At 71.8% G+C, this 57671-nt stretch carries 54 protein-coding genes and 3 tRNA genes (1 of these 57 running past the window's edge); 34 read left to right on the top strand and 23 right to left on the bottom strand.

Going from position 1 to position 57671, the window contains the following annotated elements; translation table 11 throughout:
- Positions 1-504: 504 nt before the first annotated feature.
- From leuA to EDF64_RS18245, 6 genes are all read left to right on the top strand, one after another.
- Entirely contained in the window at positions 505-2274 is a 1770-nt protein-coding gene (gene leuA / locus EDF64_RS12655) for a 2-isopropylmalate synthase (protein ID WP_133520353.1), read from the top strand.
- A gap of 493 nt (positions 2275-2767) precedes the next feature.
- Entirely contained in the window at positions 2768-3604 is an 837-nt protein-coding gene (recO, locus tag EDF64_RS12660) for a DNA repair protein RecO (RefSeq protein WP_133520354.1), read from the top strand.
- Positions 3601-4407 (top strand): isoprenyl transferase, encoded by an 807-nt coding sequence (locus EDF64_RS12665; protein WP_071293310.1) that lies wholly within the window; start codon positions 3601-3603, stop codon positions 4405-4407. The genes recO and EDF64_RS12665 overlap by 4 nt, the downstream gene beginning before the upstream one ends.
- A gap of 108 nt (positions 4408-4515) precedes the next feature.
- Complete coding sequence (locus tag EDF64_RS12670; RefSeq protein WP_133520355.1) at positions 4516-5901, top strand: glycine--tRNA ligase; 1386 nt, start codon at positions 4516-4518, stop codon at positions 5899-5901.
- Between the two features lie 214 nt (positions 5902-6115).
- A complete protein-coding gene (locus EDF64_RS12675) occupies positions 6116-6865 on the top strand; it encodes a DsbA family oxidoreductase (RefSeq protein WP_133520356.1) in 750 nt (249 codons plus the stop codon).
- A complete protein-coding gene (locus tag EDF64_RS18245; RefSeq protein ID WP_166645726.1) occupies positions 6862-7035 on the top strand; it encodes a hypothetical protein in 174 nt (57 codons plus the stop codon). The genes EDF64_RS12675 and EDF64_RS18245 overlap by 4 nt, the downstream gene beginning before the upstream one ends.
- A gap of 91 nt (positions 7036-7126) precedes the next feature.
- Here the strand turns inward: EDF64_RS18245 and EDF64_RS12680 are convergent, their stop codons facing one another.
- Complete coding sequence (locus EDF64_RS12680) at positions 7127-7609, bottom strand: aminoacyl-tRNA deacylase (protein ID WP_133520357.1); 483 nt, start codon at positions 7607-7609, stop codon at positions 7127-7129.
- Positions 7610-7656: 47 nt separating this feature from the next.
- Between EDF64_RS12680 and dusB the strand changes: the two genes are divergently transcribed.
- From dusB to dnaG, 3 genes are all read left to right on the top strand, one after another.
- Positions 7657-8829: a tRNA dihydrouridine synthase DusB gene (gene dusB, locus EDF64_RS12685; RefSeq protein WP_133520358.1), complete on the top strand. Its 1173-nt coding sequence runs from the start codon at positions 7657-7659 to the stop codon at positions 8827-8829.
- Entirely contained in the window at positions 8826-10121 is a 1296-nt protein-coding gene (locus EDF64_RS12690) for a deoxyguanosinetriphosphate triphosphohydrolase (RefSeq protein ID WP_133520359.1), read from the top strand. The genes dusB and EDF64_RS12690 overlap by 4 nt, the downstream gene beginning before the upstream one ends.
- An 87-nt stretch (positions 10122-10208) precedes the next feature.
- A complete protein-coding gene (gene dnaG / locus EDF64_RS12695) occupies positions 10209-12137 on the top strand; it encodes a DNA primase (protein ID WP_133520360.1) in 1929 nt (642 codons plus the stop codon).
- On the opposite strand, the gene EDF64_RS18250 is transcribed toward dnaG, so the two are convergent.
- The gene (locus EDF64_RS18250) at positions 12134-12817 is read right to left on the bottom strand and encodes a hypothetical protein (RefSeq protein ID WP_166645727.1); all 684 of its coding nucleotides are present in this window, start codon (positions 12815-12817) and stop codon (positions 12134-12136) included. The genes dnaG and EDF64_RS18250 overlap by 4 nt on opposite strands.
- A 139-nt stretch (positions 12818-12956) precedes the next feature.
- On the opposite strand from EDF64_RS18250, the gene EDF64_RS12700 reads away from it, so the two are divergent.
- The 8 genes from EDF64_RS12700 (at position 12957) to EDF64_RS12735 (ending at position 21523) form a co-directional block, all read left to right on the top strand.
- Complete coding sequence (locus tag EDF64_RS12700; RefSeq protein WP_133520361.1) at positions 12957-14588, top strand: ABC transporter substrate-binding protein; 1632 nt, start codon at positions 12957-12959, stop codon at positions 14586-14588.
- Positions 14589-14691: 103 nt separating this feature from the next.
- Entirely contained in the window at positions 14692-15768 is a 1077-nt protein-coding gene (locus tag EDF64_RS12705; protein WP_133520474.1) for an ABC transporter permease, read from the top strand.
- A 2-nt stretch (positions 15769-15770) separates the two neighbouring features.
- A complete protein-coding gene (locus EDF64_RS12710) occupies positions 15771-16766 on the top strand; it encodes an ABC transporter permease (protein WP_133520362.1) in 996 nt (331 codons plus the stop codon).
- Positions 16763-18481, top strand: coding sequence for an ABC transporter ATP-binding protein (locus tag EDF64_RS12715; protein ID WP_243736381.1), 1719 nt, complete (start codon positions 16763-16765; stop codon positions 18479-18481). Before EDF64_RS12710 ends, EDF64_RS12715 begins: the two co-directional genes overlap by 4 nt.
- 148 nt (positions 18482-18629) lie before the next feature.
- Complete coding sequence (locus EDF64_RS12720; RefSeq protein WP_133520363.1) at positions 18630-19562, top strand: ATP-binding cassette domain-containing protein; 933 nt, start codon at positions 18630-18632, stop codon at positions 19560-19562.
- A 74-nt stretch (positions 19563-19636) separates the two neighbouring features.
- Positions 19637-20605 carry a D-isomer specific 2-hydroxyacid dehydrogenase family protein gene (locus EDF64_RS12725; RefSeq protein WP_133520364.1) on the top strand — a complete coding sequence of 323 codons (969 nt, stop codon included), beginning with the start codon at positions 19637-19639 and terminating at the stop codon, positions 20603-20605.
- 128 nt (positions 20606-20733) lie between these two features.
- A tRNA-Asn gene (locus EDF64_RS12730) sits at positions 20734-20806 on the top strand.
- Positions 20807-21034: 228 nt separating this feature from the next.
- Positions 21035-21523 (top strand): hypothetical protein, encoded by a 489-nt coding sequence (locus EDF64_RS12735; protein ID WP_133520365.1) that lies wholly within the window; start codon positions 21035-21037, stop codon positions 21521-21523.
- A gap of 78 nt (positions 21524-21601) precedes the next feature.
- Here the strand turns inward: EDF64_RS12735 and def are convergent, their stop codons facing one another.
- Positions 21602-22177 (bottom strand): peptide deformylase, encoded by a 576-nt coding sequence (gene def / locus EDF64_RS12740; protein WP_133520366.1) that lies wholly within the window; start codon positions 22175-22177, stop codon positions 21602-21604.
- Positions 22178-22216: 39 nt separating this feature from the next.
- On the opposite strand from def, the gene EDF64_RS12745 reads away from it, so the two are divergent.
- From EDF64_RS12745 to EDF64_RS12770, 6 genes are all read left to right on the top strand, one after another.
- Complete coding sequence (locus tag EDF64_RS12745) at positions 22217-23131, top strand: DMT family transporter (protein WP_208108905.1); 915 nt, start codon at positions 22217-22219, stop codon at positions 23129-23131.
- A 189-nt stretch (positions 23132-23320) separates the two neighbouring features.
- A complete protein-coding gene (locus EDF64_RS12750) occupies positions 23321-24532 on the top strand; it encodes a glycosyltransferase (RefSeq protein WP_133520367.1) in 1212 nt (403 codons plus the stop codon).
- A gap of 13 nt (positions 24533-24545) precedes the next feature.
- Positions 24546-24620, top strand: a tRNA-Ile gene (locus EDF64_RS12755).
- 1 nt (position 24621) lies between these two features.
- Positions 24622-25752 (top strand): AI-2E family transporter, encoded by a 1131-nt coding sequence (locus tag EDF64_RS12760; RefSeq protein WP_347813189.1) that lies wholly within the window; start codon positions 24622-24624, stop codon positions 25750-25752.
- Complete coding sequence (locus EDF64_RS12765) at positions 25749-26564, top strand: DUF1684 domain-containing protein (protein WP_133520368.1); 816 nt, start codon at positions 25749-25751, stop codon at positions 26562-26564. The genes EDF64_RS12760 and EDF64_RS12765 overlap by 4 nt, the downstream gene beginning before the upstream one ends.
- Positions 26565-26789: 225 nt before the next feature.
- The gene (locus tag EDF64_RS12770) at positions 26790-27290 is read left to right on the top strand and encodes a DUF3145 domain-containing protein (protein WP_432207030.1); all 501 of its coding nucleotides are present in this window, start codon (positions 26790-26792) and stop codon (positions 27288-27290) included.
- Positions 27291-27600: 310 nt separating this feature from the next.
- Here the strand turns inward: EDF64_RS12770 and EDF64_RS12775 are convergent, their stop codons facing one another.
- From EDF64_RS12775 to aceE, 6 genes are all read right to left on the bottom strand, one after another.
- Positions 27601-28845 (bottom strand): beta-ketoacyl-[acyl-carrier-protein] synthase family protein, encoded by a 1245-nt coding sequence (locus EDF64_RS12775; RefSeq protein ID WP_133520369.1) that lies wholly within the window; start codon positions 28843-28845, stop codon positions 27601-27603.
- A gap of 131 nt (positions 28846-28976) precedes the next feature.
- Positions 28977-29225, bottom strand: coding sequence for an acyl carrier protein (locus EDF64_RS12780; RefSeq protein ID WP_022903951.1), 249 nt, complete (start codon positions 29223-29225; stop codon positions 28977-28979).
- A 112-nt stretch (positions 29226-29337) separates the two neighbouring features.
- A complete protein-coding gene (locus tag EDF64_RS12785) occupies positions 29338-30342 on the bottom strand; it encodes a beta-ketoacyl-ACP synthase III (RefSeq protein WP_133520370.1) in 1005 nt (334 codons plus the stop codon).
- Complete coding sequence (locus EDF64_RS12790; protein ID WP_133520371.1) at positions 30339-31280, bottom strand: ACP S-malonyltransferase; 942 nt, start codon at positions 31278-31280, stop codon at positions 30339-30341. The genes EDF64_RS12785 and EDF64_RS12790 overlap by 4 nt, the downstream gene beginning before the upstream one ends.
- Before the next feature lie 145 nt (positions 31281-31425).
- The gene (locus EDF64_RS12795) at positions 31426-32655 is read right to left on the bottom strand and encodes a PucR family transcriptional regulator (protein WP_133520372.1); all 1230 of its coding nucleotides are present in this window, start codon (positions 32653-32655) and stop codon (positions 31426-31428) included.
- A gap of 7 nt (positions 32656-32662) precedes the next feature.
- Entirely contained in the window at positions 32663-35407 is a 2745-nt protein-coding gene (gene aceE / locus EDF64_RS12800; RefSeq protein ID WP_133520373.1) for a pyruvate dehydrogenase (acetyl-transferring), homodimeric type, read from the bottom strand.
- A gap of 247 nt (positions 35408-35654) precedes the next feature.
- Here aceE and EDF64_RS18255 point away from each other — a divergent pair, with 247 nt between their 5' ends.
- On the top strand, positions 35655-36143 hold the full coding sequence (locus tag EDF64_RS18255; RefSeq protein WP_166645728.1) for a peroxiredoxin: 489 nt from the start codon (positions 35655-35657) through the stop codon (positions 36141-36143).
- A gap of 52 nt (positions 36144-36195) precedes the next feature.
- Positions 36196-37191, top strand: coding sequence for an alpha/beta fold hydrolase (locus tag EDF64_RS12805; protein ID WP_166645729.1), 996 nt, complete (start codon positions 36196-36198; stop codon positions 37189-37191).
- 3 nt (positions 37192-37194) lie between these two features.
- On the opposite strand, the gene EDF64_RS12810 is transcribed toward EDF64_RS12805, so the two are convergent.
- From EDF64_RS12810 to EDF64_RS12835, 6 genes are all read right to left on the bottom strand, one after another.
- Positions 37195-38781: an alpha/beta fold hydrolase gene (locus EDF64_RS12810; RefSeq protein ID WP_133520375.1), complete on the bottom strand. Its 1587-nt coding sequence runs from the start codon at positions 38779-38781 to the stop codon at positions 37195-37197.
- The gene (locus EDF64_RS12815; RefSeq protein ID WP_208108907.1) at positions 38778-39746 is read right to left on the bottom strand and encodes an amino acid--[acyl-carrier-protein] ligase; all 969 of its coding nucleotides are present in this window, start codon (positions 39744-39746) and stop codon (positions 38778-38780) included. Before EDF64_RS12815 ends, EDF64_RS12810 begins: the two co-directional genes overlap by 4 nt.
- On the bottom strand, positions 39743-41008 hold the full coding sequence (locus tag EDF64_RS12820; protein ID WP_133520376.1) for an acyl-CoA dehydrogenase family protein: 1266 nt from the start codon (positions 41006-41008) through the stop codon (positions 39743-39745). The genes EDF64_RS12815 and EDF64_RS12820 overlap by 4 nt, the downstream gene beginning before the upstream one ends.
- A complete protein-coding gene (locus EDF64_RS12825; RefSeq protein ID WP_133520377.1) occupies positions 41005-41292 on the bottom strand; it encodes an acyl carrier protein in 288 nt (95 codons plus the stop codon). Before EDF64_RS12825 ends, EDF64_RS12820 begins: the two co-directional genes overlap by 4 nt.
- A 100-nt stretch (positions 41293-41392) precedes the next feature.
- A complete protein-coding gene (locus EDF64_RS12830) occupies positions 41393-41770 on the bottom strand; it encodes a holo-ACP synthase (protein WP_133520378.1) in 378 nt (125 codons plus the stop codon).
- A 44-nt stretch (positions 41771-41814) separates the two neighbouring features.
- Complete coding sequence (locus tag EDF64_RS12835) at positions 41815-42477, bottom strand: hypothetical protein (RefSeq protein ID WP_133520379.1); 663 nt, start codon at positions 42475-42477, stop codon at positions 41815-41817.
- A 200-nt stretch (positions 42478-42677) separates the two neighbouring features.
- Between EDF64_RS12835 and EDF64_RS12840 the strand changes: the two genes are divergently transcribed.
- From EDF64_RS12840 to EDF64_RS12850, 3 genes are read left to right on the top strand one after another with little or no spacing between them, the layout of a single operon-like run.
- Positions 42678-43175: a hypothetical protein gene (locus EDF64_RS12840; protein WP_133520380.1), complete on the top strand. Its 498-nt coding sequence runs from the start codon at positions 42678-42680 to the stop codon at positions 43173-43175.
- Positions 43172-43891, top strand: a complete 720-nt coding sequence (locus EDF64_RS12845) for a response regulator transcription factor (protein WP_133520381.1) — start codon at positions 43172-43174, stop codon at positions 43889-43891. The genes EDF64_RS12840 and EDF64_RS12845 overlap by 4 nt, the downstream gene beginning before the upstream one ends.
- Complete coding sequence (locus EDF64_RS12850) at positions 43888-45156, top strand: sensor histidine kinase (protein ID WP_133520382.1); 1269 nt, start codon at positions 43888-43890, stop codon at positions 45154-45156. The genes EDF64_RS12845 and EDF64_RS12850 overlap by 4 nt, the downstream gene beginning before the upstream one ends.
- A 179-nt stretch (positions 45157-45335) precedes the next feature.
- On the opposite strand, the gene EDF64_RS18260 is transcribed toward EDF64_RS12850, so the two are convergent.
- The 4 genes from EDF64_RS18260 to EDF64_RS12865 form a co-directional block, all read right to left on the bottom strand.
- Positions 45336-45476 carry a hypothetical protein gene (locus EDF64_RS18260; RefSeq protein WP_166645730.1) on the bottom strand — a complete coding sequence of 47 codons (141 nt, stop codon included), beginning with the start codon at positions 45474-45476 and terminating at the stop codon, positions 45336-45338.
- Between the two features lie 138 nt (positions 45477-45614).
- Positions 45615-46175 (bottom strand): hypothetical protein, encoded by a 561-nt coding sequence (locus EDF64_RS12855; protein ID WP_133520383.1) that lies wholly within the window; start codon positions 46173-46175, stop codon positions 45615-45617.
- Positions 46172-47152, bottom strand: coding sequence for an aldo/keto reductase (locus EDF64_RS12860; protein WP_133520384.1), 981 nt, complete (start codon positions 47150-47152; stop codon positions 46172-46174). Before EDF64_RS12860 ends, EDF64_RS12855 begins: the two co-directional genes overlap by 4 nt.
- 122 nt (positions 47153-47274) lie before the next feature.
- Positions 47275-47802, bottom strand: a complete 528-nt coding sequence (locus EDF64_RS12865) for a hypothetical protein (RefSeq protein WP_133520385.1) — start codon at positions 47800-47802, stop codon at positions 47275-47277.
- Between the two features lie 135 nt (positions 47803-47937).
- Here EDF64_RS12865 and EDF64_RS12870 point away from each other — a divergent pair.
- Positions 47938-48010: transfer RNA gene (locus EDF64_RS12870), tRNA-Val, on the top strand.
- Here the strand turns inward: EDF64_RS12870 and EDF64_RS18675 are convergent.
- Positions 47970-48533: a GNAT family N-acetyltransferase gene (locus EDF64_RS18675; protein WP_133520480.1), complete on the bottom strand. Its 564-nt coding sequence runs from the start codon at positions 48531-48533 to the stop codon at positions 47970-47972. The two genes, EDF64_RS12870 and EDF64_RS18675, sit on opposite strands and share 41 nt — an antisense overlap.
- Positions 48534-48738: 205 nt before the next feature.
- Here EDF64_RS18675 and EDF64_RS12880 point away from each other — a divergent pair, with 205 nt between their 5' ends.
- From EDF64_RS12880 to EDF64_RS12890, 3 genes are all read left to right on the top strand, one after another.
- Positions 48739-49110, top strand: coding sequence for an ArsR/SmtB family transcription factor (locus tag EDF64_RS12880; RefSeq protein WP_133520386.1), 372 nt, complete (start codon positions 48739-48741; stop codon positions 49108-49110).
- Entirely contained in the window at positions 49091-50134 is a 1044-nt protein-coding gene (locus EDF64_RS12885; protein ID WP_133520387.1) for a DMT family transporter, read from the top strand. The genes EDF64_RS12880 and EDF64_RS12885 overlap by 20 nt, the downstream gene beginning before the upstream one ends.
- 158 nt (positions 50135-50292) lie before the next feature.
- Positions 50293-50580, top strand: coding sequence for a hypothetical protein (locus EDF64_RS12890; protein WP_133520388.1), 288 nt, complete (start codon positions 50293-50295; stop codon positions 50578-50580).
- Between the two features lie 22 nt (positions 50581-50602).
- Here the strand turns inward: EDF64_RS12890 and EDF64_RS18525 are convergent, their stop codons facing one another.
- Together EDF64_RS18525 and EDF64_RS12905 are read right to left on the bottom strand one after the other, a co-directional pair.
- Positions 50603-51298: an HIT domain-containing protein gene (locus tag EDF64_RS18525; RefSeq protein WP_243736382.1), complete on the bottom strand. Its 696-nt coding sequence runs from the start codon at positions 51296-51298 to the stop codon at positions 50603-50605.
- Between the two features lie 42 nt (positions 51299-51340).
- Positions 51341-52060, bottom strand: a complete 720-nt coding sequence (locus tag EDF64_RS12905; RefSeq protein ID WP_133520389.1) for a GntR family transcriptional regulator — start codon at positions 52058-52060, stop codon at positions 51341-51343.
- A 181-nt stretch (positions 52061-52241) separates the two neighbouring features.
- Here EDF64_RS12905 and EDF64_RS12910 point away from each other — a divergent pair, with 181 nt between their 5' ends.
- A complete protein-coding gene (locus tag EDF64_RS12910; RefSeq protein ID WP_133520390.1) occupies positions 52242-54185 on the top strand; it encodes a putative Ig domain-containing protein in 1944 nt (647 codons plus the stop codon).
- A complete protein-coding gene (locus tag EDF64_RS12915; protein WP_133520391.1) occupies positions 54182-56344 on the top strand; it encodes a phosphocholine-specific phospholipase C in 2163 nt (720 codons plus the stop codon). The genes EDF64_RS12910 and EDF64_RS12915 overlap by 4 nt, the downstream gene beginning before the upstream one ends.
- Positions 56345-56433: 89 nt before the next feature.
- Here EDF64_RS12915 and EDF64_RS12920 read toward each other — a convergent pair whose 3' ends face one another.
- On the bottom strand, positions 56434-57671 hold the 3' portion of the coding sequence (locus tag EDF64_RS12920) for an ABC transporter ATP-binding protein (RefSeq protein ID WP_133520392.1). 646 nt of this gene lie beyond the right edge of the window; only the last 1238 of its 1884 coding nucleotides appear in the window; the start codon falls outside the window, past its right edge; its stop codon occupies positions 56434-56436.

A 57671-nucleotide genomic window follows, 5' to 3' on the forward strand; every position in this document is an offset into this window, starting at 1 on the left:
ACGACGCGGTACCACCCACACGAACCATCCCCGGATCTCGAACCGACTAATCAGTCCAAGAACCGGGGACCAGTCCACTGGCACCGCGCCTCCAGGCCGACGCTGCGCGCCGCCCGCGCCGCCCGCGCCGCCCGTCGCGCCCGGCGCCCTCGGCGCCGCCGGCGCCCCGCCGAGATCGCACGACGCGCCGCTCACGTCCGCCGAGATCGCACAAAGGGTCGCTCGGAGCGTTCGAGCGTGACGAAAAGTGCGATCTCGGCGACGGCCCGGCGACGCGCCGGCGGGCGCCCCGGCGCCGCGCCCGCCGCAGGTCGTGCCCGCTCGCGCGCGCGCACGACCGGCGAAACCGACGTCACACGCGACCCGGCCGGTGCTACGGTGGTCGGGATATGTACGCTGCGCTGCTTCTCCTTCGCTGCCGCGACGAGGCCTGACACACCGGCCCACCTCGTCGCGGAGTCCGTCGTGGCCGCACACCCCACCACACGACGAAAGTGCGACACCATGCAGAACACGCAGCGCCCCTCCGGGATGCCGATCCACAAGTACGTCCCCTTCCACGAGCAGATCCGCGTCGAACTCCCGGACCGCACCTGGCCGACGAAGCGCATCGAACGGGCGCCGCGCTGGTGCGCCGTCGACCTGCGTGACGGCAACCAGGCCCTCATCGACCCGATGGACTCCGAGCGCAAGCGCGCCATGTTCGACCTGCTCGTCCGGATGGGCTACAAGGAGATCGAGGTCGGGTTCCCGAGCGCCTCGCAGACCGACTTCGACTTCGTCCGCTCCCTCATCGACGAGGGCGCGATCCCGGACGACGTCACGATCCAGGTCCTGACCCAGGCGCGCGAGCACCTCATCAACCGCACGTACGAGGCGATCGACGGCGCGAAGCAGGCCATCGTCCACCTGTACAACTCGACGTCGATCGTCCAGCGCGAGGTCGTCTTCCGCACCGACGTGCAGGGCGTCGTCGACATCGCGGTGTCCGGCGCGAAGCTCTGCAAGGCGGCCGAGGCAACGCTGCAGCACGACACGAAGGTCTTCTACGAGTACTCGCCGGAGTCCTACACGGGCACCGAGCTCGAGGTCGCGGTCGAGATCTGCAACGCCGTGCTCGAGGTCTTCGAGCCCACCCCGGACCGCAAGGTCATCATCAACCTGCCCGCCACGGTCGAGATGGCGACGCCGAACGTCTACGCCGACTCGATCGAGTGGATGTCCCGGCACCTCGCGCACCGGCAGGACGTCATCCTGTCCCTGCACCCGCACAACGACCGCGGCACCGCGGTGGCCGCAGCGGAGCTCGGCTACATGGCCGGTGCCGACCGCATCGAGGGGTGCCTGTTCGGCAACGGGGAGCGCACCGGCAACGTCGACCTGGTCGCCCTCGGCATGAACCTGTTCACGCAGGGCATCGACCCCGAGATCGACTTCTCGGACATCGACCAGATCAAGCGCACCGTCGAGTACTGCAACCAGCTGCCCGTGCCGGAACGGCAGCCGTGGGCGGGCGACCTCGTCTACACGGCGTTCAGCGGCTCGCACCAGGACGCCATCAACAAGGGCTTCGACGCGATGCAGGCCAAGGCCGACGCGGCGGGCAAGACGATCGACCAGATCGAGTGGGCGGTGCCCTACCTGCCCGTCGACCCGAAGGACATCGGCCGGTCGTACGAGGCCGTCATCCGCGTGAACTCGCAGTCCGGCAAGGGCGGCGTCGCGTACCTGCTCAAGACCGACCACGCCATCGACCTGCCCCGCAAGCTGCAGATCGAGTTCTCCGGGGTCGTGCAGCAGCGCACCGATGCCGAGGGAGGCGAGTTCTCGTCCGAGCGCATCTGGGACCTGTTCCGCGACGAGTACCTCCCGGCGGACGACGCGTCCGACAAGTGGGGCCGGTACGAGATCACGAAGACGGCGACCTCGAGCGACTTCGACGGCACGACCAAGCTGTCGGTCGCGATGCGCGTCGACGAGGGCTCGGTCCAGGCGGACGCCGTCGGCACCGGTCCGATCGACGCGTTCCTGACCGTGATGCGGGAGCAGGGCGTCGACGTCACGCTGTACGACTACACGGAGCACACGATGAGCGCGTCGGGTGACGCCAAGGCCGCCTCGTACGTCGAGTTGGACGTCGACGGCGTGCGCCTGTGGGGCGTCGGGATCGACGCCGACATCGCGACGGCGTCGCTCAAGGCGATCGTCTCGGCCGTCAACCGCGCGGTGCGCGCGGGTGCGGCGTCCGGTGCGCCGGAGCTCGTCTCGGCCTAGGCGCCGCGGCTCCGGTCGCGCCCCGCTGCAGACATCGCGCCCCCTCGCGAGGGGGCGCGATGCGTGTCCGGGGGTGCGATGCGTGTCCGGGGGTGCGATGCGTGTCCGGGGGTGCGATGCGTGTCCGGGGGTGCGATGCGTGTCCGGGGGTGCGATGCGTGTCCGGGGTTGCGATGCGTGTCCGGGGTTGCGATGCGTGTCCGGGGTTGCGATGCGTGTGCGGGGTGCGGCCGCGTGCCCTGGACGCGACCACGGCCTGGAGGCGCGGTGCGGGTCCGACGCGCACCGCGCCTCCCGTGCGTGGTTGCGTGGTGCGTGCGTGCGCGTTCCTTCCCATCGCACGTGCAGTAGGAAGCGGAATCGCGCGTCGGGGGTCAGAACTCGTGACCTCCTATGCGCGATTCCGCTTCTCATGCGCGGGTCGGCCTACTCCGGGCGGGCGGGGCGGGGCGGGGCGGCGCGGGGTGTCGGTGCGGAGGGGGATACTGGGGGGATGCCGCTGTACCGGGACGAGTGCGTCGTGTTGCGCACCCACAAGCTCGGGGAAGCGGACCGCATCGTCACGATGCTCAGCCGGCAGCACGGCAAGATCCGGGCGGTCGCGAAGGGTGTGCGGCGGACGGCGTCGAAGTTCGGCTCCCGGCTGGAGCCCTTCATGGTCGTCGACGCCCAGTTCTACGAGGGTCGCTCGCTCGACATCGTCACGCAGGCGGAGTCGCTCGGCTCCTACGGCGCCCAGATCGTCGCCGACTACGGGGCGTACACCGCCGCGAGCGCGATGGTCGAGACCGCCGACCGCCTGAGCGAAGCGGACGCCGGGCTCCAGCAGTACCTGCTGCTCGTCGGAGCACTCCGGTCGCTGTCCCGCGGTGAGCACGTGTCGAGCGCCACGCTCGACTCGTACCTGCTCCGCGCCATGAGCATCGCCGGCTGGGCGCCCTCCTTCAGCGACTGCGCGGTGACCGGGGACCCAGGGCCGCACTCCGCGTTCGTCGTGCAGCTCGGCGGGGTGGTCGCCGACCGGGCGGCTCCTCCCGGCACGCCGCGCCTCGACCCCGACACGCTGCACCTGCTCGGGTCGCTCCTCGCCGGCGACTGGCGCGTGGTCGACGCCGCCGACGAGCGGACCCGTTCCCGAGCCTCGGGCGTGGTGGCGGCGTACGCCCAGTGGCACCTGGAACGATCACTCCGTTCGTTGCCGCACGTCGACCGCTCCGAGCACCCCGCCACCGTCGCCCCGACGCCCGGCGGTGTCCCGGCCGCGGTCGCCGCGACGCCAGCCCCGGCCGTGCCCGTCGCCGACCCCGAGTCCGAAGGAACCCCTGCATGAGCCCGCGCGCCTCCCGTCGGTACGCCGAGTCCGAGCCCTTGCGGCCCGTCGACTGGACGGGGGAGCAGCCGCCGGCGATCCCGCTGCAGTTCGTGCCCGAGCACGTCGCGATCGTGATGGACGGCAACGGCCGGTGGGCGAACCAGCGCGGGCTCACCCGGGTCGAGGGACACCGCGCGGGCGAGGCCTCGTTGCTCGACGTCGTCGCCGGGGCCGTGCAGATCGGCGTGAAGAACGTGTCGGCGTACGCGTTCTCCACCGAGAACTGGAAGCGCTCGCCCGACGAGGTCCGCTTCCTGATGGGCTTCAACCGCGAGGTCCTGCACCGCCGCCGCGACCAGCTCAACGCCTGGGGCGTGCGGATCCGGTGGGCCGGACGTCGGCCGCGACTCTGGCGGAGCGTCATCGACGAGCTGCAGACCGCGGAGCGGATGACCGCCGACAACGACGTCTGCACGCTGACGATGTGCGTCAACTACGGCGGCCGGAACGAGATCGTCGACGCCGTGCGGGGCATGGCCGAGGACGTCGCAGCCGGGCGCCTGAAGCCGAACCAGGTGACCGAGAAGGCCCTGGCGAAGCGGCTGTACGTGCCGGAGCTGCCCGACGTCGACCTGTTCCTCCGGAGCTCGGGGGAGCAGCGCACGTCGAACTTCATGCTCTGGCAGTCGGCGTACGCCGAGATGGTGTTCCTCGACCGGCTCTGGCCGGACTTCCGTCGCACCGACCTGTGGGGAGCGATCGAGCAGTACGCACGCCGCGACCGACGGTTCGGCGGGGCGGTGGACGCGCCCACCGCCTGAGGCGGGCCGACGGGCGGGAGCGAGCCGCGCCTCCATGCCGATGCCCGCTAGTCTTGCCCGGTACGTTTCCGCACCGAGCACCCAGCTCGGCGATCTCTGGAGCTCCTCTTGGCACAGTCCTCCCGTCTCGACAGCGTCATCGCCCTGGCCAAGGGCCGCGGCTTCGTCTTCCAGTCGGGGGAGATCTACGGCGGATCCCGCTCCGCGTGGGACTACGGGCCCCTCGGTGTCGAGCTCAAGGAGAACATCAAGCGCCAGTGGTGGCAGCGGTTCGTCCGCGGCCGCGGCGACATGGTCGGCCTCGACTCCGCCGTGATCCTGCCCCGTAAGGTGTGGGAAGCCTCCGGGCACGTCGCCACCTTCACCGACCCGCTCGTCGAGTGCCTGCACTGCCACCACCGCTTCCGCGAGGACCACCTCATCGAGGCGTTCGAGGCGAAGAAGAACCGCGCGCCCGAGGGGGGCATGGCCGAGATCGCCTGCCCGAACTGCGGCACCCGTGGGCAGTGGACGGAGCCGCGCGAGTTCTCCGGCATGCTCAAGACCTACCTCGGGCCGGTCGAGTCCGAAGAGGGCCTGAACTTCCTCCGCCCCGAGACCGCGCAGGGCATCTTCGTCGACTTCGCGCAGGTCGTCACGACGAGCCGCATGAAGCCCCCGTTCGGCATCGGCCAGGTCGGCAAGGCGTTCCGCAACGAGATCACGCCCGGCAACTTCATCTTCCGCACGCGCGAGTTCGAGCAGATGGAGATCGAGTACTTCGTCCCGCCGGCCACCGCGCAGGAACACTACGAGCAGTGGATCGCCGACTCGGTGGCGTTCTTCACCGAACTCGGCATCGACCCGGAGAACCTCCGGCGCTTCGACGTTCCGGACGGGGAGCGCGCGCACTACTCCGACGCCACCGCCGACATCGAGTACCGCTTCGGCTTCGCGGGCACCGAGTGGGGCGAGCTCATGGGGGTCGCGAACCGCACCGACTTCGACCTCAACAACCACATCGAGTCGTCCGGCAAGGACCTCCGCTACTTCGACCAGGCCGCCAACGAGAAGTACGTGCCGTACGTCATCGAGCCGTCGTTCGGTCTGACGCGTGCGCTCATGGCGTTCCTGCTCGACGCGTACCACGAGGACGAGGCCCCGAACGCGAAGGGCGGCGTCGACAAGCGCACCGTCCTGCGCCTCGACCCGCGTCTGGCCCCGGTCAAGGCCGCGGTCCTGCCGCTGTCGCGGAACGAGCAGCTCTCGCCGGTCGCCCGCGGCCTCGCCGACGACCTGCGGAAGTACTGGAACGTCGACTTCGACGACGCCGGTGCGATCGGCCGTCGCTACCGTCGCCACGACGAGATCGGCACGCCGTTCTGCATCACGGTCGACTTCGACACGCTCGAGGACAAGGCCGTGACGGTGCGCGAGCGCGACACGATGTCGCAGGAGCGCGTGGCGCTCGACCAGCTGCAGGGGTACCTGGCGGCGCGGTTGCTCGGCGCGTAGGCGCGGCCGCCGGGCGGCGGCGCCCGGCGCGCGCGGCCGCCGGGCGGCCGCGCCCGGCGCGCGCGGTCGCCCGGCGCGGCTTGGAACCACGGAACCGACATCGAACCAGGGCGCGAGCCCGGTTCGATGTCGGTTCGCTGGTTCGACGCTCGGACCTCGGCACCGGACCCTCGGAAACCGGGAATGACACCGCGACCGCCGCGTTGCACCGAGCATGAACGACAGTGCTCTCAACGACACCGTGAAGGTGGATGTCTGGTCGGACATCGCCTGCCCCTGGTGCTACATCGGCAAGCGGAAGTTCGAGGCCGGCGTCGCCGCCTTCGCCGCGACGGACGCCGCCCGCCCCGTCGAGGTCGAGTACCACTCCTTCGAACTCAGCCCGGACACCCCCGTCGACTTCGAGGGCACCGAGGCCGAGTTCCTCTCCGGTCACAAGGGCATGCCGGTCGACCAGGCGCAGCAGATGCTCGACCAGGTCACCGCCATCGCGGCATCCGTCGACCTCGCCTACGACTTCGAGTCGATGCACCACACCAACACGGTGAAGGCGCACCAGGTCATCCACCTCGCCAAGCAGCAGGGCAAGCAGCTCGCGATGGTCGAGCGGCTCTTCGCCGCCTACTTCGAGCGCGGTGAGCACGTCGGCCAGGACGAGTCGCTGGCCGCCCTCGCCGCCGAGGTCGGCCTCGATCGCGACGAGGTCCTCGCGACCCTGCGCGACGACTCGCAGCTCGCGGCGGTCCGCGCCGACCAGGAGCAGGCGCAGGCCTACGGCATCAACGGCGTCCCGTTCTTCGTCATCGACGGCAAGTACGGCGTGTCCGGCGCGCAGGACCCCGCCGCGTTCGAGCAGGTGCTCACGCAGGTGGTCGCGTTGCGCGAGACGACCCCGTCGGACCTCGCGGACGCCGAGCAGCGTGCCGCGGAGGACGCGGCAGCCGACGCGGAGGCGACCCGATGACGGACGTCCGACAGGTCGGCCAGGCCGAGCCGCGCCTCCAGTCCGGCAGCAGCCTGGAGGCGCGCCCCGCCCTGCTCACGCTCGTCACGCCCGGCGGTGCGCCGGTCTGCGAAGGCGACTCGTGTTTCGTGCCCGGCGCTGAGGGGGACTGGAGCGAGGTCCCCGACTGAGTGGCTTCGTCCCGACGAGGCGCGTGCTGCCGCGGCCCGTGTCGACGCCTTCAGTGTCGACGTGGGCCGTGGCGTCGGGGCGCGGTCCGTGCTAGCGGACCGGTTCCTCGTCGGTGATGTCGGCGACCGTCGCGCCGAACGCGGCGACGAGGTCGTCGGCGTCGACGAAGGCGCTCGCACCGTGCCGGCCGGCGCCGAGGGCGATGCGGCGGCCGGCGATGCGCTCGTCGGCGTAGACCGGCAGGTCGCCCGTCGCGCCGATCGGGGTGATGGTGCCGCGTTCGTAGCCGGAGGCCTCGAGCGCGGTGGCCGCGTCGGGCATCGAGAGCTTGTTCACGCCGACGACCGTGCGGAGCTTCTTCCACGCGATGCTGCGGCCGCCGGGCACCAGGGCGAGCAGGAAGCCGCCGTCGTGGCGCTTCACCACCAGGGTCTTGACGATGTCGCCGGGGTCGATGCCGAGCAGGGCTGCAGCCTCGTGCAGGGAGTTCGCGGCCGGGCGTTCGACGACCTCGACCCGGAGGCCGCGAGCGGTCGCGTCGGCGTCGAACCTGGTGCTGGCGTCGATGGTCATGGGGAGAACGCTACCGGCGGGCACCGACGTGGGAGAATGGGAGACGTATGACGATCACTGACGCACCCAGGACGGCGACCCGTCCGGCGAAGCCCCTGCGCATCGGCCCCATCGAGGTCGACGTGCCGGTCGTGCTCGCGCCGATGGCGGGCATCACGAACATGGCCTACCGCCGGCTCTGCCGCGAGTACGGCGCCGGCCTGTACGTCTGCGAGATGATCACCTCGCGCGCGCTCGTCGAACGGACGCCCGTGTCGATGCAGCTCATCCAGCACCACGAGTCCGAGACCCCGCGGTCGATCCAGCTGTACGGCGTCGAGCCGAACACGGTGGCCGAGGCAGCGACGATCCTCGTCGGTGAGGACCGTGCCGACCACATCGACCTCAACTTCGGCTGCCCCGTTCCCAAGGTGACGCGGAAGGGCGGCGGAGCGGCGCTGCCCTGGAAGCTCGACCTCTTCCAGGAGCTCGTCACGAAGACCGTGCGCGCCGCCGGTGACGTCCCGGTGACGGTGAAGATGCGCAAGGGCATCGACAGCGACCACCTCACCTACCTCGACGCCGCCCGCATCGCGCGCGACGCCGGGGTCGCGGCCGTGTCCCTGCACGCCCGCACCGCGAACGAGCACTACTCCGGGCAGGCCGACTGGTCGGCGATCGCCACCCTGAAGGAGACCGTCACCGACATCCCGATCCTCGGCAACGGCGACATCTGGTCCGCCGCCGACGCCCTGCGCATGGTCGACGAGACCGGCGCGGACGGCGTCGTCGTCGGGCGCGGGTGCCTCGGGCGGCCGTGGCTGTTCGGTGACCTGGCGGCGGCGTTCCGCGGCGAGGGACTCCGCTACATGCCGTCCCTCGGCGAGGTCGCCGACGGGTTCCGCCGGCACGCCGAGCTGCTCGTCGAGTTCTTCGGCTCCGAAGAGCACGGCTGCCGCGACATCCGGAAGCACGTGGCGTGGTACTTCAAGGGGTACCCGATCGGCAGCGGCGTCCGATCCGGACTCGCGATGGCGTCGAGCCTGCAGGAGATCGACGACCTGCTCGCACAGCTCGACCACGACGCACCGTACCCGGGCGCCGACGCCGAGGGGCCGCGCGGTCGCGCCGGTCACCCGAAGCGCACGGCACTGCCGGACCGCTGGCTCGAGTCGCGCGACGTCGACGGCGAGTTCCGCAAGGTCCTCGCCGCCGCCGAGCTGCACCACAGCGGCGGATGAGCGCCGCGAGTTCGTACGGGCCCGCAGACGCCGAGCGCTGGCTGCCCGAGACGCACGGCAGCCGCCGCTCCGACTTCGCCCGCGACCGCGCCCGGCTCCTGCACTCCAGCGCGCTCCGCCGCCTGGCCGCGAAGACGCAGGTGCTCAGCCCGACGACCGGCCTCGACTTCGCCCGGAACCGCCTGACCCACTCGCTCGAGGTCGCCCAGGTCGGCCGCGAGCTCGCCGACTCCCTCGGGCTCGACCCCGACGTCGTCGACACCGCCTGCCTCGCGCACGACATCGGCCACCCGCCGTTCGGGCACAACGGCGAGACGGCCGTGAACGCCTGGGCCACGGACATCGGCGGGTTCGAGGGGAACGCGCAGACGCTCCGGCTCCTCACCCGGCTGGAGCCGAAGGTCTACGGCCCGCGCTCCGGGGCGTCGGGCGACCGTCCCTACGGCCTGAACCTCACCCGCGCTTCGCTCGACGCCAGCTGCAAGTACCCGTGGCCGGCGGCGCAGGGTGTGTCCGAGGCCTCGTCCGGCCGCACGAAGTTCGGCTTCTACGACGACGACCACGACGCGTTCGAGTGGCTCCGCGCCGGCGCTCCCCGTCGTCAGCGCTGCATCGAGGCCCAGGTCATGGACCTCTCCGACGACATCGCGTACTCGGTGCACGACTTCGAGGACGCCGTCGTGGCGGGCTTCATCGACGTCGCCGCCCTGGGGGACCGGGTCGGCGAGAACGACATCGTGTCGGCGATGCACGCGTGGGTCGGGTCGGACCTCAGCCGCGACGAGCTGCTCGAGGCCTTCGACCGGCTGCGGTCCCTGCCGCTGTGGATGACCTCGTACGACGGCTCCCGGCAGGACGCCGCGCGGCTGAAGAACCTCACGTCGCAGCTCATCGGACGCTTCGCCCGGACCGCCACCACCGCGACGCGCGAGTCCTACGCGTCCGGGTCGCTCGTGCGGTTCGCCGCGTCCGTCGTGACCCCGCCCGAGATCATCGGCGAGATCGCGGTGCTCAAGGGCATCGTCGCGGCCTTCGTCATGACGCACGGCGACCGGCAGCCCGTGTACGAGGAGCAGCGGCGGATCCTCACCGAACTGCTCGACGCCCTCGCTGCGAGCGGGAGCGCAGACCTCGAGCCGGGCTTCGCGGCGGACTGGCGTGCGGCGTCCGGCGACGCGGGACGGCTGCGTGCCGTGGTGGACCAGGTCGCGAGCCTGACCGACCAGGGGGCGCTCGCCTGGCACCGGCGACTGGTCGTGGGGGAGCACGAGGCCGTGCACATCCCGGTCTGATCGGTTCGTCCGGTCGGTGGACGTCGGCGCTGTCCGGGGTTCCACACCCGGTCGGGAGGTGTCACCCGCACGAACTAGGATCGAGGGGTGGCTGGCAGGATCGCGCGGAACGACATCGACGAGGTCCGCGCGCGCGTGAACATCGCCGACATCGTGGGCGACTACGTCACCCTGAAGTCCGCCGGGGTCGGTTCGCTCAAGGGCCTCTGCCCCTTCCACGACGAGCGATCACCGTCGTTCCACGTGCGGCCCCAGGTCGGTCGGTACCACTGCTTCGGGTGCGGTGAGGACGGCGACGTCTTCGAGTTCATCATCAAGCAGGACCACACGACCTTCCAGGAAGCCGTCGAGCGGATGGCGGCCAAGATCGGCTTCACCCTGCACTACGAAGAGGGCGACGGTCCCCGCACCGACTACAACCAGCGTGCGCGGTTGATCGCCGTGAACGAGGCGGCACTGGCCTTCTACCAGTCGCAGCTCACGACCGCTGCGGCCGAGCCCGCCCGCCAGTTCCTCGGGGAGCGCGGGTTCGATCCCGCGGCGGCGCAGCACTTCGGTGTCGGTTTCTCGCCGCAGTCGTACGACGCCACGCGCGAGCACCTCCGCGGCCGCGGGTTCTCGATGGACGAGATCCTCGCCGCGGGGCTCGCCGGGCAGGGCGACCGGTCGCCGTACGACCGGTTCCGCGGGCGGCTGATGTGGCCGATCCGCGACGTCACCGGGGCGACGATCGGGTTCGGTGCGCGTCGACTGCTCGACGACGACAAGGGCCCGAAGTACCTCAACACGCCGGAGACCCCGATCTACCACAAGAGCCAGGTGCTCTACGGCCTCGACCTCGCCCGGCGCGACATCTCGAAGCAGAAGCAGGTCGTCATCGTCGAGGGCTACACCGACGTGATGGCCTGCCACCTCGCGGGCATCACCACCGCCGTCGCGACGTGCGGCACGTCGTTCGGCGTCGACCACATCAAGGTGCTGCGGCCGATGCTCGGCGATTCCGCCGGTGCACACCTGTCGCAGCTCGGCAACATCGTCTTCACGTTCGACCCGGACGAGGCCGGGCAGCGCGCGGCCGCGCGGGCCTTCGCCGAGGAGAGCCGGTTCGCCGCGCAGACCTACGTCGCCGTCGCGCCCGGCGGACTCGACCCGTGCGACCTGCGGCTCGCCCGTGGTGACTCGGCCGTCACGCGACTCATCGACACGAAGCGCCCGATGTTCGAGTTCATGATCCGCCGTCGGCTCGCCGCCCACGACATCGAGACCGCCGAGGGGCGCGTCGCCGGTCTGCGCGATGCCGCCCCGGTCGTCGCCGGGATCCGAGACCGCACCCTCGCCACGGCCTACACGCGCGAGACCGCGAAGTGGCTCGGCATGGACATCCCCGAGGTCCGTCGCGCCGTCGAGAGCGCCCGGCAGCGGGCCGGTGCCGCCGGTTCGCGGCAGGACGACCACCGGGCGACGGGCAGCGTGCCCGTCGGGCAGGCCGGTCCCGGTGGTGAGCTCGTCGCTCCACCAGAGGAACCGATCGCGGGCCTCCGGCTCCTGCCGAACGACCCGATCACCCGGATGGAGCGCGACGCCGTGATGGCGATGGTGCAGCAGCCCGGGCACGTCGGGGCGCAGCTCCTCGGGCTCGCCGCGTCGGCCACCTTCTCGGCGCCGATGCTCGCGGTCGTGCGGGACGCGGTCGTGGCGAACGTCGACGCCGTCGGAGCGGGGGACTGGCTCGACCGACTGCTGCAGGACGTGCCGGCGCCGTTCCGTGGCCTCGTGCAGGAGCTCGCGCTCGCGCCGATCCCGGCCCGCACCGACGAGGACCTGGCGATCTACGCGCGGAGCATCGTCGTCGCGCTCGTCGAGCGGGACCTGCTCGCCCGGAAGGCCTCGTTGCTCGGGCAGCTGCAGCGCGCGGATCCGAACGAGCAGGCCGACCGTCGCGCCGACATCCAGCGGCAGCTCGTCGACATCGACGCGCAGCGCATGCGGCTCCGCGCCGACGCCGAGGCCTCCTAGGCGCGGTCCGCGCCGCGCGCGCCCACCCGGCGGCACGGAGTCGAGCGCGCGGAACGCGCCGTCGGGTGCGCGCCGACCGGGCAGAAGCGCCCGCCGGAGTGCACGAGCGTGACGAATCGGGCCCGCTCGGGGGTGTTCGGGCGTTCGTGCGCCGCCGAGATCGCACTTCGGCGGGGTTCGCCGGCGCCGGGCCCCGCCGAAGTGCGATCTCGCGCCGCCGATCGCCGACGTGGGCCCGCGCGGAAGTGCGACCTCGCGCTGCCGATCGCCGACGCCACACCGCCGAAGTGCGATTTCGCGCCGCCGGTCGGGCACGCCAGCACGCGGCCGACCTCCGGCGGCACGGCGTCGAGCGGGCCGAACACGCCGTCGGGTGCGCGTCGACCGGGCAGAAGTGCCCGCCGGAGTGCGCCGAGCGTGACGAATCGGGCCCGCTCGGGGTGCTCGGGCGCTGCCGAGATCGCACTTCGGCGCCGCTCGCCGGTGCCGGACCCCGCCGAAGTGCGATCTCGCGCCGCCGACCGGCCCCGCCCGCGCCTCCGCCGAACCGCGGCCCCGGCGCCGGCGGCGCCCGGCGCGGGCGGCGCCCGGCGGGCACCCAGGTTGCACCGCGCAACAATCGTGCGCGACGCGCCGCTCACCATCGCACGGATGATGCGCCATGCGACGCCCTCGTGCATTACAGCGGTGTAAACAAATCGCTCGGAGTTCGTTGCATTCCGTGACAGGGTGATAGCAATGAGCGTTCCTGGCCGGGCACACAGACGTTCCACCCGCCGGCCGGAGCCCTTGCATTCACCACCGAGAGAGGCATCGAACATGGCATCCGTGTTCAAGAAGCACACCGCCACGTGGGGCAGGCGCGGCATCGCGCTCGGCGCCGGAGCAGCAGCGACGGCGCTGGTGCTCACCGGCTGCGCCGGCGGCAGCGTGAGCAACGCCGACCTGAACGGCCTGAGCATCGGCACGACCGACAAGATCACGTCGCTCGACCCGGCCGGCTCGTACGACAACGGCTCCTTCGCCGTGCAGAACCAGGTCTTCCCCTTCCTGATGAACACCCCCGTCGGCAGCCCGGACGTCAAGCCGGACATCGCGACCAAGGGTGAGTTCACCAACGACACGACCTACACGGTCACGCTCAAGAAGGGGCTCGAGTTCGCGAACGGCAACGAGCTCACGTCGAGTGACGTGAAGTTCTCGTTCGAGCGCGAGCTCAAGATCAACAACGAGAACGGCCCGCAGTCGCTGCTCGCCAACCTCAAGAGCATCGACACGCCGGACGACACCACCGTCGTGTTCCACCTCGACCACGCCGACCAGACCTGGCCGCAGGTGCTCTCGAGCCCCGCCGGCCCGATCGTCGACGAGCAGGTCTTCTCCGCGGACAAGCTGACGCCCGCGGCGGACATCGTCAAGGGCAAGGCGTTCGCCGGGCAGTACGAGATCACCTCGTACAAGGAGAACGACACGATCCAGTACAAGGCGAACCCGAAGTACGACGGCCTCCTCGAGAAGGCGAAGACCTCCGAGGTCACCGCCAGCTACTACACCAAGGAGACCGACCTGAAGCTCGCCGTGCAGAAGGGCGACGTCGACGTGGCGTACCGCTCGCTGACGCCGACCGACATCGCCGACCTGCGCAAGGACGACAAGGTCAAGGTCACCGACGGCCCCGGCGGCGAGATCCGCTACCTGGTCTTCAACTTCAACACGCAGCCGTTCGGTGCGAGCCAGTCGGACAAGGACGAGTCGAAGGCCCTGGCCGTGCGTCAGGCCGTCGCGGACGTCGTCGACCGCGAGAAGCTCGCGAAGGACGTCTACAACGACACCTACTCGCCGCTCTACTCGATGGTCCCGGACGGCCTCACGGGTGCCGCGAAGCCGTTCGAGAAGCTCTACGGCGACGGCAACGGCGGCGCGGACGTCGACAAGGCCAAGGACACGCTGTCCAAGGCCGGCGTGACCGGCAAGGTCAAGCTCGACATCCAGTACGCACCGGACCACTACGGTTCGACGTCGGACGACGAGTACGCCGAGCTCAAGACGCAGCTCGAGAACTCGGGCCTGTTCACCGTGAACATCCAGTCGACGGTCTACACGACCTACGCCCAGGAGCGTACGAAGGACGCCTACCCCGTGTACCAGCTCGGTTGGTTCCCGGACTTCTCGGACGCCGACAACTACCTGTCGCCGTTCTTCACGAAGGACAACTTCGTGCAGAACCACTACGACGACCCGACGATCCAGGGTCTCATCTCGCAGGAGCAGCAGGAGTCCGACAAGGACAAGCGCGCCACGCTCATCGAGCAGGCACAGGAGCGTGAGGCGACGCAGATCTCGACGCTGCCGCTGCTGCAGGGCAAGTCCGTCGCGGTCGCGGCGAAGGACGTCAAGGGCCTGACCCTCGACTCCTCGTACAAGTTCCGCTACGCGACCCTCTCCAAGTAACACCGACGACGACCAGGGGGCGTTCCCACGAGGAACGCCCCCTGGTCACGTCCACGAAAGGCACCCTCCCGTGACCCTCAGCACTCCCGAGGCGACGCAGGACGTGAACGGTTCCGACCCCACCAAGCCCCAGGCACAGCGCGGTGCCAAGAGCAGCGGTGGCGGACTCGGCCGGTACATCCTCGTCAGATTCCTGCTCATCTTCCCGACCGTCTTCATCCTGGTGACGCTCGTGTTCTTCCTGATGCGCGTGATCGGCAACCCGATCACCGCGTCCGTCGGCGGTCGGCTCACCCCGGACCAGCTGCAGGAGCGCCTGCACGCCGCCGGGTACGACCGTCCCGTGTTCGTGCAGTACATCGAGTACCTCGGCAACATCGTCCGCGGAGACTTCGGCACGACCGCGACCGACAACCGTCCGATCACCGAGGTCATCGTCACGTACGGCGGCGCGACCGCGGAGCTCGTGTTCTACGCGCTCATCGTCGCCCTCGTGCTCGGCATCCCGCTCGGCATGCTCGCGGCGTACCTGCGCGACAAGTGGCCGGACGTGCTGTTCCGCGCCCTGGCGATCCTGACGTACGCGACGCCGGTGTTCTTCGGCGGTCTGCTGCTCAAGCTCGTGTTCTCGGTGTGGCTCGGCTGGCTCCCGCTCGGGGACCGCGCGTCCACGCGGGTCTCGCTCGTGCTCGACAACATCCCGGGAGCGACCGGCATCTACCTGATCGACGCGCTCCGCACCGGCAACGCGCAGATCATCGCCGACGTGCTGTCGCACGCCGTCCTGCCGGCCCTGACGCTCGGCCTGCTGACGGCCGGCATCTTCCTGCGGCTGGTGCGCGCCAACATGATCGGTTCGCTCGGTTCCGAGTACGTCGACGCGGCCCGCTCACGCGGCGTCCGGGAGGCGCGGCTCGTCCGGACGCACGCGTTCCGTCCGGCGCTGGTCCCGATCATCACCGTGATGGGTCTGCAGATCGCCATGCTGCTGGGTGGGTCGGTGCTCACCGAGACCACCTTCGGCTGGCGCGGGCTCGGTTTCCAGCTCAACCAGTACCTGTCGGCCCGCGACTTCGTCGCGGTGCAGGGCATCGTCGCGATGCTCGCGGTCATCGTCGCCCTGACCAACTTCATCGTCGACGTCGTCGCCGCCCTCATCGACCCGAGAGTGAGGTTCTAGAGATGGCTGACACCTCCCTCGTCGACCGCCACGAGCCGCTCTGGAAGCGGCTGCCCGTGGTGGTCCAGCTCCGCAAGAGCACCGGCTGGCAGCGCGCCATGCTCATCGTCGGCGTGGTCATCTGCGCCCTCTACCTCGTCGTCGCGGTCGCCGCTCCGCTCATCGCCCCGTACGGCTTCGGGCAGCTGCAGAGCGCCGACGGCCAGGGGTTCCCGCGCACCGGCGCACCGAGTGCCGAGCACATCTGGGGCACGACCGTCGGCGGCTTCGACGTGTTCAGCCGCGTCGTCTACGGCGCCCGGACGGCCGTCCTCGTCGTGATCGTCGCCGTCGTGGTGTCGATCATCGTCGGTGTCCTGCTCGGCATGGTCTCCGGCTACATCGGCGGCTGGCTCGACCGGATCCTGGTCGTGGTCGCCGACGCGATCTACGCCTTCCCGTCGCTGCTCCTCGCGATCGTCGTCTCGATCGTCATCTCGGGCGGCAACTCGAGCTACGCGGGCGGCATCATCGCCGCGGCGATCTCGATCACGGTCGTGTACGTCCCGCAGTACTTCCGGGTCGTCCGCGCCGAGGCCGTTCGCCTGAAGAACGAGGCGTTCGTCGAGTCGGCGCGGGTGCTCGGCACGAACCCGTGGCGGATCATGACGCGCCACGTCCTCCGGAACTCGACGCGTTCGCTGCCGCTGATCCTGACGCTCAACGCGAGCGACGCGATCCTGACGCTCGCGGGCCTCGGCTTCCTGGGCTTCGGCATCGGCCCGACCAGCGGCGCGGAGTGGGGCTACGACCTCAGCCGCGCGCTGTCCGACGTCGCGTCGGGCGTCTGGTGGACCGGTGTCTACCCGGGTGTCGCGATCGTGGTGCTCGTCCTCGGCGTCACGTTCATCGGCGAGAGCCTCAACGACATCTCGGACCCGCGTCTGCGTGCCCGCCGGCGCCTCAAGCAGCTGGTGTCCCGCAAGCAGGCCAGCCGCACGGAAGGGGCGACCGCATGACGGACGCAACCGGCCAGCCGGGCGCCACCACGCGCCTCCAGGCTGGCGACACGACCACCGAGCCGGTCGCCGTCGTCGACGACCTGACCGTCACCTTCGCGACCGACGGCGGCGCCGTCGACGCGGTGAAGGGCGTCAGCCTCGACGTCCGTCCGGGCGAGGTCCTCGCCCTGGTCGGCGAGTCGGGCTCCGGCAAGTCCGTCACGGCCCGGAGCATGCTCCGGCTGATGCCGGAGACCGCGACGCTCGGCGGGGCCGTCTACCTCGACGGCACCGACGTCCTCAGTGTCGGCGCGCAGAAGCTCCGCGAGCTCCGCGGCACGGCGGGTGCGATGGTGTTCCAGGAGCCGAGCACGGCGCTGAACCCGGTGTTCACGGTCGGATGGCAGATCGCCGAGGGCCTCCGGGCGCACGGCGGCGTCTCGCGGAAGGAGGCGCGCGCGAAGGCGATCGACTACCTCCGCCGCGTCGGCATCCCTGACCCGGAGACCCGGGTCGACCACTACCCGCACCAGTTCTCCGGCGGGCAGAAGCAGCGCGTCGTCATCGCGAGCGCGCTTGCCCTCGAACCGAGCGTCATCATCGCGGACGAGCCCACCACGGCACTCGACGTGACGGTGCAGGCGGAGATCCTCGACCTGCTCCGCCGCTGCCGTGACGAGTTCGGCGCCGCGATCGTCATCATCACGCACAACATGGGCGTGGTCGCCGACCTGGCCGACCGCGTCGCCGTGATGTACCAGGGTGAGGTCGTCGAAGAGGCCCCCGTGGCGCAGCTGTTCGCCGCACCGCAGGCGGACTACACGAAGCGCCTGCTCGCCGCGGTGCCCCGGCTCGAGGCCTCGACCGGCGCCGCCCGCCGTGCCGCGATCACGTCGGAGGTCGAACCGCTGGTGTCGGCGCGGGGGCTCGAGATCGAGTACCCGGGTCGTCTCGGCGCGCCGGCGTTCCGCGCGGTGAAGGGCGTCGACCTCGACATCCGGCCGGGCGAGGTCCTCGGCCTGGTGGGGGAGTCCGGCTCGGGCAAGACCACGATCGGCCGCGCGATCGCCGGGCTCACCCGGATCACCGGCGGTTCGCTCGACGTGCTCGGCACCGAGATGCTCGGCTACCGGGAGCGCGACTTCAAGCGGCACCGCAAGGACATCGGGTTCGTCTTCCAGGACCCGGCGACCTCGTTCAACCCGCTCCTCACGATCGCGGAGTGCGTCGCCGAGCCCCTGGTCGTGCACGGCGAGGCATCCAGCCCCCGGGCTGCCCGCAAGCGGGTCGGCGAGCTCCTCGAGATGGTGCAGCTCCCGGCCGCGTACGGCGACCGCTACCCGCACGAGCTCTCCGGTGGGCAGCGCCAGCGGGCCTCGCTCGCGCGGTCGATCGCGCTCCGGCCGAAGCTCCTCATCGCGGACGAGCCGACGAGTGCGCTCGACGTGTCCGTGCAGGCGCGCGTGCTCGAGCTGTTCCTCGAGCTCCAGCAGGACCTCGGGTTCGCCTCGCTGTTCATCAGCCACGACCTCGCCGTCGTCGGCGCGCTCTCCGACCGGATCGCCGTGCTGTACCGCGGCGACCTGGTCGAGACCGGCACGACGGCCGAGGTCCTCGGCGCACCGCAGCACCCTTACACGCAGCGGCTGCTGGCCTCGTTGCCGGTCCCGGACCCGGCGGAACAGGCGGAGCGACGGCGTACGCTGGTGGCACTGGAGAACGCCGGGTCCTGACCCGACGCGACCATCCCTGGAGGCGCGGCTGACGTCGACGACGCACGCCGCGCCTCCAGGCGGTCGCCTCCACCGCACCACGCACGACGGACCGGTCCACGCTGGTCCGTCGCGAACCGCCGCCAGGGGGCGGCGCGGAAGGGGACCCATGATCGCGGTGAACGGACCGGCGGTCGTCGCAGACGACGTGTCGATCGAGTACCGGAGCGGACGGGGGACGGACGCGATCCGGGCCATCGACGGCGTGAGCCTGACGGTCCGCCAGGGGGAGATCCTCGCCGTGCTCGGCGAGTCCGGGTCCGGCAAGTCGACGTTCGCCGCGGCCGTGGCGGGCCAGCTCGGCGCCACCGGCGAGGGCGAGGGTGCCCACCGTCGGCACATCGTCGGGGGCGAACTCACCGTGCTCGGGCAGAAGACCCGGGGGCTCCGGCCGACGTCGCGCAAGGCCGAACGCCTCAGCGGGCGCATCGGGTACCTGCCGCAGGACGGCGCGGACCGGCTCAGCCCCGACCTCACCGTGGGCGAGGCGATCGCCGAACCGATCTACGCCCGCGACCGCCGGTTCGACCGGAAGGAAGCCGGGCTCATCGTCGCGCGTCTGGTCGACGCCGTGCACCTGCCGCTCGGCGTGATGCGCCTCAACACGTGGGAGCTCTCGAGCGGGCAGCGGCAGCGCGTGGCCCTGGCCCGGGCACTCGTGCTCGAACCGCAGCTCCTCGTCGCCGACGAACCCGCCCGCGGTGTCGACATCCTGGTCCGCCAGTCGGTGCTCGAAGCACTCTCGACGCTCCAGCGCAACCGCCAGTTCTCCGCCGTCGTCGTGTCGAGCGACCTGCGCGAAGCCCGTGCCCTCGCGGACCGGGTGGCGATCTTCGCCGAGAGCCGGCTCGTCGGGCTCGGCACCTTCGACGAGGTCCTCGACAACCCCGTCGACCCCTACGTGAAGACGCTCGCCGCCACCGCGGCGCGTCCGGTGAAGCGCCGCCCCGCGGCCCCCGCCGCTCCGCGCCGCTCGTCGGCGCCCCGCCGCCCGGTGTCCGCCGGCACCGGCCCCCGAACCGATCGTCAGGAGAACGCGTGAGCACGTCCGTCGTTGGAGTTGGAGCTGGAGCTGGAGCTGGTGCTGGTGGTGTCGCTCGTGGGCACCGCGCCGTCGTGACCGATGCCGGGGCGGCGCTGCCGATCGCCCCGCCCACCGCCGGACCGGTGGCGATCCTGCCCGAGGCGGCGGCGCTGCACGTCACGGCCGTCACCGAGGCCGGCGGGACGGTGGCACCACTCGACGCCGACACCCGCGGGCTCGTCTGGCTCGACCCGCGCGACCCGTCCGGTCTCGCGGCGGCGCTCGACTCGGCGCCGGGTGTCGGCTGGGTGCAGCTGCCGTTCGCCGGGGTCGACGCCTTCGCCGACCTCATCGCCTCGCACGGTGACCGCGTGCTCTTCACCTCCGCGAAGGGCGCCTACGCCGAGCCCGTCGCCGAGCACGCCCTCGCACTGACCCTGGGGACCCTGCGCGTGCTGCAGAAGCGTGCCCGGGCCCGCTCGTGGGCGACCGAGCCCGAGGGCGTCTCGCTCTACGGCCGGAACGTCGTCGTGATCGGTGCCGGCGGCATCGCGCTCGAGTACATCCGGCTGCTCGCGCCGTTCGAGGTCTCCGTCACCGTGGTCCGTCGCGCGGCGTCCCCGGTGGACGGCGCGGACCGGACGGTCACGACGGGCCAGCTCGACGAGGTCCTGCCGGACGCCGACGTGGTGATGATCGCCGCGGCGATGACGTCGGGCACCGCGAAGCTGTTCGGCCCGCGGCAGTTCGCACTGATGAAGCCGTCGGCGCGACTGGTGAACATCGCCCGCGGTGGGCTCGTCGACACCGACGCCCTGGTGGAGGCCCTCCGATCCGGCGCGATCGCGGCAGCCGGGCTCGACGTCACCGACCCGGAGCCCCTGCCCGACGGGCACCCGCTCTGGGACGAGCCCGGCGCGATCATCACGCCGCACCAGGCGGACACGCCCGAGATGGTGGCGCCGCTCCTCGCCGAGCGGGTGCGCCGCAACGCCACGGCGTTCCTCGGTGGCGCGGGGGACGGGTTCGTCGGCGTGGTGGACCCGGCCGCGGGGTACTGAGCGCGGGGTCGTGCTCGTGGGGTCGTGAGCGCGGCACGCCCGGGATGCGTGGTCGATGCGCGGGGGCGCTCCCAGGTGCTGCTATGCTGTTACCCGTTGTTCGCACGTCATTCGCCAGCGGACAGTGATCCTCGATAGCTCAATTGGCAGAGCAGCCGGCTGTTAACCGGCAGGTTGTTGGTTCGAGTCCAACTCGGGGAGCAGACAGGCCCTCACCCTTCGGGGTGGGGGCCTTTCGCGTTGGCGGGCGCTGGCGCCGGCTTCCTCGGGCGGGCGCCGGCGCGAAGGTTCGGCCTGGGCGACAGTTCACGGGCGCTGAGGCGCGAGAAGTGTCGCTGAGCCCGAAACGCGGGCGGCCGGGGCCCAGGCTCGGCAGCGGCCGGGCGAGCTCGCAGCCGACGTGGGGACGGAAGCTGTTAGCGTTCACAGGTGATCACCGTGCGCCGAGCCCTCGCCGCGGGCGTCGTCGTCGCCGCGGCGATCGGCCTCGCGGGCTGCACGGCCGGCGCGGAGTCCGAGCCCGAGGACTCGATCGACAGCTCCGCCACCGCGGGCGTCTCGGCCTCCGGCACGGCACCGATCGTCTTCGCCTTCGTGTGCGCGGTCGGCTCGTCGGACCGCACCGAGACCTACACGACGTACTCCGCCGTGTGGGAGGACGAGCGCACCGACTGCCGGGCCGAACGCATCACCGGCACCGAGCTCTCGTCGCAGCAGCGCGCTGCCGTGCAGGCGGCCGCGGGCGACGCGACGCTCGAGGAGCTGGCGGCCGGATGCGCGGTCCGGGGGACCGGCCCGTGGACCGGAACCGTGGGGTCGGCGGCCGGGGCGCACCTCGCCGCGGGCCTCCTCGAGTACTGCCCCGGGCATCCGGAGACCGACCACCTGCGGGACGCCGTCGCCGCCTGGCGGAGCTGAGCCGCGCCTCCAGGCAGTCGCCGGACCGGACCGGAGCGCACTGGGTCAGACCGGATCGGACCGCACCGACCGCCGGGGTCAGCCCTCGGGGTGGTCGCGCCCGGGCAGCCAGGACTTGCCGGGGCCGCCCCAGCTGTTCTTGCGGATCGCCTTCGCGACCTGCTTGCCGTACGGGTGCACGAGGCGGTCGGCGTAGAGGTACCCGTCCAGGTGGTCGTACTCGTGCTGGAAGATCCGCGCGAGCCAGCCGTGCGCCTCGACCTCGAAGGGTTCGCCGTGCTCGTCCTGCGCGCGGAGCAGTGCGGCTTCGGAGCGACGGAGCGGAAAGCGTTCGCCGGGCACCGACAGGCAGCCCTCGGACTCCTCGTCCTCGTCGAGTTCCTCCACAGCCTCGGGGACCGGGGGTGTGATCCACAGGACGGGGTTCACCGCGGCGCCGCGGTGCACGACCTCGGCATCATCGACCCATGAGTACACGAAGAGGCGCTTGCCGACGCCGACCTGCGGACCGGCGAGCCCGACCCCGGGCGCCAGGTCCATGGTCTCGAACATGTCGGCGACGAGTGAACGGAGGTCGTCATCGAACTCGGTGACCTCGGCTGCACGCTCGTGCAGGACGGGTTCGCCGGTGATGCGGATCGGGAGAACGGCCATTCACCCAGGTTATCCGGCGGGGGACGGTAGCCTCGACGCGTGACGACGGACCTCCAGCTGCCGGATGCGGTGAGCAACCTCACGCCGTTCCAGGCGCTGATGATCCCGGTCGCGCTCGTCGGTGCGGTGTTCCTGTCGCTCGGGGCACAGTTCCAGAGCCGCGGGGTGCAGCGGGTCGAGGCCCGGCTCGGTCGGCAGTCGCACGGCCTCAGCGTCCGGCACGTCGTGGCCCTGGTCTCCAGCGGCTACTGGGTGCTCGGCACGCTCATGCTCGGCGTCGCGGTCGTGCTCCAGCTGATCAGCATCACCTTCGCGCCCCTCATCGTCGTGCAGCCCCTCGGTGCCGTCGCGCTCGTCATCACGACGTGGTTCTCGTCGCGGTCGTCGGGCGTGCCCCTCGGCCGTCGGGCGCGTCGAGCAGTGTGGACCTGCATCATCGGTGTCGGCATCTTCGTCGGCATCGCGGCCTTCGTCGGACACGAGAGCGCCATCACCCGGCAGCAGCTCGTGACGGTGCTGGTGATCCTGGCGGTCGTGCTCGTCCTGGTGCTCGTGTCGTTCCGCCTCGTCGCGAAGCACAAGAGCGCGCTCTACTACATCGTCGGCGCGGGCGTCCTCTACGGGTTCGTGGCGACGCTCGCCAAGGTCGTGCTCAACCGGTTCGTGAACGGCACCTTCGACTGGCTCACCGTCCTGGCGATCATCGGGGTCGTCGTCGCTGCGAGCCTCGGCGGCTACTTCGTGCAGAACGCGTACTCGAGCGGTTCGGCGGACCTCGTGATCGCCGGACTGACCGTCATCGACCCGATCGTCGCCGTTGGCATCGGCGTGATCGTGCTCGACGAGGCGTCGGGCGCGCCCTGGATCGCCGTCGCCGGGTTCGTGGTGGCGGCCGCCATCGCCATCACGGGTGTGTTCATGCTCGCCAAGTACCACCCGCAGACCCGGAGCTGAGCGGTCCGGCTCCCGCCGACTGCCAGCGGGCACTGCGCCGCTCCGGCACCGGGGCGCCTGGTGTCGCCGTCACCCCGCCGTCACCCCTGGGTATGGCCGGGTCCGCCGCGAGGCGGACGCGCACCCCGCAACGGGTGCGGTAGCGTCGCAGACCGACCCGCATTCGCCCACGAGAGGACGACGCCAGCCGTGTCAGAGGACGCCACCACCGCCACCGCCGAGCCGACGGGTGCGACGGGCGGTCACCGACCGCTCCGCGTCCTGATCGCAGCGGACACCTTCGCCCCCGACGTGAACGGCGCTGCCACGTTCGCCGAACAGCTCGCCGTCGGCCTCACCGAGCGCGGGCACGAGGTCCACGTCGTCGCCCCGGCGTCGAGCCGCCACTACGGCACCTTCGACGAGGAACTCCACGGCGTCACCCTCGTCGTGCACCGCCTGAAGTCGTACAAGTGGCCGCTCCACCCGTGGCTCCGCTTCGTGTGGCCGTGGAGCGTCCGGAAGTGGACGGGCCCGATCCTCGACGCCGTCCAGCCCGACGTGCTCCACATCCAGTCGCACGTCGTGGTCGGCCGCGGCATCGTGCACGAGGCGAAGGCCCGTGGCATCCGGGTGATCGCCACGAACCACTTCATGCCCGAGAACCTGCTCGAGTACACGCCGTTCGGCAAGTGGACGCTGCCCATCGCGCTGAAGCTCGCGTGGAACGACGCCGCGAAGACGTACCGGCAGGCCGACGCGATCACGACGCCGACGAACCTGGCGGCCGACTACCTGCGCCGTGCGATCGCCGGGCAGCGCGTGCTTGCGATCTCGTGCGGGATCGACGCCTCGCGCTACGTCGCCCGCGAAGGGCGTCCGGCGAACAACGACATCGTCTTCGTCGGCCGGGTCGCTCCGGAGAAGAACCTCGACGTCCTCGTGCGGGCCCTGGCGATCCTGCCGGCCGAGCTCGCGACGACGCTGACGATCGTCGGCGACGGCGAGATGATCCCGAAGCTCACCGCCCTCGCGAAGGAGCTCGGACTCGAGGACCGCGTGCGCTTCCTCGGGTTCGTCTCGGACGAGGTCAAGCAGCAGGCGCTCACGAACGCCACGGTGTTCGCGATGCCCTCCACGGCGGAGCTGCAGAGCATCTCGTCGCTCGAGGGGATGGCCTCGGGGCTGCCCGTCGTCGCGGCGGACTCGATGGCGCTCCCGCACCTCATCGACGGCAACGGCTACCTGTTCGCGCCCGGCGACGTCGACGACCTCGCGGCGAAGCTCACGGCGGTGCTGACGGCGTCCGACGACGACTACGTCGCCATGCGGGAGCGCAGTCTGGCCATGATCGAGGCACACGACATCAACCGCACGCTCGCGACGTTCGAGGCGCTGTATCGTGGGGAGCCGGTGGCCTGAGGGTCCCCGGCGAGGGGCGGTAGCCAAGCTGGTCAAGGCAGTCGGCTCATAACCGAACGATCCGCGGGTTCGAGTCCCGCCCGCCCTACGTGCACTTGCCCAAGAAGCGCGACACGCAGCAGGAAGACCACAGCCCCACACCGAACGTGACGTTCGAGGTGACCCGGGGTGGCACCGGCGTGCGCGTCAACGCGTTCCGGATCGGCTTCATGGGAGCGATCGGCGTCCTGGTCGCCCTGATCGCCGGGTCGATCGTCAACCAGCTCAGCACCGTCCTCGTCTACATCGGGGTGGCGCTGTTCCTCGCGCTCGGCATCGACCCGCTCGTGTCGTTCCTCGAGCGGCTCGTCCCGCGCTGGGTGGCGATCACGGTGGTGGTCGTCGGCGTGCTGGCGGCGTTCGCCGGCGTGGTGTTCGCGGTCGTCCCGATCCTGGTGCAGCAGGCCACGAACCTCATCCAGAACTTCCCGGACATCGTGAAGGACCTGTCCGCGCAGCAGTGGGTGCAGGACCTGTCGGACCAGTTCAACGGGTCCTTCGACATCGACCACGCGCTGCAGTCGCTGCAGTCGTTCGTCGAGAACCCGGGCAACCTGCTGAGCCTCGGTGGCGGGATCCTGGCGGTCGGCAGCGGCATCCTCTCCGGGCTCACCGGCGCCGTCATCGTCATCATCCTGATGCTCTACTTCCTCGCGTCGATGCGGGGGATGAAGTCGATGACGTACCGGTTCGTCCCGGCGTCGCGTCGGCAGAACTTCATCGACGTCAGCGAGCAGATCACCCAGGCGGTCGGCCGCTACGTGGTCGGGCAGATCTCGCAGGCGCTCATCAACGGCATCCTCAGCCTGGTGTTCCTGCTCATCATCGGCGCTCCGCTGCCGGTGCTGCTGGCGTCCTTCGCGTTCCTCGGGTCGCTCATCCCGCTGGTCGGCACCCTGGCGGCCGCGATCGTCATCTCGCTGCTCTGCTTCTTCGCCTCGCCGGCCACGGCCCTCGCCGCCGCGATCTACTACCTCGTGTACATGCAGGTCGAGGCCTACGTCATCTCGCCGCGCATCATGTCGCGCGCCGTGCAGGTGCCTGGTGCGCTCGTCGTCATCGCAGCCGTCGCGGGCGGCACGATCGGCGGCGTCCTCGGCGCCCTGGTCGCGCTGCCGGTCGCCGCGTCGGTGATCATCATCGTGCAGAAGGTCATCTACCCCCGGCAAGAGCAGGCGTGAGCACCTTCGACGAGCACGTCGCCGGTCGCGACCGCTGGGCGACGAGTCCCCGCGGACCGCTCGCCCTGGTGAACGCGCAACGTGTCGACCTCCCGCAGCCCGTGTGGCCGGTCCCGGGGCAGTGGGCGCCGGCCGTCGGCGGACTGACGGTCACGGCCGCCGCCGAGGACGGCGTGGTCGTCGACGGCGTCCCGGTCGACGGCACCGTGCTCGTCGCCGGCGACGAGGCCGTCGTCGCCTCGACGGTCGCCTTCCCCGACGGCTTCACCGGGACCGTCTCCCGCGGCACGCTGCGCGTGTGGGACCCCGCGTCCGACGCGATCAGCCGGTTCGCGCGGATCGCCCGCTTCGACCGCTCGGACGCCTGGGTCACCCCCGGCAGGTACACGCCGGTCCCGGTGGACGGGGCCGGCCTGGAGGCACGTGGCAGCGTCGTCGACGCCGCCGGCGATCCGCTCGAGGTCGCCGGGCACATCGAGACGGCCTTCGGCACCACCGCGGTGCGGCTCGTCGCCGTGCGGTCCGCGGTGTTCCAGGGTGCGGCGCGGCTGCAGCTCATCGTGCAGGACGCCACGAGCGCGCTGCCCGAGGACGACCCCGGCAGCACGTACTCGATGGGGCGCTTCCTGTACCTCGACGACCCGGGCGAGGCCGCCGACGTCGCGCTCGACTGGAACCTGGCGGTCCTGCCGCCGTGCGCGTTCTCGTACCAGTTCGCCTGCCCGATCCCGCCGGAGGACAACCGGATCCCGGTGGCGATCACCGCGGGGGAGCGTCACCCGGTCGACACCGCGGGTTCCGTCCTGCACTGACCCCGTTCTGCACAGCGCCCGTTCTGCACCGAGCCCGTTCTGCACGGCGCCCGTTCTGCACGGCGCCCGTTCTGTGCCCGTTCGCCGCGGTGTGTGGCGTTCCCGGGCTGCAGCCTGCATAATGGGCGTGTCCGCGAGGACATCACAATCGCATATCGATGGTTCCGAACGAGAACCTCCAGCTCAGGTCGATGGGGAAGTCGCACCTGACGAATCGGAGGAATCGTGAACGGAACGACCACCGGGGTGCTCTACGTGCACTCCTCACCACGCGCGCTCTGCCCACACGTCGAATGGGCAGCAGGTCGCGCGATGAACCGTGCCGTGAACTTCTCGTGGCTCGACCAGCCGGCGCAGGACGGCGCCCGCCGGACCGAGTTCACCTGGACCGGCTCGGTCGGGACCGGCGCTGCGATCGCCTCCGCCCTGCGCGGGTGGGAGCACCTCCGCTACGAGGTCACCGAGGAGCCGACCGCGCAGTCGGACGGCGGCCGCTGGATGCACACCCCCGACCTCGGCGTGTTCTACGCGCAGACCGACGTCACCGGCAACATGGTCGTCCCCGAGGACCGCGTCCGCTACGCCATGGAGGTCGCGGGCAGCAACGCCCTCGAACTCCACCGCGAGCTGCGTCTGGCGCTCGGACAGGCCTGGGACGACGAGCTCGAGCCGTTCCGGCACGCCGCCGAGGGCAACCCCGTCGTCTGGCTCCACCGCGTCGGCTGACCCCCGCACGCTTCCTCCGGCACGAACGCCGCCCCTCGGGGCGGCGTTCGTGCGTCCGGGCCGTCCCCGCCGCACCTGCCCGCCTCCCCCCCCCTGTCACGAAAGCGACAGATGTCCGCGGAACCTCCGCGGACATCTGTCGCCTTCGCGGCTCGGACGGCGGGCCCGGTCGCGCATCTGTCGCTTTCGGGGCCGAGACTCGGCAATGCGGGGGCGCGGCACGGGGAGCGCCCCGCGCGCGGGCCGGCCACGGGAACGACGGAGGCCCGCCCCGCGGACGCGGGACGGGCCTCCAGGCCGACAGCCGGACTCAGGCGGTGCGGAACGCGACCACGGCGTTGTGCCCACCGAAGCCGAACGAGTTGCTCACGGCGAGCAGGTCGCCCTGCGGCAGCTCGCGCGGCGCCGTCGCGACGTCCATGACGATCTCCGGGTCCTGCTGCGTCAGGTTGATCGTCGGCGGGGCGACCCGGTTGTGGAGCGCGAGGGCCGTGAACGCGGCCTCGATCGCACCGGCACCACCGAGGAGGTGACCGGTCGACGCCTTGGTGGCCGACACGACGATGCTGTCGAGGTGGTCCCCGAAGACACGACGCATGGCGTGGTACTCGGCGATGTCGCCCACGGGCGTCGAGGTGGCGTGCGCGTTGACGTGGATGACGTCCTCGCGGCTGGCGCCGGCGTGCTCGAGCGCCTGCAGGACCGCACGGGCGGCGGCGCTGCCCTCGGGGTCCGGAGCGGTGATGTGGAACGCGTCGGAGGTGATGCCGGCACCGGCGACCTCGGCGTAGATCTTCGCGCCGCGGGCCTCGGCGTGCTCCTTCGTCTCGAGGATGAGCGCCGCGGCGCCGTCCCCGAGCACGAATCCGTCGCGCGTGACGTCGTACGGACGCGACGCGGTCTCGGGGGAGTCGTTCCGGCGGGACAGCGCCTGCATCGCCGCGAAGGCCGCGAGGGGCAGCGGGTGCAGGGCGGCCTCGGCGCCACCGGTGATGACGATGTCCGCCTCGCCGGTCGCGACGTGCCGGTAGGCCTCGGCGAGGGACTCGGTCGAGGACGCGCACGCCGAGAGGTAGGTGCGGGCGCCGCCACGGGCGCCGAACTCCATCTCGATGGCGGCGGCGGGGCCGTTCGCCATGAGCATCGGGACCGTCATCGGCATGACGCGACGCGGGCCCTTCTCGCGCAGGGTGTCCCAGGCGTCGAGCAGCGTGTTCACGCCGCCGATGCCGGTGGCCCAGTCGACGATGAGGCGCTCGGGGACGACGGACTCGGCGTCGATGCCGGCGTCGGCCCAGGCCTCGCGCGCCGCGACGAGCGACAGCTGCGACGACGGGTCGAGGCGCTTCGTCTCCGGGCGGGTGAGCTGGTCGGTGAGGAACCGGCGCGCCTGGCCGGCGAACTCGACGGGGAGTTCGAGCTCGGCGTAGCGCGGGTCCTCGATGCGGGTGATGCCGGACTTGCCGGCGAGCAGCGCCTCCCACGTCTCCGGGGCGGTCGCGGCGAGGGGTGTGATCGCACCGATCCCGGTGACGACGACGGTCTTGTTGGTCATGGAACGACGTGTTCTTTCGTGTGGACGTGCGACGAGCGACGATCGCCCGCGGTGTGAACGAGCGCGGTGGTGAACGAGAAGAGCGCCGCGGCCCGCGGTTCGCCGGGGCCGCGGCGCTCAGGAAGCTCGCGTCAGGCCTGCGCCTTGACGATGTAGTCGACGGCGTCGCCCACGGTCTTGAGGTTCTTGACCTCTTCGTCGGGGATCTTCACGTCGAACTTCTCTTCGGCGTTCACGACGATGGTCATCATCGAGATGGAATCGATGTCGAGGTCGTCGGTGAACGACTTGTCGGCGGCGACGGTGTCGGTCGCGATGCCGGTCTCGTCGTTGATCAGCTCGGCCAGGCCGGCGAGGACTTCTTCGTTGGACAGGGCCATGGGGATTCTCCTTGAGGGGGGTGTCGTTTGACCGTGGACCAGCCTAGGGCACGAGCGGCGCGCGTGCCCGGAGGCTCGTCGGGTGATCACGCCGGAGCGCGATCGGGGTGGGTTAGGGGAGGACGACGACCTGGGCGCCGAACACGAGGCCCGCGCCGAAGCCGATCTGCAGCGCGAGGCCGCCGGACAGGTCCGGGTGCTCCTCGAGCAGCCGGTGCGTGGCGAGCGGGATGCTCGCCGCCGAGGTGTTGCCGGTGGTGGTGATGTCGCGGGCGATCACGACGGACTCGGGCAGGCCGAGCTGCTTCGCGAACTCGTCGATGATGCGGATGTTCGCCTGGTGCGGCACGAATGCGGCGAGGTCGGACGCGGCGACGCCAGCGGTCTGCAGGGCTTCTCGTGCGACCTTGACCATCTCCCAGACGGCCCAGCGGAACACGGTCTGCCCGGCCTGCCGCATCGTCGGACGGGGTGCACCGTCGGCCCACTCGTTGTAGGTCGCGGTCATGCCGATCGCGTCCCACTTCGAACCGTCCGAGCCCCAGATCGTCGGGGCGATGCCGGGGAAGTCGCTCGGACCGATCACGGCGGCGCCGGCGCCGTCCCCGAGCAGGAACGAGATGGAGCGGTCGGTGGGGTCGACGACGTCGCTGAGCTTCTCGGCACCGACGACGAGCACGTGGTCGGCGAGGCCGGACTTGATGAACGAGTCGGCCTGGGCGATGCCGTACGCGTACCCGGCGCACGCGGCGCTGATGTCGTAGGCGGCGGCGGGCGTGGCGCCGATCCGCTCGGCGAGCAGCGACGCCATGGAGGGCGTGGCGACGGTGTGGGTCACGGTGCTGACCAGGACCACCCCGATCTGCGACGGCTCGATGCCGGCCTTCGCGATCGCCTCCCTTGCGGCGGTCTCGGCGAGGTCGACGGCTTCGACGTCCTTACCGGCGCGCTTCCGCGTGACGATGCCGGTGCGCTGGCGGATCCACTCGTCGGAGGAGTCGATCGGGCCGACCAGGTCGTCGTTCGGCACGACGTTCTCACCGCGGGCCGCGCCGAACGCGAGGATGCGGGTGAACTCGTGGCCGCGTCGCTGGGAGAGGGTGGGGCGGTCGGTCATGCGGTTGCGTCTGCTTCCTGGCCCGCGCTCTGCAGCAGGTCGATCGCTGCGGGCAGGTCGTCGGGGGTCTTGATGGCGACGGTCGGCGTGCCGCGGAGGCCGCGCTTCGCCAGACCGACGAGGGCACCGGCGGGTGCGAGCTCGATGATGCCGGTGACGCCGGCGGCCGCGAACGACTCCATCACGGCGTCCCAGCGCACGGGGTTCGCGATCTGGTGCACCATGAGGTCGACGAAGCGACGGCCGTCGTCGACGCGGGAGCCGTCGGCGTTGGTCCAGATCGGGAGCGTCGGGTCCTGCACGGTCGCGGCGGCGGCCACGGGGGCGACCCGCTCGACCGCGGGGGCCATGTACCGGGTGTGGAACGCACCGGCGACGGCGAGCGGGATGACGCGGGCCTTGGCGGGCGGGTCCGCTGCGAGGGCTGCGATGCCGTCGGCCGTGCCCGCGACGACGGTCTGGCCGCCGCCGTTGTGGTTCGCCGGCACGAGTCCGTGCGCCTCGAGCGCCGCGGCGACCCCGTCCGGGTCGCCGCCGAGGACGGCGGCCATCGAGGTCGGCTCGAGCGCGGCGGCGTCCGCCATGGCCCGGCCACGCTCGGCGACGAGGGCGACGGCGTCGGTCGGCTCGAGGATCCCGGCGACGCCGGCCGCGGTGAACTCGCCGACCGAGTGCCCGGCGACCCCGCCGACGAGGGCACGACGGCCGTCGGCGAGCAGGGCGTCGGCCGTGATGAGGCCGGCAGCGACGATGAGCGGCTGCGCGAGAGCGGTGTCCTTGATGGTCTCAGCGTCCGAGTCGGTGCCGTGCGCGGCGAGGTCGACGCCGATGGCCTCGGACCACGCTCCGACACGGTCACGGACGGCGCTGTCCTCGAGCCAGGGGGCGAGGAAGCCGGGGGTCTGGGAGCCCTGTCCGGGCGCGACGACGACGATCACCGGACAATCCTGCCCGTCGCGGTCGGAACGCCCTGTGTGGGCTTGCCACACGAAACGCGACCGATCGTTGTGGGGTTCCACGCGGACGAGCCAGCAGAGCCGGACGCGCCGGCCGAGCGGGACGTGACCGCCCGCGCCGCCGTGTTCACCGTCGGCGCGGCAGGCGTCGCCGACCGGCCGTCGACTCGGACATCGCGCCGAGGATGAGCGCCGACTGCACGATGAGGGCGTCACGCGCGTGCGTGGCGTCCCACCCGATGATGTCGGCGACTCGGCGGAGCCGGTAGCGCACCGTGTTCGGGTGGACGAAGAGCTCTCGGGCGGTGGCCTCGAGCGACCGCCCGGTGTCGAGGTAGCACCAGAGCGTCTGGAGGAGCTCCGTCGACTGGTCCTTCAGCGGGACGTAGATGCGCTGCACGAGGGCGGAGCGGGCGAGGGGGTCGCCCGCCAGCGCACGCTCCGGCAGCAGGTCGTCGGCGAGTGCCGGCCGGGGAGCGCCGCGCCAGGCCCGCGCGACGGCGAACCCGGCGAGGGCGCCCTTCGCGCTGGTCGACGCGTCGACGACGCCGGGGACCTCGTTGCCGAGGACCAGGTGCCCTTCGCCGAACGAGGGCTCGAGCGCCTGCGCGATCGCGGTGAACGAGACGGGTTCCTCGCCCTCGGGGACGTCGTCGCGCGGGGTCGCACGGCCGATGACCACGACGAGCCGCGACCCCTGCACGCCGATGAGCACGTCGGCGTCCATGTGGCGGGCGGTGCGGCGGATCTGGTCGACCTCGAGCTGCTTCGGGGCGTTGCCCACCAGCACCGAGACCTCGCCGTGGCCGTGCCAGCCGAGCGCCGCGATGCGGGACGGCAGTTCGTCGTCGTACTCGCCGGAGAGGATCGAGTCGACCACGAGTGCTTCGAGTCGGGCGTCCCAGAGCCCGCGGGCCTCGGCCGCCCGGGCGTACACGTCGGCCGCGGCGAAGGCGATGTCCCGCGAGTACTTGAGGATCGCCTCCTGCAGCATCTCGTCGTCCTTGGCGCGCTCTTCCACGACGGTGACGACCACGCGGATGAGCTGCAGCGTCTGCTGCAGGCTCACCGAACGGAGGAGCTCGCGGGGAGCGGAGCCGAACACGTCGGCGGCGGCGATCCACGGGGTGGACGCGCTGCCCTCGAGCCACGAGATGAACGACGTGATGCCGGCCTGCGCCACGAGGCCCACGGCGGACCGTCGACCCGGGGGCATCTCGCTGTACCAGGGAAGGGTGTCCTCGAGCCGCTTGATGGTCGCGGTCGAGAGTTCGCCCGACACCTGCCGGAGCCAGGAGAGCGCCCGTTCACGGTCGCTCTGCTGGCCCGCGGCAGGGTCGGTGCGGGGTGTCGTCACCGGGTGATCAGCTCTCGCCGCCGGCGCTGCCCGTGGTGCCGGCGGTCACGTCGTGCAGGCGGTACTTGTCGATCGCCTGCTGGACGAGCGCGCTGTCGACCTTGCCCTGGCGGGCGAGCTGCTGCAGCGTCCGCACGACGACCGAGGGGCCGTCGATGTGGAAGAAGCGGCGAGCGGCCGGGCGGGTGTCCGAGAAGCCGAAGCCGTCGGCGCCGAGCGTGGCGTAGTCGGTCGGCACGAACGGGCGGATCTGCTCCTGCACCTGGTGCATGAAGTCGCTCACGGCGACGACCGGACCCTCGGTGCCGAGCAGACGCTCGGTGACGTACGGCGTGCGCGGGGCCTCGTTCGGGTTGAGGAACGCGTGCTGCTCCGCGTCGAGACCGTCGCGGTACAGCTCACCCCAGCTCGTGACGCTCCACACGTCGGCGGCGACGCCCCAGTCCTCGGCGAGGAGCTGCTGGGCCTCGAGGATCCACGGCACCGCGACACCGGAGGCGAGCAGCTGGGCCTTCGGGCCGTCGTGCTCGCTCCGCTTGAGCAGGTACATGCCCTTGACGATGCCCTCGACGTCGATGCCCTCGGGCTCCGCCGGCTGGACGATCGGCTCGTTGTAGACCGTCAGGTAGTACATGACGTTCGGGTCGGCGTGCTTCGGCGAGCCGTCCTCGTTCGTGCCGTACATCCGGTCGAGGCCGGCCTGCACGATGTGCCCGATCTCGTAGCCGTACGCGGGGTCGTAGGACACCACGGCCGGGTTCGTCGTCGCGAGGAGCAGCGAGTGGCCGTCGGCGTGCTGCAGGCCCTCGCCGGTCAGCGTCGTCCGACCGGCGGTGGCGCCGATCATGAAGCCACGGGCCATCTGGTCGCCGGCGGCCCAGATGGCGTCGCCGGTGCGCTGGAACCCGAACATCGAGTAGAAGACGTAGACCGGGATGAGCGGCTCGCCCTGCGTCGAGTACGAGGTGCCGACCGCGGTGAACGCCGCGAGGGCGCCCGCCTCGTTGATGCCGACGTGGATGATCTGGCCCTGCGGGCTCTCCTTGTAGGCCAGGAGGAGCTCGCGGTCGACCGACGTGTAGTGCTGGCCGTTCGGGTTGTAGATCTTCGCCGTCGGGAAGTACGCGTCCATGCCGAACGTGCGTGCTTCGTCCGGGATGATCGGGACCACGCGGTCGCCGAAGTCGGGGGAGCGGAGCAGGTCCTTGAGCAGTCGGGCGAACGCCATGGTGGTGGCGATCTCCTGCTTGCCGGAGCCCTTCTTGACGACCTGGTACTTCGAGTCCTCGGGGAGGGTGATCGAGGTGTACTTCGTCCGACGTTCCGGCACGTACCCGCCGAGCTCGCGCCGGCGCTCGTGCATGTACTGGATCGCCTCGTCGTCGTTGCCCGGGTGGTAGTACGGCGGCGTGTAGGGGTTCTCCTCCAGCTGCGCGTCGGAGATCGGGATGCGCATCTCGTCGCGGAACTGCTTGAGGTTGTCGAGCGTGAGCTTCTTCATCTGGTGCGTCGCGTTGCGCCCCTCGAAGCTCGGGCCGAGGCCGTAGCCCTTGACCGTCTTCGCGAGGATGACGGTCGGCTGGCCCTTGTGCTCGGTCGCGGCCTTGAACGCGGCGTAGACCTTGCGGTAGTCGTGGCCTCCGCGCTTGAGGTTCCAGATCTGGTCGTCGGAGTAGTCCTTGACCAGCTCGAGCGCCTTCGGGTCGCGCCCGAAGAAGTTCTCGCGGACGTACGCGCCGTTCTCGGCCTTGTACGTCTGGTAGTCGCCGTCCGGCGTCTGGTTCATCAGGTTGAGGAGCGCGCCCTCGGTGTCGCGGGCGAGCAGGTCGTCCCACTCGCGGCCCCAGACGACCTTGATGACGTTCCAGCCCGCACCGCGGAAGAACGCCTCGAGCTCCTGGATGATCTTGCCGTTGCCGCGCACCGGACCGTCGAGCCGCTGCAGGTTGCAGTTGATCACGAAGTTCAGGTTGTCGAGGCCGTCGTTCGCGGCGACCTGGAGCTGCCCGCGGGACTCGACCTCGTCCATCTCGCCGTCACCGAGGAAGGCCCAGACCTGCTGGTCGGAGGCGTCCTTGATGCCGCGGTTGGAGAGGTACTTCGCCTGCTGCGCCTGGTAGATCGCGTTGATCGGGCCGATGCCCATCGACACGGTCGGGAACTGCCAGAACTGCGGCATGAGGCGCGGGTGCGGGTACGACGACAGCCCGCCGCCGGCGTGGGACTTCTCCTGCCGGAAGCCGTCGAGCTGGTCCTCGTCGAGACGCCCTTCCATGTACGCGCGGGCGTACATGCCGGGGGACGCGTGGCCCTGGAAGAAGACCTGGTCGCCGCCGGACGGGTGGTCCTGCGCGCGGAAGAAGTGGTTGTAGCCGACCTCGTACATGGCGGCGCTCGACGCGTACGTCGAGATGTGGCCGCCGACCGCGATGCCGGGGCGCTGTGCGCGGTGCACGGTGATCGCGGCGTTCCACCGGATCCACCGGCGGTAGCGGCGCTCGAGCTCCTCGTCGCCCGGGAACTCCGGTTCGTTCTCCGGCGCGATGGTGTTCACGTAGTCCGTGGTCGGGACCATCGGCACACCGAGGTGCAGTTCCTTGGACCGCTTGAGCAGGCTGAGCATGATCTCGCGGCCACGCTGGTGGCCGTGGGTCTGCACCAGTCCGTCGAGGGACTCACGCCACTCGGCGGTCTCCTCCGGGTCCTGGTCGCTGCTGCCGTGGCTGTACGGGTCCTGGTCGTTCACCGTCACCCTTGACCTCGTTCGTTCTCGTGGTGGTGGACATAGGTGGTCCACCGATCGATCGGGTCGCGACCGGCGGTGGGGCCTCGTCCACTCTAGGCCCCACCGCCGACGCGCAGCCTGATGGTGACGCGCAGGTGGACAGGTGCTTGCATTCGGATGTCGTCGGCGTACGATTGCCGATCGTGCACACGCGATCCGTGCGTGCACGACGACACCGGGCACACCCCACGCCCGAGGAAGAAGCAACGCACTGATGGCTCTGGAGATCGGCTCACTCGCGCCGGACTTCGAACTCCCCAACCAGTTCGGGGAGCACGTCCGCCTCAGCGACTTCCGCGGTGTCCGCCCGGTCGCACTCGTCTTCTTCCCGCTCGCGTTCTCGTCCACGTGCACGAACGAGCTCTGCGCCCTGCAGGACAACATCGCGATGTTCCAGGACCAGCGCGTCGAACTCGTCGGCATCTCCGTCGACTCGAAGGCGACACTCCGCTCGTTCGCCCAGACGAACGGCTACGACTTCGAGCTGCTCGCCGACTTCTGGCCGCACGGCGCGGTCTCGAAGGAGTACGGCGTCTTCCTCGAGCAGAAGGGCTTCGCGAACCGCGCGACCTTCGTCATCGACGTGCAGGGCCGCATCAAGGCATCGATCATCTCGGAGCCCGGCGTCGCCCGCGACGTCACCGAGTACAAGGCGGCGCTCGACCGCCTCGCCGCCTGCGCCGCACCCGTCGCCGTCGGCTAGCGTTCCGAACCCTCCGGGAAGACGCTGTCGCGTCTGTCTGACTGGAGGCACGGTGCACGCCATCGACACGGACTCGCCTGAGCGTGCGGTCGCGCTCGACCCCAGTGGTCGCGTCGACGCGGTCGGTCCCGACGGGTACGCCCCGTTCCCGGTCGTCGCCGACCCCGATCGCTGGCGGCTGACGCGGACGGTCGTGCCGACCGCCGACGGCCCCGTGGTCGTGCACCACCGGGCGGGTCGCGATCCGCTCCTGCTGCTGCACGGCGTCGCCGGCTCGTGGACGACGTGGACGCCGCTGCTCCGCGCCGCCGAGGGAGCCGCGGACCGTGCCGACCACGCTGTTGCCGACCGCCTCGACGATCGCGGGCTCGTGCTCGTCGACCTGCCGGGGTGGGGATCCTCGCCGGCGCCTGCCGAACCGCTCGACGTCGACGGGTCCGCACGCGCGCTGACCGCCGTCCTCGACGCCCTCGGGGTCGGGTCCGTCGACGTGGTGGGGCACTCGATGGGCGCCTTCGTCGCGATGCACCTCGCGCTGACCGAACCCGCTCGGGTCCGCTCCGTCGCCCTCGTGTCCGGCACGACGGTGGCCACCGCCGACGCCGCACGGCACCCGCTGCGCGGCCTCCGGACCCTGCCGGCCTTCACGCTCCTGCGTGCGGGCCTGGCGATCACCGGCGAGACAGCACGCCCGGTGCTCCGCGGGATCGCCCGGGTCGGTCTCCTGCCGCTCGTGGCGTCGCCGGTCTTCACGCACGTGCGACGGCTCGACCCGAGCGTCCTCGACGCCTTCGTCGAGGAGCTCCGGCCGACCGGCTTCACTGCTGCCGCACGGTCGGCCGCGGGCTACGACCTCGACCGGTGGCGGTCGGTGACGTGCCCGGTCACGGCGATCGCCGGGCGCGACGACGTGTTCGCCCGGGTGTCCGACCTCGACGCCCTGGCCGACCTCCTGCCGCAGGTGCGCACGGTGCTGCTCGACGACTGCGGACACTTCGCGCACGTCGAGCACCCGGGCGCCGTCGCCCGGGTGCTCGACCTCGCCTGACCGTCAGGCGTGCGCGGGGAACACCGGCACGGGGAACACTGCGGCGACCTCGGCGCGGACCGCGGCGAGCACCGCCTCGCGCATCACCGGCGAGAACAGCGAGTGGTCGCCCTCGGGCACCCGCACGACCCGGAGTTGCCCGGCCCACCTGCGCTCGGCCCGCTGCCCGCCGAGCTGGTCGAACAGCTCGGCGTCGCCGGGCGACGTGATGAGCACGACCTCGATGCCGTGCTCGACGAGGGGCCGCACGTGGCCGGCGACACCGCCGGCACGGTCACGGCGTGCCACGCGGTCCCGTACGACCTTCGGGACGATCGTGTTGTACCAGCCGCGGATGCGCAGGCGTGCCGGTGACGGCTGCGCGACCGAGCGTGCGCCGTCGGCGTACGAACCGGGAGCAGCGGCCTGCCGCCGGTAGTCGTTCGGGCTGATCTCGACGACGAGCCGCGGGGACTCCTCCGACGCCCGGCCGGCGAGCCACGCGCCGGCGCACATGCCGACGAGGGCGAGCCGTTCGGCCGGTACAGCGAGGGCGGCGACGACGGCCGACTGGTCGTCGACCCACTCCTGGGTGAAGAGGAACGACCGCTCGTCGGCGCGGACCGGGGTGCTCTCGCCGGTGCCGCGTCGGTCGAGGCGGACCACCCGGGCACCGTCGCGGGCGAGTGCCCGGGCGAGGGCGACCTGGTAGTCGGACGCGCCGACCCGGTGCTCCGCGGCACCGCTGTGCAGCACCACGACCGGGGCGTCCTCGGACTGACCGGAGGCGACGGTCTCGACCGCGAACAGGGCGTCCGGGCCGAGCTGCACGATCCGCTCGGACACGCGGGCGTCGACGTCGAGCACCTCGGTGAGCGGCGGCAGGACCGTCGGCACCGTGGCCTCGGGCACCCAGGCGTCCACCTGGTCGACGACCGTGGCGACCGCGGCGCTCGGGATCACCGCGATGATGCTCGTGCCGTCGAGGAGTTCGGCGCTGCCGTCGACCTCGACGGTCGGCACCGCGCCGAGGGCCCGCGGCGCCGTGGCACCGGGGCGGACCAGGGCGACGGTCGGCCCGGACCGCGGCGCGAACCCGAGCGCACCGAGCGCGGCGGCCTCGTCGGGGTCGAGGTCGATCCCGACCAGGCTCTCGACACCGTCGACCACGCGGTCGAGGCCGATGGTCATCGTCGCGAGGGCGCGTTGCCCGCGCAGCCAGGCGCGACCGGAGGCCGGGGCGTCCCAGACGACCAGGCCGTCGGTGTCGTCGGCCGCCGCGGCGGCGACGAGCGCGGCGGACGCGAGTCCGACGAAGACGACGTGGTCGATGCCACTGGACCGCAGCAGGGCTGCGGCGTGCCGGGCGGACCGGACCTGCGCGTCCGGAGCACCGTCGGGCGCGGCGTCTCCACGTCCGGACGGGTCGTAGCGCACCGAGGCCACGCCACGCGCCTCCAGGCCGTCGGCGAGCAGCCGCAGCGTGCGGTACGCGATGACGCCCTGCTGTCCGAGGGGCGGGCAGATCACGACGCCCGCACGTGCCGCGGGCGGCAGCTGGAGGGCGACGCGGAGTGCCGGGTGACCCGACCAGCCGTGGTGCGTGCTCACAGCGCGAGGGCCGTGCGGACGTCCGCCGGCCAGGTGTCGGGGTCCGTGCCGTGCGCGGCGAACAGCGCGATCGTGGTGCGCTCGAGGCCGTAGGCGACGCAGGCGCTGTGCGCGACCCCGCCGTCGGCGCTCCGGATGCCGAACGAGGTGCCGAAGTGGTCCTCGTGCAGGTTCGCCGAGCCGATCGCGGTCGCCGGGTGGTCGTCGCCGTACACCGGGGTGACGAACTCGAACTTGAGCGCCTGCTCGACCTGGCTCCGGGCGAGCATCTGTCCGACGCGGCCGAAGAACGGGTCGTTGGCCGGGACGACGTCGACCTCGAGGCCGAACGACTCGAGCAGCGCTCGCATCACCGGGATGCGACCGTCGCGGTGCTCCCGCGCGCTGTCCGGCGTGCCGACGTGCACGAACTCGTGCATGTGGAAGGACTGCAGCCGCATCGGGTCGAGGGAGGGCTCCCGGCGGAAGGAGTCGCCGAGGATGTCGAACGTCCGTCCTCCCGGCGGGAGCGCACCCGAGAGCATGCCGTAGAGGGGGTGGCAGACGGCCGGGGTGAGCATGAGGTCCGCGGGCTCGAGGAACGACTCCCAGCGGTCGCCGCGCTCCCGGGCCGCCAGCAGGGCGCGGTGCGTGCGGTCGTCGCCCGTGAACGCCGAGATCGACGCGGCGAGGTCGGGGAACGACGCGATGTAGTCCGTGCGCTCGAAGGCCGCGAGCGGCTCGACGGGCGGGAAGCGGAGCACCTCGGCGTCGAGGTCGGCCTGGTTCCGGACGCCGGCGGCGTCGACCGCCTGGTAGACGCGCTCGAAGACGCCGGAGCGGCCGTACAGACCGGGGGAGCCGAGGTCGAGCAGGACACCGTCGTCGAGCAGGCGGGCGCGGAGTTCCGCGCGGGCGGCGTCGAGGTCGGTGGCGGTGGTGCCCGTGGTGGGCTCGGTGCTGGTGGTCGGTTCGGTGATGGTCACAGGATCGCTCCGGTCATGAGTGCCAGTCCGGCGTCGTTCTGCAGGAGACGGTCGTTGCTCACCATGACGGCGGCACCGTGCGAGTCCCGGAGGAGGCGGGCCACGCTGAGCGGCCCGGTGGCGGCGAAGCCGGCGATGCCGACGATCCGCATCGCCTTCGTGACGATGTCGGTGACCCGCTCGGACGCACTGATCTTCAGCGCGTTCGCGGCGAGGGCGTACGCCGTCGACTCGAGGACCTCGGGGTCGTCCGCGACCGCGTCGAAGCGGTCTGCGGCGTGCCGCACGGCGTCGGCCAGCGCCTGCAGGTCGACGAGGACCTCGGCGAGCCGGAGGGCTCCGGGCGGGGTCTGGCCCACCGCGGCGCGGGCCTGCTTGCGGACCGCGCGTCGGGCACGGTCGGCGGCCTCGGCGGCGAAGCCGAGCCAGACCGAGGCCCAGAGGACGTGCGACACCGGCAGGACCGTGCGGGCGGAGATCACGGCGTAGTCGTCGTGGAGGATCCGGTCCTCGTGGGTCTCGGTGTCGAGCACCCAGCCGTTGCTGCACGTGCCGCGGAGCCCGAGGGTGTCCCACGTCGAGGTCTGGGTCAGGGTGGTCTCCGACGGCAGGCAGACGACGAGACGCTGGTCCGAGGCCGCGGCGTCGAGGTCACGGCGGGCGGTCACGAGGATCGCGTCCGCCTCGGTCGCATACGAGATCACCGGGGCGTCCTTGCGGAGCCGGATCCGGCCCGCGTCGTCGACCTCGATCGCGCAGGTGCTCCGGCGGGCGTCGCCGCCGATGCCCTTCTCGGTCGTCGACGAGGCGACGAGGGCGCCCGCGCGGACGGCCTCGACCATCGTGGTGACACCGGGGGCGGAACCGCCGTGCCGCCAGAGGGCCATCGCCTGGCCCTGGTGCATCGCGAAGACCATCGCGGTCGCACCGCACGCGCGGCCGAGTTCGGTCGCGATGACGGAGAGCTCGGCGAGGGTCGCGCCCTCGCCGCCGAGCGACACCGGGACCGCGGCGGCGAGGAGGCCGTGCTCCTTCATCGCGGCGATGGCCTCGCGCGGGGGACGTGCGTCGCGGTCGACCTCGTCGGCGAAGTGCGCGGCGACCTCGGCGACGAGAGCCGTGCGTGCGGCGAAGCGGTCGGTCGTGGCGGTGAGGGCCGGCGACGCTGCCGGTGCCCCTGCCGTGGTCGCGTCCGGTTGCGTCGTCGCGTCCGGTCCGGTGGCGGCCGCGGTGGTCGTCCGGTCGAGGACCGGCGCGGTCACGCGCCCAGCTCCGCGGCCGCCGTGATCGACTCGATGGTCGCGAAGGTCGAACGGTTCAGCACGGCGTCGGGGAACTCCACGTCGAGTTCGTTCTCCACCGCGAGCATCACGTTCACGGTCGCGTGCGACGTCAGCCCGAGGGCGTACAGGTCGGCGATGGACGCCACGTCCATGGCGTCGGTGCTGAGGCGCCCGTGGTCGGCGAGAGCTCGGCGGACGGCCAGTTCGGTCGTCGGGGTGGCGAGTGCGACGGCGGTCGCTGCGGTGGTCTGGTCCTGGTGCATGCCCGCAACGATAAGGACCGCGGGCGCCCGGAAAACCGCCGTGCGGGTGCGCGAAGCCGCACGTGGTCCGGCGTTGCTGTGCGGTCGTGCAGGAAGGCGCTCAGCGGGCGGTCAGCGCCACCGCGGTCGCGACCGCCAACCCGCGCTCGTGCGCCAGGGAGACGGCGATCGTGTCGCACCCGATCGCCTCGGCGAGGGCCGCTGCCCGGCCGCGCAGCGCGACCACCGGGGCGCCGGCCGCGTCGAGGAGGATCGCCACGTCCGTCAGCGGGACCGCGTCCGAGCGGTCGGGCCGGAGGAGCTTGACCACCGCCTCCTTGCCGGCGAACCGTGCCGCCAGGCGCTCCGGGTCGTCGCCGGCGTCGGCGCGCTCCGCGGCGGTGAACACCCGGGACAGGTACCGCTCGCCGTGCGCGTCGATGCCGGCGATGACGTCCTCGACGGCGGCGAGGTCGGTCCCCGTGCGGATGGTGGTCATGGCAGCAGGCTACGGCGACACAGCGGGCGACGCAGCGGGCACCGTCAGCGGAACGCCTGCACGACCCCCGGGACGACGGCGTCGGGCGTCAGCTGGATGAGCCGGTACCTGGTGCCCTGGTCGTAGGCGAGGACGACGGTGTGCCCCTCCCAGAGGTACGGGTACGAGCTCGGCTTCGGCCGGTTCGCGGTGAACTCCGACAGCACGGCGCTCCGCGCGGTGGTGCCGCGGTGCACGTCGTAGAGCGCGACCTCGTCCGGCGAGCTGCCGGTCGCGAGCGAGCACGTCGTGTCGACGAGGTACTGCGTCCCGCCGTCACCCCGGAGGTCGCCCGAGGCGGTGACGAGGGAGGCGAGGTCGCCGTCGCAGATCTGCAGGCCGGGGTGCTCCGCGGCGCTGATCGCCGCGGTGAGCCCGGGGACCGTGGACGCGTTCGGGTACTGGTCCTGCCGGCCCGGTCGCGGCGGCTGCCCGGTGGGGAACGTCGGCGTCGGCGCGGCCGTGGTCGGCGCCGTCGTCGGGGCCGTCGTCTGCGGTGCCGTCGTGGTGGGGGCAGTCGACGTCGAGGCAGCGGTGGTCGCCGACGCCGTCGGGCCACTGCCGGAGGCGTCGGCCGGGGTGGTGGTGCTCGCGCACCCGACGAGGGCGACGGACGCCAGTGCGGCGGACGCCAGCACGGCCAGGAGGTTCGGGGTGGTGCACTTCACGGGGGCGGTCTTCCCTTCCTGCGAGCGGCTGCTCGCGACGGAGTCCGACGGTAGGCCCGCCACGTCTCGCTGCGGTGTCGTGCCAGCCTGCCCCGGAGCGCCCGGACGTCGTCCATCCGCACGCGGACGTGCGACGATCTGTGACGGAACTGACACATCGCTGCAGCGCGACGGACACCGAGGGGAACCAGGCTCGCACCGTGACCATCCCCTTCCGTCCCCGCACCGCCGGCATCGTCGCCACCGCGCTCGCCGTCGTCGCGGTGTTCGTCGTGGCGGTGTCCGCGATGGCGGCGCCGGCCCCGCAGGACACCGCACCCCGGGCAGCCGTGCTCGCACTCGCGCCCGCGTACTACGCCGGGTGCGGTGAGCAGGCGGTCGCCGAGCCGTCGTCCGTGCCGATCTGGTGCGAGTCCTCGGACCAGCGCCTGGAGAACCTGGTGTGGTCGTCGTGGGGCGACGAGGACGCGGCCGCGACCGGCGTCCTCACCGACAACCCCTGCGACTGCGCCGGGGGGACCGTGACGGCGTACCCGGTGGCCGTCCGGTTCGACGGCGCAACGCGCGTCGGCGAGGTGCAGCGGTACCAGCGGCTCAGCATCACCTTCGCCACCCACCGACCGGCGTGGGCGGTCCGTCCGACCATGCACTTCCTGTGGGGCGACCTCGGGTTCGTCAGCGACCAGGAGCGACCATGACCCCGCCCAGCCCCGTACACAACGCCCCGGCACACAGCACCGCGAACGGTGGGCCGTCCCCGCTGGTGCTGCTCGCCGAGGACGACGCCGACGTCCGTGAGACCACCCAGCTGCTGCTCCTCCGTCGCGGCTGGCGCGTCACCCCCACCGCCGACGGCGTCGAGGCACTCGAAGCGGTCGACGTCGAGCTGCCGGACGTCGCCGTCGTGGACGTCGCGATGCCGCGGCTGAACGGCCTCGACCTGACCGGACGGCTCACCGCCCTCGGCGTCCCGGTGGTCCTCCTCACCGCCCGCAGCCTGCCCGTCGACGAGGTGCAGGGGCTCGCGGCCGGCGCCGACGACTACGTCACGAAGCCGTTCGACGCCGACGTGCTGTCGGCCCGGCTGCACGCCGTCCTCCGCCGCCGCCGTGGTCCGGCGACCGAGGTGACGACGGTCGGCGACGTCCGCATCGACGTCACCGGGCGCCGGGTCGACCGCGCGGGCACCCTCGTGCCGCTCAGCTCCGTGGAGTTCCGGGTGCTCGAGGCCCTGCTCCGGAACCGCGGCGCGGTGCTGAGCCGCGAGCAGGTCATCGCGATGGCGTGGGACAGCACGTGGCAGGACCCGCGCATCGTCGACACCAACGTGCAGCGGCTCCGCCGGAAGCTCGGCCCCGACGTCATCGAGACGGTGCGCGGCTTCGGCTACCGGATCGAGGTCGCGCCCTCGTGACCGGCACCCCCGCGACGTGGACCTCTGCCTCGAGCACGGTCCGGCAGCCGACCGCGCCGACCGAGCGCACCCCGTGGTGGCGGTCGCTCCGGTTCCGTACGGCGGCCGCGATGACGGTCCTCGCCACCACGCTCGTCGTCGCCGCGGGCGCGGTGTTCGCGCACACCGCCATCGACGACGCGACCGAGCAGCTCCGGCAGCAGGCGCTCACCCAGCTCGACGAGACCATCGCCACCCAGTCCTTCGGTGGCGCGCTGCCGTCACGGGCGACCGACGACCCGTCCGTCCTGCCCGCCGCCCTCCGCACCGCGATCGGCCGCGGCTCCACCGCGACCTACGACGACGGCACCTGGATGTGGGCGGCGCGGGAGCAGGCCTCCGGCGTCATCGCCACCCGGGTCGACAACACCGCACTCCGGACCCAGTGGGCGAACCTGCAGCGCACGTTCGTGCTCGCCGCGGTGCTCGCGGCCGTGCTCGCCGCCGCCGGCTCGTGGATCGCCGCCGGACGGCTGACCGCGCGGCTGCGGCGTGCCGCCCGCACCGTGGACGACACCGTCGCCGGCCGCGCCCCCGCCGAGGTCCGCGGGGACGACGAGGTCGCGGTCCTGTCCCGCGGGCTCGCGGAGACCGCCGCCGCGCTCGCCCGGAGCCTCGACCACGAGCGGGCGATCAGCGCCGAGGTCGCACACGACATGCGGACGCCCGTGACGGCGCTCGTCGGTGCCGCCGAACTCCTGCCGGACGGCCCGGACGCCGAGCGCGTGCGCCGGGTCGCCGCGCGACTCCGCCAGCTGCTCGACGACCTGCTCCACCTGTCCCGCGCCGCACACGAGGCCGGGCAGGTGCGGTCGGTGCCGGCGGACCTGGCACCGACCGTCGAGCACGTCCTGCACGCCGAGGGCCTCGACGAGCGGGTGCGATTCGCACCGGGCGAGTCGGCGCGGGTGCTCGTCGACGTGGAGCACCTCGGGCGCGCGCTGACGAACCTCGTGGCGAACGCGGAACGGCACGGGGAGCAGCCGGTCGTCGTGCGGGTCGACGGGGCGTCCGTGACGGTCACCGACAGCGGCGCGGGGTTCCCGGACGACGTCCTGCGCGACGGTCCCCGGCGGTTCGGGGCGCTCGGCTCGCACGGCGGGTCCGGCATCGGGCTCGCCATCGTGCTGCAGCACCTGGCCGCCTTCGGTGCCGTGCTCCGGCTCGCGAACACCGACCACGGCGCCGTCGCGACGGTCGAGCTGCGCCGCGCGCCGCAGCGCTGAGGCGACCCGCGGGGAGCGGCCCACCGCCCAGCGTGACCAGCGGACGGCCTGGAGGCGCGGTGCGGAGCCGCCACGCGCCTCCCGGCCCGGGGTGGTCGCGACCAGGGCCGCGCAACGGTCCCCGCGGAGCCCACCCGGGTGGGCTCCGCGGGTCGGGTCGGCTCAGCCGACTTGCGTGCTCAGCCGACCCAGAGCAGTGCGAGGCCGATGATGCCGGCGAAGACGACGGCGATCGCCACCTCGAGGAGGACCACGACCAGGTCGTCCCGCTGCGGGGCGTCGTCGAGGTCGGAGGGGCGGTGGGAGGGGATCGCTCGCATGACCGGGACGCTAGGGCGCGCTCGTGGCAGCCGTGCGGCGACGACCGCCGGTCGTGCCGGCGTGGTGCGGCGGATCCGCACGGCTGCGCCGAGCGATCCGACACGCAACTGACACACGGCCCGACGTCGCGGGAGCCGTCAGCGGTACTGGGGCGGCCAGTCGAACGCCGGGGGCAGGTGCGGCACCTCGCCGACGGACGTCACCGCGAGCACGACCTCGCGGCGGTTCGTCAGCGCGATCGAGCGGGGGTCGCCGATGAATCGGCGCCCGTCCACCCACACCGTCAGCTCGCCGCGCAGGCCACCGACGCGCCAGGCGCTCAGCGGCACACCCCACTCGTCGAAGAACTGCCCGAGCGTGAAGGTCTGCCGGGTCGGCGACTCGACGTGCAGGATGCCCGACGTGTCGTGCGTGTGGAGCTGCGCGGCGAAGCGCTGCTCGTCCGAGTGCCCGACGTTCGCCGGGACGGTGACCGGGGCCTGGCCGTCGAGGATCGTCAGGTGCGTGTGCACGTGCTCGGCGAGGCGTTCACCCCACACGTTCCGGAGCCCCGCCGCGTCGGCGCGTTCGGCGAGCGCCGTCGGAGCCGGCCACGGGGGAGCGGTCCGGGTCGTGCCGGCCGCCGAGGTCGTGCCACCGGAGAGCAGCGCCAGGACGGTGAGCACCGCCAGCGCCAGCCCGACGACGGACGACCTCACCACTTGTCGTGCACGCTCGCGCGGAACCACTGGTCGTAGAGCTCGCGGACCGTCTCGTCGAGCCCTGGGACCTCCGGCAGGTCGCCCGCGCCGGCGTTCGACCGGGCCTGCTCCGGGTTGCGCGCGCCCGGGATCGCCGCGGTCACGCCCTCCTGCGCGATGACCCACGCGATGGCGGCCTGGGGGACGGACACCGCGTCCGGCAGCGAGGCAGCGAACGTCTGCGCCGCCTGCACGCCGTCGTCGAAGTCGACGCCGCTGAAGGTCTCGCCCTGGTCGAACGCCTCGCCGTGCCGGTTGTAGTTGCGGTGGTCGCCCTCGGCGAACGACGTCTCCGTCGTGTACTTGCCGGACAGCAACCCCGATGCCAGCGGGACGCGCGCGAGGATGCCGACCCCTGCCTCCCGGGCCGCCGGCAGCACGCGGTCCAGCGGCTTCAGCCGGAACGCGTTGAGGATGATCTGGACGGTCGCGACGCCGGGCCGGGCGATCGCGGTGAGCGCCTGGTCGGTGGTCTCGACGCTGACGCCGTAGGCGGCGACGGAGCCGTCGGCGACCAGCGCGTCGAGGGCGTCGTAGACCGCGTCGTCTTCGTAGACCGGGGTCGGCGGGCAGTGCAGCTGCACCAGGTCGAGGGTGTCCTGCCGGAGGTTCCGCCGCGACCGGTCCACCCACTCGCGGAAGTTCGCGGCGACGTAGTTCGAGGGGACCTGCTCGGCGCGGCGGCCCATCTTCGTCGTGATCGTCAGCGGGACGTCGGGGTTCGCGGCACGCCATGTGCCGATGAGCTGCTCGCTGCGGCCGTCGCCGTAGACGTCGGCGGTGTCGAAGAGGGTGACGCCGGACTCGACGGAGGCGTCCATGACGGCGTTCGCGTCCGCTTCCGAGACCGGGCCCCAGTCACCGCCGAACTGCCAGGTGCCGAGGCCGACGGGGGAGACTTCGCGGCCGGTGCGACCGAGGGTGCGACTCTGCATGGGGTCGAGCGTAGTCAGCGGGTCAGGCGTGCTGTTCAGGCGGTGGGGCGGGCGGTTCGGTCGGTCGGGCGGTTCGGCGGCCTTCGGGTGGTTCGGTCGGTCGGGCCGTTCGGTCGGTCCGTTCAGCCGATCGTGGAGACGCCGCGGCGCAGGAGCGCCCGTGCTGCGCGGGCGCGCGGGATGACCCAGACGGCGGCCCACAGGGCCATCGCGCTCCACAGCAGGATGAGCACCGTCGTGATGACGGCACCGTGCTGGTCGCGCATCGACCACGTCATCGCGATCCACAGCACACCGAGCACGACCTTGCCCCAGCCCGCACCCTCGCGGTCGGCTTGGGCCTGCACAGCCGGGATCCACTGGTCCGCCGGTACCCCGGCCGGGATCGCCCCGTCCGCGATCCACTCGCGGACGGCGATCGAGCGTTCGTAGCCGCCCTCGGCACGCCACGCGCGGCGCTGCAGCACGACACCGATCGCGGCTCCGACGGCTGCCGTGGGGATGCCCACCGAGACCAGCACGGTGGTCGTCGCCTCGGTCCACGAGGACAGCACGAGCATGACGAGGACCACGGCGAACGCCGCACCCGTCACGCCCGCGCCGATGAGACGGAGCCGCCCGGCTTCGTCGAGGACCCCGACACCGTTCACGGGGGAGAGCGTACCTGCGGTGCTGGGGACCGGGCCGTGCGTCGGTGTCCGGTGGTCGGCGCGCGGTGGTCGGGGCGGTCCGCGCCGCTTCGTGCCGTTGGGCACGTCGCGGCGACACCGTAGGATCGTGGACGAGGGCCTTTAGCTCAGCTGGTAGAGCGCCACGTTTACACCGTGGATGTCGTCGGTTCGATCCCGGCAGGGCCCACCGTCGACGACTCCGTGCCAGTCGTTTCCCGCTGTCCTCCCGACCCGTCCCCGAGCGCCCGGGCGTAGTCGACCGTCGGGTACGGCACGAAGCCGAGGGATTCGTACAGCGCTCGTGCCGGAGCGTGGAACTCGTCACCCCCGGTACCGATGTGCACCACCGTGACGCCCTGCTGCTCGAGTCTCCGCAGCACCGCCGAGCACAGGGCCCGCGCAACGCCTCGACGTCGGGCATCGGGGTGGACGGCGACCATCTCCAGTCGCCCCGAGTCCCCGGTGGTGTTCCAGCCGACGTACCCGAGGGGTCGGCCGTCCTCCTCCGCCAGGGTGATGAACCGACCGTCGTCGGGCGCGAGCAGGGACGGTACCTCGTGCCGGTAGTCGTCCTCCCAGTGCCCGTGGTCGTGTGCGGTCACGTCGGGTCGGAGCTGCACGAGCGAGCCGGCGAGCAGCGGCCGGAAGGTCTCGATCGTCAACTCGGTCAGCGCGGGCAGGTCGAGCGGTGTGCAGTCGCGGATGTGCATTGTCGTACCTCGTTCGTGAGCAGTCTGAAGGCTCCACCCCGGGATCGGGGTGGAGGGGGATCGACGGCCGTGCCGTCCCTTCAGTCGCGCGTGCGCCAGCTCGCGAAGCAGTCCATGCGGCCACGGTACTTCGGCCGGTGGTCGGGTGTTCGAACGGCTCGACCAGGAGAGCCCGTTGGTCGGGTGGACATGCAAGAATCTGCGTATGGATGCAGATAGCAGGTGCGGCCGTCACGTCGACAACGAGTACGTCGAACTGGCGGTCGAGGTGTTCAGCATGCTCGCCGATGCGACCCGGGTGCGGATCGTGCTGGCGCTCTCCGGCGGCGAACTGCCTGTGAACGACCTCGCCGCGCAGGTCGGCAAGTCCCCGGCCGCGGTGTCGCAGCACCTCGCCAAGCTGCGCCTGGCTCGCGTGGTCGCCACTCGACAGGAGGGCACTCGGGTCTTCTACCGGCTGACGAACGAGCACGCCCGACAGCTCGTGTCGGACGCGATCTTCCAGGCCGAGCACCAGCTCGACCGCACCCCAGCCCACCACCACGACGGAGCCTCGCGTGCCGACCGCACTGCGTAGCCGCGGCGTCCAGGCTGCGCTGCTCTCCGCGGTGCTCTTCGGGGCGGGGACCCCGGCGGCGAAGCTGCTCCTCGATTCGGTCAGCCCGTTCATGCTCGCCGGACTGCTCTACACCGGGTCGGGCCTCGGGCTCGGTCTCATCCGACTCGTCCGACTGTCGCCGCGCGTGCACCTCGCTCGAGACGAGCGTCTGCCCCTCGCCGGTGCGATCCTGTTCGGCGGCGTCCTCGGGCCGGTACTCCTGCTGATCGGCCTGGTGAACACGCCCGCTTCTGGGGCGTCGTTGCTGCTCAACGCCGAGGGCGTCGCGACCGCACTGCTGGCCTGGTTCGTGTTCCGCGAGAACTTCGACCGCCGCATCGCACTCGGGATGCTCGCCATCGTCGCCGGAGCCGTCGTGCTGACCGTCCCGGCCGGGATCGAGTTCGGCAGCGCCTGGCCGTCGCTGGCGATCCTCGGCGCGTGCCTGTCGTGGGGCATCGACAACAACCTCACCCGGAAGGTCGCCATCCACGACGCGTCGTGGCTCGCCGCCGTCAAGGGTGGGGTCGCCGGACCCGTCAACCTGGTCCTGGCATTCATCCTCGGCGCGCAGCTGCCCGCCCTCGGGAACGTCGCCGCTGCGATGGTGGTCGGGTTCTTCGCCTACGGCGTGAGCCTGGTGCTCTTCATCGTCGCACTCCGCCACGTCGGCACCGCCCGCGCCGGCGCCTACTACTCGGTCGCGCCGTTCTTCGGCGCCGTCCTCGCGATCGTGCTCGGCGAACCCGTGACCGTGCCCCTCGTCATCGCCGGCATCCTCATGGCCGTCGGCATCTGGCTCCACCTCACCGAGCGACACGAACACGAGCACACCCACGAGGCCATCACCCACGACCACTGGCACCACCACGACGAGCACCACCAGCACGAGCATGCCGAACCCGTCGCCGCAGGGACCTGGCACCGGCACGAGCACACCCACGAGCCGATCACCCACACGCACGAGCACTACCCCGACAGCCACCACCGCCACACGCACTGACGCCGTCGCGATCGCGGATCGCCGGTCGGGGGGCGAGCTCGGAAGCGAGGAGACGCAGCGCAGCCGTCGCGATGACCGTGACGCCGGGGAGGAGACCGCCCGCGGCTGCGATGACGCTCAGCACCGGCCGGCAGTCGGTGCGTGCGCGTCGAGGCCGGATGAGTGGGCTTCATGGCCGGTTGCTACCCGGTCTCGCCCGGACTCTGCACGGGCCGCTCGAACTGGACCTCGGCGGCCCGGGTGGCGGCCGGAGGCAGCTGGAGCCGCAGGACGACCGCATCGTCGTCTCGGCGCTCGCCCCGGACGCGGCACCGTTGTCGCAGCGTGTCACCCCGACCTCGGAGAGCTTCCTCGCCTGGGCGACGAAGCGCCTCCCGTGGCGTGGCAACGCCGAACTCACCGACGACTCGGACGCCGACTTCCTGGACGCCCTGAACCTCATCTAGTCCACGTCCAGAAGCCGACCCGCTACCGGGACGGCGTGATGGTCAGTTCGGCGACCTCGACCACCGCGTCCGAGGGCATGTCGGGGTAGTAGTTCTCCCGGAGCTGCTGCGCGAAGCGGTGCATGTCGGTTCCGGGCGGTTGGTGTGCCTGTTCGGCCGTGAGGGTGTCGAGGCGGTACTGCTGCACGGCGGTCACGGTGCCGGCGACGGCCTCCGCCGTCGGGTGCTCGTCGAAGACGAAGACCGCCGATCCCACCGGTACGGACTCGTTCCACCGAACGGTGGTGACCTTCTCGCCGGTCATCATCGCTTCGTGGTGCTTCCGGTGGAAGTGGATCGTGTGCACCGCTGCACCCCGTCCGACCAGCGCGTGCCGGACACCGCCGGCGGGTGATGCGACGTCCCCGACGAACCGGGGGATGACGTGCACGTGCGCGTGGAAGACGGTCTGGCCGGCTGCTGCTCCGTCGTTGAACCCGACGTTGTACCCGTCCGGATGGTGCGCCTCGTCGAGATGCTCCTTCACGGCTGAGACGAGCTCCGCCATCGCGGCGACCTCCGCCACCGTCGCGTCGAACCAGCTCACGATGGGCCGCTTGGGGATGACCAGGGTGTGCCCGGGCGAGACCGGGTGCGCGTCGCGGATCGCGAACGTCAAGGCGTTGTGCGCCAACCACTCATCGCTCGGGACCTGTTCGAACACCGACGTCGTCGTCATGCTCCCACTCAACCCCGTTTCCACGGCTCGCTCAACCACCGACTAGTGCGACGCGTGCGGACCTGAGTGGACGCGGAAGGCGACCGCGCCGGCGACGTACCGGTCGTCCCCGAGCTCGATGGGCCGTCCGTCCGCGCCGGCGCTGAGCCGCAGCGAGCGCAGCAACGGCGAGCCTTCGGGTACCCGGAGGTACGCGGCATCGGCTGCGGACGCGGCGACCGCGTCGATCGTGCTCTCCGCGGAGGCGATGGTCACACCGAACCGGTCCTCCATGGCGGCTGCGACCGAGGACTGCCAGTCGGGCATCGAGCGGATGATCTCGGCCATCCACGCGGGGTACGTGCTGCGCTCGACCATGACGTCTCGGCCGTCCAGCGACCGGATCCTGGTGACGTGCAGGACGCGTTCGCCGGGTTCTGCCCTGAGCCGTCGACGCTCGACGACGGTCGCGACGACTTCGTCGACGGACACCACCTGGCCACCAGGGTTGAGTCCTCGTGCCCGAGCCCACTGTGCGAACGACTCGAGCCGGCCGGGGTCCTGGCTCTGCTCGGCCGTGGTGATCCGCCAGCGCGATCCGGGACGGGCATCGAGGACGCCCTGCGCACGCAGCTGTGTGAGGGCGTTCCGGATGGTGCCGCGCGCGACGCCGTAGTCCGCGGCGAGGGCGTGTTCGGACGGCAGCGGGCGCTCCGGGTCGAACTCGTCCCGCAGGATGCGATCGGCGACGTCGGCCGCGATGAGTCGGTAGTGGGTCAGCACGAGGCGATCCTCCGACGGCGTCCTGACCAGCTGGCTGCCGTCGAGTTGCCTGCAACGGAACCGATCGTGTCGGTCCGGTGGCCGGGGACCTGGACAGGTCGGTCCGATCCTCCCGTCCGCGTTCACCGCGTCGCAACGGGCGGTCAAGGCGCGATTCAGCGGCCACCGCTGTCATGCACGGGTGCGTCTCTCACCTCATCTCGCGGTCGTCTCCGCGCTGATCGCTCTCGCCGGTGTCGTCCTCCCCGGAGGAGGCGCAGCCGTCGCCGCCGCCGGCCCGACGGACGGCGGGGCGCTCCACCTCGAATCATCGGGAGCACACGTCGGGGAGACCATCCGCTTCTCGTTCGCGACCGCCACCCCGGACGCGACGAACTGGATCGGCGTGTACACCGACCCCGCCACCGTGCCGACGAACGGCGTGTCGCACGGCGCATCGACCGCGTGGACCTACGTGCCCGCCACGACCACGGGCGTCGCCGACCTCGCGACGGCGGGACTGCCCGCCGGAGCGACGCTCACCGCGGTGCTGCTCTACCACGACGGGTACCAACGACTCGCGCCGCCGATCACCTTCACGCTCGCGCCCAAACCGCCGACCGTCGGCTCCGATGCCCCCACGACCGCGCACTTCGTCACGGACGACGTCGTCGAGCCGACGGCGACCGTCGGTGCTGCGGTCCACCGATCGGTGGCCGGCCTCTGGCGAGCCGTCGACGGGAGCGCGCCGACGAGCGCCGTCCGGTTCGCTGCGACCGCTGCGCCCGCGTGGGTGCACGTCGCACCCGACGGCCTGGTGACCGGGACCGCGCCGGGATCGGTCCCGCCGCACCGGGCGCTCGTGACGGTGACCGCGACGGACACCGACGGGGTCACCGGCACGATCGTCCTCGAGTTCCCGGTCACCGCATCTCGGACCGTCCCGACACTCAAGGTCGAGACGCTCGAGGCGTGGGACGGCGGTGCGCACGTCGACGATCCGATCGAGAAGCTCGCCCGGTCGGTGCTCCACGATCGCATCGACCTGCTCACGTTGCAGGACACCGGCGGGACGGAGGGTGCGGCCCTCGCCGCGGTGCTCGACTGGCACGTGCAGGAGAGCCCTGACGGCCTCGCCACGCTCACGCCGTACGCGATCGCCCCGCGTGCCGGCGTGCCAGCCGGAGTCCCCGCGATCGCGTCCACGGTCACCGTGGGAGGCCGCCCGGTGTCGGTCTGGAACGTCGCGCTCGCCGTGGACTCCGTCGACCCTGCCCAGGTGTGCACCACGGGCGCGACGGCGATGATCGCCGCGCAGCGCGGGACCGAGACGCACCGGCAGGCGGTGGCCCTCGCCGGTGCGCTCCGTCGACAGGTCGCATCCGGGGAGCGTGTGGTCCTCCTCGGTGCCCTGCGTTCACCGTCACACCTCGACTGGACGGCCGGTGCGGACACCTGCGGCGTGGGGCCGGTCGCCTGGCCAGTGACGACGGTCCTCGCCCGCGCAGGACTGTCCGACGCATTCCGCACCGCGAACCCCTCGGTCGCGCGCGACCCCGGGAGCACGGCGGACGTGTTCTCCGGGCACAGCGCCAGCCCGGAGCCGACGCGTGCCGACGTCACCGCCGTCCCGGCGACGATCGGGCGGACCGACGCCGTCCAGTTCGGTGGACCCGTCCGCGTCACCGAGGCGCACACCGCCGTCGACGGCTTCCCCGTGCCGAGCGCTCGCACGAACGCGTGGACGTCCGACCGTGCCGCGGTGGCCGCGACGCTGGTCCTCACCACGGACGACGACGCCGGGTCGGGCGGTCACGGGGCGGGCGGTCACGGCTCCGGGAACGGCGGAAGCGGTGCGTCCGGTGGTGGAACCGATCCGCACCACGGCGGCAGTGGTGCGGGCCAGGGGCGACCGGCGGCGGTCGGGTCACCCCTCGGGTCGGGTCCCGCCGGCCTGCTCGCGTTCACCGGCCCCGGCGCCGTCGTCGCGACGGCGGCACTCGCACTCGCCCTGCTCGCGCTCGGCGCGTTCATCACCTTCCGTCGTCGCCGAGTTCTCGTCCATCCCGCAGACGGCGGTCCGGCCCTCGTCCTCGATCCCATCCCCGATCTCCTCCCCGATCCCCACCAGGAAGGCACCTCGTGAGCTCCTCCAAGCCAGAGCACGCAGCACCCGACGTCCGGCTCGCCGCCGCGCCCCCGCTCACCCCGGACGCCACCTACTCCAGCCGAGTCCAGCGAGGCCTCAGCCGGCGGTCGCTGCTCCTCGGCGGTGCCGCGTCGATCATGGCCGGTGTCGCGGCGGGCTCCGCGTTCGGCCGTGGCGCGGACGCCGCATCGGCGGCGACCGCAGCAGCGCGTCGGACGGGATCGATCAAGGACGTCCAGCACGTCGTGGTCCTCATGCAGGAGAACCGGTCGTTCGACCACTACTACGGAACCATGCCCGGCGTTCGCGGCTTCTCCGACAAGCAGGCCCTCGAGCTCCCCGGTGGTCGCGACGTCTTCCACCAGCCGGCTGCCGCGCGCACCGACGGCGGTGTCATGCTCCCGTTCCGGCTGGACACCACGAAGTACAACGCCCAGAACGCGGGTGGCCTCGACCACTCGTGGGGCGGCGGACACACCGCCTGGAACAACGGCGCGTGGAACCAGTGGGTGGACGCCAAGAGCCCACAGACCATGGGGTACTTCACCGAAGAGGACATCCCGTACCAGCACGCGTTGGCGCGTGCCTTCACGATCCTCGACGACTACCACTGCTCCCTCAACGGACCGACGACACCGAACCGGTTGTACCAGTGGACCGGCACGATCAACCCACAGGGCGGGTCCGGCGGGCCGGCGACCGACAACCCGGCTGACTACGACCCGGTCTACCGCTGGAGCACGTACGGTGAACGGCTGCACGACGCCGGCGTGACGTGGAAGACGTACGCCAACGACGAGGTCGGGGACAGCGGCGCCGACCCGTACGTCGGCGACTACGGCGACAACCCGCTCTGGTTGTTCCAGCAGTACCACGACGCGCTCGCCTCGACGGATCCGTCACGGAAGCAGCTGGCCGACGCCGCCGGCCTGCACGACGGTTGGAAGCCGAACTCCGGGAAGGGCCTCGACGTCTCGTACCTGCTCAGTCAGTTCGGCGAGGACTGCGCGACGAACTCCCTGCCCACCGTGTCCTACGTCGTCGCTCCGTACGGTTGGTGCGAGCACCCGGCCGCCAGCCCCGACTACGGCGCGCACTACACGAACGCCGTCGTGCAGGCGCTGTTCAGCAACCCGGAGACCTGGGCCTCCACCGTGCTGCTGATCAACTACGACGAGAACGATGGCTACTTCGACCACGTCGTACCGCCGTTCCCCGAGACCGGGACGCCCGACGAGTTCGTGGACGGGCTCCCGATCGGCATGGGCGCCCGGGTTCCGATGACCATCGTGTCGCCGTGGAGCCGCGGGGGCTGGATCAACTCGCAGGTCGCCGACCACACCTCGGTCATCCGCTTCCTCGAGCAGGTCACCGGCGTGATCGAGCCCAACATCTCAGCGTGGCGACGCACCGTGGCCGGCGACCTCACGAGCTGTTTCGACTTCGCCCACCCCGACACCAGCATCCCGGGCACGGACGTCGTCCCCGGTCTCGCGCAGACGCAGGAGCTCGTCGCCGCAGCGGACGCCGACCACGCGAAGCCCGCGATCGAGCAGCCGGCGATCGGTGCGCAGCAGATGCCGGCGCAGCACACCGGTACCGCGAAGCACCGGACGCTCCCGTACCGGCAGCGCGCCGACGCCACGGTCGACCGACGTACCGGCGCCGTCACCCTGACCCTCGGGAACGACGGCACGCAGGGCGTCAACCACCTGGTCTACCCGAACATCGCACTGCCGTTCCGTGCCGACCCGCACACGCTCCCCGCCGGAGCGACGACGACCTGGACCTGGGACACCGCAGCGACCGACGGCCGGTACGACGTCAGCGTCTACGGGCCCGACCGGTTCCTCCGTCGCTTCGCGGGGACGGTCGTGCCGGGCACCCGGACGGACGTCGCGCTCCCGCGTGCCACGGTCACCACGGCGGGCCGGGCGAAGCGGACGTTGCGCGTCGTGCTCGGGAACGACGGCGGAGCAGAGGTCCGCTACGAGCTCCGCGCGAACGACTTCGTGACGCACCAGGCGACCGCGTACGTGTCCGGGCACGCGGAGCAGTCCGTCGAGTGGCCTGTCGACGAGTGGGGCTACTACGACGTCGTCGTCACCGCGAACACGGGGGACGGCTTCCGGTACCGGTTCGCTGGACGAGTCTGACGAGGTCGGGACGGCGGGGTGGGCGGTGAGCGTCAGCGACGCGCACCGCCCACACCGTCGCGGGCTGTGGACTCGCCGTCACGCAGCGGTCACTCGTCCGCCGCGACGTTCTTCTGCACCGCGAACTGGGTCCGGTGCAGCTCCTCGTAGCGTCCGCCCACGGCCAGCAGTTCCTCGTGGGTGCCTCGCTCCACGATCGAGCCGTCCTCGACCACGAGGATCAGGTCCGCGCTGCGGATCGTGGAGAGGCGGTGCGCGATCACCATCGCCGTCCGCCCCTCGAGTGCCTCACTGAGGGCAGCCTGCACGGCGGCCTCGGACGTCGAGTCCAGTGCCGCCGTGGCCTCGTCGAGGATGACGACGCGCGGCTGGGCGAGCAGGAGCCTCGCGATGGTCATCCGCTGGCGCTCACCACCGGACAGCCGGTAGCCGCGCTCACCGACCATGGTGTCGAGCTGGTCCGGCAGTGACCGGATGAGCGGCTCGAGCCGCGCGCGGCGCACGGCGTCCCACACGTCGTCCTCCGTCGCCCCGGGCCGCGCGAGGCGCAGGTTGGACCGGATGGTCTCGTGGAACAGGTGACCGTCCTGCGTCACCATGCCCATGGTGTGCCGCATGGAGGCGAAGGTGACGTCGCGGACGTCCGCCCCGGCGAGGCGGACAGCACCACTGTCGACGTCGTACAGGCGGGACAGGAGCTGCGCGATGGTGGACTTGCCGGCACCGGACGTCCCGACGAGCGCGACGGTCTGCCCCGGTTCGATCCGGAAGGACACGCCGTGGAGCACCTCCTCGCCGCCGCGGGTGTCGAGTGTGGAGACCTCTTCGAGGGAAGCGAGGGAGACCTTGTCCGCGGACGGGTAGGCGAAGCGGACGTCGTCGAACTCGACGGAGACGGGGCCGTCGGGGACGGTGACGGCGTCGGGCTTCTCCTGGATGAGCGGCTTCAGGTCCAGCACCTCGAACACGCGCTCGAAGCTCACCACGGCGCTCATGATCTCGACCCGGGCGTTCGCGAGGCTGGTCAGCGGCGCGTACAGACGGGTGAGCAGGAGGGCCAGCGTGACCACGTCGCCGGTGTTCAGTCGGCCACCGAGTGCGAGGGAACCGCCGACCCCGTAGACGAGCGCGAGCGCCAGCGCGGAGACCAGGGTGAGCGCGGTGACGAAGACGAACTGCAGGAGCGCGCTGCGGACCCCGATGTCCCGCACGCGGGCGGCGCGGACGCGGAACTCCTCGGCTTCCTCGTCGGGGCGGCCGAACAGCTTGACGAGGGTGGCGCCGGGCGCCGAGAACCGCTCGGTCATCTGCGTGCTCATCGCGGAGT

The sequence above is a fragment of the Curtobacterium flaccumfaciens genome, from assembly GCF_004361695.1.
GTDB classification, from domain to species: Bacteria; Actinomycetota; Actinomycetes; order Actinomycetales; family Microbacteriaceae; genus Curtobacterium; species Curtobacterium flaccumfaciens_B.

Coding starts and splice junctions, on each gene's coding strand:
- EDF64_RS12780 (WP_022903951.1), bottom strand. CDS start 29,225: ATGGCCCTGTCCAACGAAGAAGTCCTCGCCGGCCTGGCCGAGCTGATC.
- EDF64_RS18255 (WP_166645728.1), top strand. CDS start 35,655: ATGGCTCTGGAGATCGGCTCACTCGCGCCGGACTTCGAACTCCCCAAC.
- EDF64_RS12680 (WP_133520357.1), bottom strand. CDS start 7,609: ATGACCATCGACGCCAGCACCAGGTTCGACGCCGACGCGACCGCTCGC.
- EDF64_RS12825 (WP_133520377.1), bottom strand. CDS start 41,292: ATGCACCAGGACCAGACCACCGCAGCGACCGCCGTCGCACTCGCCACC.
- EDF64_RS12665 (WP_071293310.1), top strand. CDS start 3,601: ATGAGCCCGCGCGCCTCCCGTCGGTACGCCGAGTCCGAGCCCTTGCGG.
- dusB (WP_133520358.1), top strand. CDS start 7,657: ATGACGATCACTGACGCACCCAGGACGGCGACCCGTCCGGCGAAGCCC.
- EDF64_RS12715 (WP_243736381.1), top strand. CDS start 16,763: ATGACGGACGCAACCGGCCAGCCGGGCGCCACCACGCGCCTCCAGGCT.
- EDF64_RS18260 (WP_166645730.1), bottom strand. CDS start 45,476: ATGCGAGCGATCCCCTCCCACCGCCCCTCCGACCTCGACGACGCCCCG.
- EDF64_RS18675 (WP_133520480.1), bottom strand. CDS start 48,533: ATGCACATCCGCGACTGCACACCGCTCGACCTGCCCGCGCTGACCGAG.
- EDF64_RS12845 (WP_133520381.1), top strand. CDS start 43,172: ATGACCCCGCCCAGCCCCGTACACAACGCCCCGGCACACAGCACCGCG.
- EDF64_RS12710 (WP_133520362.1), top strand. CDS start 15,771: ATGGCTGACACCTCCCTCGTCGACCGCCACGAGCCGCTCTGGAAGCGG.
- EDF64_RS12785 (WP_133520370.1), bottom strand. CDS start 30,342: ATGACCGACCGCCCCACCCTCTCCCAGCGACGCGGCCACGAGTTCACC.
- EDF64_RS12860 (WP_133520384.1), bottom strand. CDS start 47,152: ATGCAGAGTCGCACCCTCGGTCGCACCGGCCGCGAAGTCTCCCCCGTC.
- EDF64_RS12690 (WP_133520359.1), top strand. CDS start 8,826: ATGAGCGCCGCGAGTTCGTACGGGCCCGCAGACGCCGAGCGCTGGCTG.
- EDF64_RS12830 (WP_133520378.1), bottom strand. CDS start 41,770: ATGACCACCATCCGCACGGGGACCGACCTCGCCGCCGTCGAGGACGTC.
- EDF64_RS12775 (WP_133520369.1), bottom strand. CDS start 28,845: ATGACCAACAAGACCGTCGTCGTCACCGGGATCGGTGCGATCACACCC.
- EDF64_RS18250 (WP_166645727.1), bottom strand. CDS start 12,817: ATGCACGAGGGCGTCGCATGGCGCATCATCCGTGCGATGGTGAGCGGC.
- EDF64_RS12890 (WP_133520388.1), top strand. CDS start 50,293: ATGAGTGGGCTTCATGGCCGGTTGCTACCCGGTCTCGCCCGGACTCTG.
- leuA (WP_133520353.1), top strand. CDS start 505: ATGCAGAACACGCAGCGCCCCTCCGGGATGCCGATCCACAAGTACGTC.
- def (WP_133520366.1), bottom strand. CDS start 22,177: ATGGCCGTTCTCCCGATCCGCATCACCGGCGAACCCGTCCTGCACGAG.
- EDF64_RS18525 (WP_243736382.1), bottom strand. CDS start 51,298: ATGACGACGACGTCGGTGTTCGAACAGGTCCCGAGCGATGAGTGGTTG.
- EDF64_RS12700 (WP_133520361.1), top strand. CDS start 12,957: ATGGCATCCGTGTTCAAGAAGCACACCGCCACGTGGGGCAGGCGCGGC.
- EDF64_RS12720 (WP_133520363.1), top strand. CDS start 18,630: ATGATCGCGGTGAACGGACCGGCGGTCGTCGCAGACGACGTGTCGATC.
- EDF64_RS18245 (WP_166645726.1), top strand. CDS start 6,862: ATGACGGACGTCCGACAGGTCGGCCAGGCCGAGCCGCGCCTCCAGTCC.
- EDF64_RS12880 (WP_133520386.1), top strand. CDS start 48,739: ATGGATGCAGATAGCAGGTGCGGCCGTCACGTCGACAACGAGTACGTC.
- EDF64_RS12675 (WP_133520356.1), top strand. CDS start 6,116: ATGAACGACAGTGCTCTCAACGACACCGTGAAGGTGGATGTCTGGTCG.
- recO (WP_133520354.1), top strand. CDS start 2,768: ATGCCGCTGTACCGGGACGAGTGCGTCGTGTTGCGCACCCACAAGCTC.